Below are 57,671 nucleotides of genomic sequence, written 5' to 3' on the forward strand. Positions count from 1 at the left end.
TGATTGAAAATATTCCTCCAAAAGGAGTGAGCTTCTCGGATTTTATTTGCATTTTTGCCATGCCTGATGAGGTTTTGTTTGATTATTTTTTTGCAACACTAAGTTAAGTGAATCCTCTGACATGGCAAAATCCTGAGCAACTTTTTGTTGCTCAGGTACTTAAAAAAAATATTTTATAATAGTGTTGCGGAATTAAGGAAATAAAGAAATATATATTACAAGGGAATAAAATCAGCGAATGTATCCGTTTCTTCCTGGGGTATTCCGGATGGGACAGCGAACAGTTAAATAACGAAATCAGAGAAAACACATGGCTGGTGTCTGAAGAAGAAAAATCATATCTGATGAAAAACAATATCAAGGATATGTGGCGGACTGCTTTAGAGAAGCTAGGCAGCAAGTACGAAACGTGGTCACGCTTCCCACAAGTGCCTACTCTCAACTAATATTTTATTTCTTAGGATTCAAACATTGGAGAAGCAATGCATCTTTGTAGCAGCCCTCCACTTGCAGCCAGTTTTTCAATAATCCGCATTGAACGAAGCCACAAGACGTGAACAGCTTTACACAAACGTCATTATCTGTCGTGACATGTGCATAAAGCTGACTTAAAGACAGAAAATCAAAAGCATATTCACAAAGCAGCTTCAATGCGTCGGTGGCATACCCTTGCTGCCGATAATCCTTATGCACGGCAATTCCTACTTCTCCCCGCGAATGAAGGGGAACGAAATCCGTAATATCAATCGTACCAAGGATACACTGGTCGGATTTGCGTACCATCATCAAACGTAATTGCTTATCCGCAAACACATCACACTGCGAACCTTCAATATATTGGCGCAATACGTAACGGGAGTATGGAACTGTAAAGTTACTGATGTCCCACATCGAAGGATCATTTTCCATCTCATACATTATATCCATATCTTCCGGTTCTACCGCACGAAGATAGATACGTTCGTTCATCAAGAAAGACTGTCTCATAGCTTTTCTTCTTTTGCAATGTGAAGTTCGTTACGCAATCTCTTCTCACTGGGCAGGCAGAAAAGTGACGCCGTAAGGCCAATCAGCATACAGAGGTTACCCGTGCTGCTCAACGTCAGGTAGTAACACAAAAGGTTCACCACAATAGCTACTTCAAGCACTCCCAAGCGAACAATGTTCCATTGCACATATCGCTTCAAGGCAAGCGTGATAGTCATGTGATCTATCTTTTTCTTAAGCACCAAGCTATATAATTTAAGAGAAAGAGGCACACACAAAGCAGTAAGCAAAATGCCGACCGTCTCAAAATAGTAGATAGCCGGTGCGTTATCTACCAAACCTCCTACGGGAAAGAGTTCAAACTCTCCTGCCCCAAGCAAAAATGCCGGGAGCACCCAAAAGAAAACATAACTGATATTCAAATTTCTGACAGCTCGTTTTATCTGTTCTTCCATGTTCGTTCTTAAATGATTAATAATGATTATACAGTTCCGGTAAAAAGCGTCCGGTTCACAATGCTGCGTCCTAAAGTCACTTCATCGGCATATTCAAGTTCATCACCAACCGATATGCCACGGGCTATCACACTTAGTTTAACCCCTAGTTTATCCAGCTTGCGATAGATGTAGAAGTTGGTAGTATCGCCCTCCATCGTAGTGCTCAACGCCAAAATAACTTCTTTGATTCCACCTTCAGCCACCCGCTGCACCAGGCTTTCAATTTGAAGGTCACTCGGTCCGACTCCGTCCATTGGAGAAATGACTCCTCCCAAAACGTGATAAAGCCCGCGATACTGCTGGGTTGCCTCTACCGCCATTACATCACGGATATTTTCCACCACACAGACAGTGGAAGCATCCCGTTGCGGATTAGCACAAATCTGGCAAGTTTCAGTATCGGATATATTATGACACACTTTGCAGTATTTCACTTCACGTTTCAATGTTATGATAGAATTTCCGAAAGCTTCCACCGTAGCCGTATCCTGACGGAGCAGATGCAGAACAAGCCTCATAGCCGTCTTACGCCCGATACCCGGAAGTTTGGAAAATTCGCCGACTGCCTTTTCAAGCAGTATAGAAGGATATTGTTGGTTCATAGATAATATTTGCTGTTCTATCGATAAAACCTTGCAAAGATACAGATTATTGTTTTTAATACCTACAAAAATTGCTACCTTTGCATCTGTTATGATGATACTAGTCACTATTCTTTGCTACTTCGCGGTATTATTACTAATAGCCCGTATCACCGGACGTAAGGGAGGATCAAATGCAGCATTCTTCAAGGGAGAGAACCAATCACCTTGGTACATAGTCTCTTTTGGAATGATTGGCGCCTCCATCTCCGGAGTCACTTTCGTCTCTGTACCGGGAATGGTGCGCGGAATGGATATGACGTATATGCAAACGGTACTCGGATTTTTCTTCGGATACATGGCCGTAGCCCATATCTTACTTCCTTTATATTATAAATTGAATCTGACAAGTATCTACGGATACCTCGGCACCCGCATCGGAGTGCGTGCCTATCGCACCGGTTCCTTTTTCTTTCTGCTGTCACGCATGTTGGGAACCGCAGCCAAACTTTATCTGGTATGCCTCATTCTCCATACGTATGTATTTCAGGAAATGCACGTCCCCTTTTGGCTGATTGCTGTCGGTTCGGTTGCATTGGTATGGATATATACTCATAAAAGCGGAATAAAGACCATCGTGTGGACAGATACCTTACAAACATTTTGCCTGATTGCCGCTCTGATTTTTATCATCTATTTTACGATCCAAAGATTAGACCTTAATTTCAGCGGCATTGTGCAAACAATCCAAAACAGCGAACACAGCCGTATTTTTGTATTTGACGACTGGGTATCCCGACAGAACTTCTTCAAACAGTTTTTCAGTGGTATCTTCATCGTCATCGTAATGACCGGACTGGATCAGGATATGATGCAAAAGAATCTTTCTTGCCGGAACCTCCGGGAAGCACAAAAAAACATGTACTGCTACGGTTTCTCATTCATTCCGCTAAATTTCCTTTTTTTATGCCTGGGAATTCTATTGATAGCGCTAGCGGGACAGATGCAACTCGAACTGCCAGCCATGAATGATGATATACTGCCCATGTTTGCAGCCCAAGGTTATCTGGGACAATCCGTATTGGTACTTTTTACAATCGGCATTATCGCAGCAGCTTTCAGCAACTCGGATTCCGCCCTGACAGCCATGACAACCAGTGTATGCGTAGACCTGCTGAATACGGAAAAAGACACAGAAGAAACGGCACGTCGCAAAAGAGGCAAAGTGCATTTATCGTTATCAGTCTTATTGGCATTCTTCATCTGCCTGGTAGAAATACTCAATAATAAGAGTGTTATTGACGCCATATATATCATCGCCTCCTACACATACGGCCCCCTGCTCGGAATGTTTGCTTTCGGACTTTTTACACGCAGGCAAACGAACGACCGGTGGGTTCCTCTCATAGCCATCTTTTCACCCCTGCTCTGCTATCTTGCCGACTGGTGGATTGGAAAAGAAACCGGATATAAATTCGGTTATGAATTGCTAATGTTAAATGGAACGCTTACCTTTGCGGGGTTAATCTGCATGTCTAAAAAAGGGAAAAACGATGTTACAAAGAAATAAATGACAAGAAAATGGAAATAACAAGTGCTGAATTTGTGATTAGCAATACGGACGTGAAGAAATGCCCGGCCGGCATTTTCCCGGAATATGCCTTTATAGGCCGTTCGAATGTGGGAAAATCGAGTCTTATCAATATGTTGACCAGCCGTAAAGGTCTGGCCATGACCTCTTCTACTCCGGGAAAAACGATGTTAATCAACCACTTCCTTATCAATAAGAATTGGTATCTCGTCGACCTTCCGGGATATGGCTATGCCCGACGCGGACAAAAAGGGAAAGACCAGATACGCACCATAATCGAAGATTATATCTTGGAACGGGAACAAATGACCAACCTCTTTGTCCTGATAGACAGCCGGCTGGAACCTCAAAAAATAGACCTCGAGTTTATGGAATGGCTGGGCGAGAACGGTATCCCCTTCTCTATCATCTTTACCAAAGCCGACAAGCTAAAAGGTGGACGTTTAAAAATGAATATCAATGCCTATTTACGTGAGTTGGGCAAACAATGGGAAGAGCTCCCTCCTCACTTCGTATCTTCCTCGGAAGACCGCACAGGACGTGTTGATATACTCAATTACATAGAAAACATAAACAAGGATCTCAATGTTAAATGAAAGAAGAATGAAAATGAAAAAGAGTTTTTTATCTATTGCCTTTTTGGCAGTATTTATGCTAACGGCAACTAACAGCCAGGCGCAATCATGGTCCGACTTATTAAATAAGGACAACATTTCAAAAGTAGTAAATGCCATCACCGGAACCACCGAATCTATCGACATGACCGGAACATGGAGCTACAAAGGTTCGGCGGTAGAGTTCGAATCGGATAACTTACTAATGAAAGCAGGCGGAGCTGCCGCAGCTACTATGGCTGAAAATAAGCTGAACGAACAATTAAGCAAAATAGGTATTAAAGACGGCCAGATGAGTTTCACTTTCAATGCCGACAGTACTTTCACCAGCACGGTGGGCAAGAAAACATTGAAAGGCACTTACTCCTACAATGCTTCAACCAAACAAGTTGATTTGAAGTATTTGAAACTTCTGAATCTGCACGCTAAAGTAAATTGCAGTTCCAGCTCACTGGAGTTACTGTTCAACTCGGACAAACTGTTGAAACTAATGGCTTTCATCGGTAGCAAAAGTAGCAGTACCGCACTGAAAACAGTTAGTTCACTGGCCGAAAATTACGATGGAATGATGCTCGGATTCCAACTCTCAAAATAGCAAAAGAGAATCGTTTAATACTATTTCGCACTCCATAAAGTATATTTTAGGGGAAAAGCATTATCTTTGTCGTTTGTAATCAAAAAGAGAAGGAAAAATGAAAAAGATACTTTTTTTAATGACCCTGTTAGTAATGGGCGTAAGCTTTGCATTTGCACAAACAAATGCAGATATCAAGTTTGACAAAACAACTCACGATTTCGGTAAGTTTTCTGAAAACAGCCCGGTTGTCAGTTGCACATTTACCTTTACTAATATCGGCGATGCCCCGCTGGTGATCCATCAGGCTGTAGCCTCTTGCGGCTGTACAGTACCCGAATATACAAAGGAGCCCATCATGCCGGGCAAAAAGGGAACAATCAAGGTGACTTATAACGGAACAGGCAAATATCCGGGACATTTCAAAAAATCAATCACCTTGCGTACCAACGCCAAAACAGAGATGGTAAGATTGTATATCGAAGGCGATATGACGGCAAAAGATGCAAAGTAGGAAAAAATAGACTATTACATAAAGGAGAATCTTTCGGTTCTCCTTTTTTTTTGTTTACTTTGAGGACGGAAATGTAAATTAACACATTAGCAAATTATAAAAACTATGAAACAAGAAGAAGACAAATTCACCGGGTTACCCGAGAATGCGTTCAGAGAGTTGAAACCCGGGGAAGTGTACAACCCGTTGATGGGTCCCTCTAAAAATTATCCGGAAGTTAATATCTGGTCAGTAGCATGGGGTATTGCCATGGCAATCCTTTTTTCGGCCGCCGCTGCCTATCTGGGGTTGAAGGTCGGACAGGTATTTGAAGCAGCTATTCCAATTGCGATCATTGCCGTAGGAGTTTCCGGAGCTGCCAAAAGAAAAAATGCGTTGGGCGAAAATGTGATTATCCAGTCTATTGGAGCTTGTTCCGGAGTAATCGTTGCCGGAGCGATCTTCACCCTCCCCGCTCTTTATATTCTCCAAGCTAAATATCCCGAGATGACGGTTACCTTCATGCAGGTATTCATCAGCTCTTTATTGGGTGGCGTATTGGGTATTCTATTCCTGATTCCTTTCCGTAAATACTTCGTCAGCGACATGCATGGAAAATATCCTTTCCCGGAAGCAACAGCCACTACACAGGTGTTGATCTCCGGCGAAAAAGGCGGCAGCCAGGCCAAACCGTTATTGATGGCAGGTATGATCGGCGGATTATATGACTTCATCGTAGCGACATTCGGATGGTGGAACGAGAATTTTACTACCCGTGTTTGCAGTGCCGGAGAAATGCTGGCAGAAAAGGCAAAATTAGTATTCAAGGTAAACACCGGTGCCGCTGTGCTTGGTTTGGGATATATCGTCGGACTGAAATATGCTTCCATCATTTGTGCCGGTTCACTGGCTGTGTGGTGGATTATCATTCCGGGAATGTCTGCTATCTGGGGTGACAGTGTACTGAATGCATGGAATCCGGAAATTACCTCTACCGTAGGTATGATGAGTCCGGAAGAAATATTCAAATATTATGCCAAGAGCATCGGTATCGGCGGTATCGCTATGGCGGGTGTGATCGGTATTATCCGTTCCTGGAGCATCATCAAGAGCGCTGTCGGGCTGGCAGCCAAAGAGATGGGCGGTAAAGGGAACGTAGAGAAAAGCATTATCCGTACACAACGGGATCTTTCCATGAAGATTATCGCTATCGGTTCTATCATCACACTGATATTAATCGTATTATTCTTCTATCTCGATGTCATGCAAGGGAATCTGTTGCATACATTGGTAGCCATTGTTTTGGTTGCCGGCATCTCTTTCCTGTTCACCACAGTAGCAGCTAATGCCATTGCGATTGTTGGTACTAATCCGGTTTCGGGAATGACATTGATGACACTGATATTGGCTTCCGTAGTGATGGTAGCTGTCGGACTGAAAGGTCCTTCGGGCATGGTTGCCGCATTGGTTATGGGTGGTGTAGTATGCACCGCGCTGTCGATGGCAGGAGGTTTTATCACCGACTTGAAGATTGGTTACTGGCTCGGAAGTACGCCTGCCAAACAGGAAACATGGAAGTTCTTGGGAACAATCGTATCGGCTGCAACAGTAGGCGGTGTAATGATTATCCTGAATAAAACATACGGATTTACAAGTGGCGCACTGGCTGCTCCGCAAGCAAATGCGATGGCGGCCGTGATCGAACCACTAATGAGCGGTGTAGGTGCACCCTGGTTGTTATATGGTATTGGGGCTGTCTTAGCTATTATTCTGACTCTTTGTAAAATTCCTGCATTAGCTTTCGCATTGGGTATGTTTATTCCATTGGAACTGAATGTGCCGCTGGTAGTGGGTGGAGCAGTGAATTGGTTTGTTACAACACGTAGCAAAGATGCATCTCTGAATACGGAAAGAGGTGAAAAAGGAACTTTACTGGCATCCGGTTTCATTGCCGGAGGTGCATTGATGGGAGTAATCAGTGCCGCGATGCGCTTTGGTGGAATCAATCTGGTTAATGAGGCATGGTTGAACAATACTTGGTCAGAAGTGTTGGCATTAGGAGCGTATGCCTTACTGATTCTTTACTTTATAAAGGCTTCAATGAAAGTTAAATAAATCATTATGAGGAGACTATTATCCATTATAGTATCACTTGTAACTGCCATATCATTTGCGCAGCAGCCCGTCGAGCTACCTTTGTGGCCCGACGGTGCTCCCAACTCCAGTGGACTAACCGGAGAGGAGCAGGAAACGCGTCCTCATTTTGTCACGAATGTCACGCATCCCACCCTGACGGTCTACCACCCGGAAAAGCCGAATGGAATGGCTATTATCATGTGTCCCGGAGGCGGGTATCGTGGACTAGGTATGGATGGAGAGGGGTATGATATGGCTCCCTGGTTCTGCGGACAAGGTATTACCTATATAGTATTAAAATACCGGATGCCGAACGGACATTGGGAAGTCCCCGTATCAGACGCCGAACAAGCCATTCGCATGGTACGCCAACATGCCAAAGAATGGAATGTTAATCCTTACAAGGTAGGATTAATGGGAGCCTCTGCGGGAGGGCATTTAACTGCTACACTCGCCACTCACTACAATTCGGAAACACGTCCGGACTTTCAGATATTACTTTATCCGGTAGTTACGATGATGCAAGTCACCCGGGGAAATACAAGAACTGCATTGCTCGGCAAAAATCCAACAATGGAACAAATACAGAAGTTTTCCGCCGAATTGCAAGTAACGCCCGATACTCCACAAGCATTTATCGCTCTTACCTCCGACGACCCTTCCGTAGCACCTTACCACGGAGTAAACTATTACCTTGCTTTACAGAAAAACAAGGTTCCGGCAACTCTCCATGTTTATCCTACCGGAGGACATGGCTGGGGATTTCAGGATCATTTTAAATATAAGCAACAATGGACACAGGAATTGGAGAAATGGTTGCGCGACGGCGTTGTATTCCCGGAAAATCCCGAACCCATGTTACGAATCGGAAAATCTTACTTGGGAACTAAATACGTGGCTAACACATTAGATCAAGACGGAGAAGAATCATTAGTGATCCGGACAGATGCCGTAGATTGCCTCACTTTCGTAGAATACACGTTGGCACAGGCACTCGGTTCTTCCTTTGCCGACAATCTGCAAAAAATACGTTATCGGGACGGCATCATCAACGGTTATCCTTCCCGGTTGCATTATACTTCCGAATGGATAGAGAACGGAATCCGCCACGGATTCCTCACCGATATTACTGCCAAAAACAGTGCGCATACCCAGAAAATCTCTCTTTCGTATATGTCTACCCATCCCAAGCAATATAAAAAATTGGCTGATTCTCCGGAAAATGTACGACAAATGGCCGAATATGAAAAAGCAATCTCCGGAAAAGTCGTACATTGGTTGCCGAAAAGCGAACTGCCGGAAGCCGGATTGCCCTGGATCATGAATGGAGACATTATTGCTATTACAACGAAGATGCCCGGACTGGACATTGCTCATGTGGGAATAGCAGAATATAAAGAGGGAAAACTGCACCTGCTGCACGCTTCTTCTACATTGGGAAAAGTAGTTGTCAGCGACGAACCTCTCAATCACATGCTAAACAACAATAAATCGTGGACAGGCATACGTGTTGTCCGGATGTCTCACTCTAAAAATAACTGATTATGAAACGAGTAAAACATTTCCTTCTCGCCTCGTGCTTATTCCCCACTTTGCTGGGAGCACAAGAAATGGCAAGCGCCTATTTTCTGGAACTTACTCCGGACGCCCAATCGGCAGGTATGGCAGGTACAGGATTAGCTACCACCGACAACGGTAGTACAGCTATTTTTCATAATGCTTCTACCATCGCTTTCTCACAAGAAGTGATGGGTGCGAGTTATTCATACGCTAAGATCAACCAAGATTATGCGCTACATAGCGCCTCCCTTTTCTACCGGATCGGAAGGGAAGGCATACATGGATTTGCTGTAGGTTTCCGGCATTTCAAAGATCCCAAGGTGCTTGATTACCGTCCTCATATCTGGGATTTAGAAGCTGCTTATTTCAGAAATGTAGCCAAAAATCTGTCTCTTTCATTAACGTTCAGATACCTGCAAGCCAAAGCCGCGGAAAACGCAGACAGCAAGAATAGCGTTTGTCTGGACTTCGGCGCGACCTACTATCGCAATATGGCTCTATTGGACGAAATGGCTTCCTGGAGCATTGGTTTCCAAGCTGCCAACTTAGGCAAAAAGCTGGACGGACAAAAGTTACCCGCCAGATTAGGATTGGGAGGTACAATCGACCTGCCATTCAGTATAGAAAACCGTTTGCAGGTGGCGCTCGACTTCAACTATCTGCTCCCTTCTGAAATCCGTCATCTCCAGGCTGGCATAGGAGCCGAATATAATTTCCTGAAATATGGTGTTGTCCGTGCGGGATATCATTTCGGAGACAAAGACAAAGGAGTAGGCAACTACGGCACCCTAGGCTGCGGAATAAACTTCTGGCCGATACGTGCAGACTTCTCATACGCCTTGGCTGATAAAGATTGCTTTATGCGCCGCACCTGGCAACTGGGAGTTGGAATAGTTTTCTAAGCTCCTCTTCGAGGCGTTGCTTCACTTCGTCCATCGGCACATCGTGCTTTAATTCCTGACGAAGAGAAGTGACGCCTTTATCTATAAATCCACAAGGATGGATATAACTGAAATAACGTAAATCGGTATTCACGTTCAGAGCCAGTCCATGCATCGTGACATAATGACTGCTCCTCACTCCGATAGCACAAATCTTACGCGCACGAGGCGTATCACCTTCCAACCAGACTCCTGTCGCTTTCGCCAAACGTCCGGCCTCAATGCCATAAGAAGCACATACCCGAATCACCGCTTCTTCCAACAGATGAACGTACTCTTTCAATCCTAACTGAAATTCTTCCAGGTTTACTATCGGATAACATACCAATTGTCCCGGACCATGATAAGTAATGTCCCCTCCCCGATCAATATGATAAAGGGTGGCATCAATTGCTTTCAGTTGTTCATCACTCAACAGCATATTATTTTCTTTCCCGCTACGTCCTAATGTATAAACATGGGGATGTTCGCACATCACAATACGGTTTTCATAACTCTCGCCCTGAACTTTTGCCCGGACAATGTTATCAAACCATTCTGTCTGCCGTTGCCATGCTTCGGCGTATGGTATCAAATTCCAATCAATAAAAAATGTTTTCATAAAAACAAAATTATATAGAAAAATCGAGTTTTTCTACACCGGCACAATAAAAACCGAGGCCAACCCTCAAACTCTGCTTCATACTTCGTTTAATTGTTACGAATGTCCTATATTTAAGGAGTGTAACTAAAAAATCTCAAATATGGACAAAGACAGAATCGTGGCCGGCCTTGATGTCCACAAAGATACAATTTATCTCTGTGTGATGGATAATACAGAGGCCGTTATTTTTGCAAAAGTTTATGGTACATTGACTCCTGATTTAGAACTTATGTGTTCCGAGATGGTTTCTCATGGGGTGACAGAGGCAGCAATGGAAAGCACTTCGACCTATTGGGTCCCTGTGTGGAATGCCTTGTGCGAGAGCATGTCTCTCAAATTGGTAAATCCTTATTTTATAAAGCAGCTTCCCGGTCGCAAGAGTGATGTGAAGGATGCCCAATGGATAGCGGAATGCTTGTTGAAGAATCTGATTCGTGGAAGTTTTGTGCCAGATAAGAGAGTGCAGGACATGCGCAAGTATAACCGTCGCATCTTCGACCTGAATGAAGACCTGACGTATAACAGCAATAAACAGGACGCTGCTTTACAGCGATGTGGTTTTCGGTTAAGTAACTATGTATCCCGAGTCAATGGAAAAAGCTATCAGAAGTGCGTCCGTGCAATAATAACCGGGATAACAGACCCTGAGGAGCTGGTGAAACTCATTCATGGAAAAACTCTACGGAAATACGGACGCAACATCATAAAGGATGCCGTAACGGGTGACTTTCACCAGGCAGACATCTGTTTGTTAAAGCAATACGCAGAGCTTATAGAGGTAATCGAGCGACAAATCGAAGAATGCAGGAATGCTCTCATTGCCATGTGCCAGGAACACTTCCCGAAACAATTCAAACGTCTACAGAGTATCCCCGGTGTTAAAGAACGCGCCGCTTCGGCTATAATTGCGGAGACCGGGGCTGACATGAAACCGTTTGAAAAAGCAACAAACCTAGTGGGATGGTGTGGATTGAAACCACGCAATGATATAAGCAACAATAAAGTCAAAAGCAACAGGACGACGCATGGGAACCGATTCCTGCGTCAGATATTGATTGAAATATCCTGGGTCGCATCAAGAACCCGAAACTGCTTTTTCTCAAATTTCAGCTACGTGCAATGCACCCAACGCCATAAGAACAAGATGAAGATACAAGTAGCCATCGCCCGAAAACTATTGGTCGCAGTATGGCATATGCTGACAAAAGACGAGGATTTTATAGATGTTTACCTCAAGCGGCTTGAAAAGCAGGCGGAATGGCAAAATGATATTCAAGCATTAGAATCGTTATTGGTCGGATAGACCTTTCCGATATACCTCTATCGACAACATAATTACCTTTGTGCTGCCACATGAGCGCGTTTACAAAATTATTGTATCTATAGAGGGATTGGACACCAGCGTAGTCCTTTTAGGCTGAAGAGGAAAGTAACAAACTTTACTAGTTCAGACGACAAAATACTTGTCGTCTTAGGCGTTTTGTGGGAAAACTTACGGACTATAAGTATAATTAATTAGATACAAGTAAGTTACATGCGAATATAAGAGCAGGAGATTTTTCTTTTTAGAGGAAAGGTAAGAAATAAAAAGAAAATGCGTACATTTGTTGGCCCAATATAACAAACACAACTATGAAAATGGACTTTCCACAGGTAGACTTGCCTACCGAAGTATTAGCATGGACGAATGTAACAGAAGACATTCTCAATATTTACAAGCAATCTTGCCGGTTGCAAGCATGTATTGTTGCCATCTGTACCGAAGGTTCGATGAAAGCCTCCATCAATCTGCTTGATTATGAGATTCGTCCTAATGACCTGATAACTCTGTTACCGGGAACAATCATTCAGTTTCGGGAGAGAACAGAAAAGGTATGCCTTTGCTTTGCCGGCTTTTCCGCACATTGCGCCGGACGAATCAACCTGATGAAGAATATTGGTAACGCATATCCCAAACTGATAGAACAGCCGGTGGTTCCTCTTAATGAAGAGGTAGCCAGTTATCTGAAAGACTATTTTGCTCTATTATCACGGGCCAGTTGCAATGAGAACTTCGAAATGGATTCTGAATTGGTTGAATTGTCTCTTCAGACCATCCTGACAAGCATACGATTGATATATCATAAATTTCCGGGTGAAAACGGTAGTTCGAATCGAAAAAAAGAAATCTGCCGGGAACTGATTCATGTTATCACCGAGAATTATAAAAACGAACGTCGTGCACAGTTCTACGCAGATAAATTAGGTATATCTCTTCAACATTTAAGTACGACAGTAAGACAAGTGACAGGTAAAAGTGTATTGGACACTATTGCATATATTGTCATTATGGATGCTAAAGCCAAACTGAAAGGTACCAATATGACTATCCAAGAAATCGCATATTCTCTAAACTTCCCCAGTGCCTCTTTCTTTGGCAAGTATTTCAGACGATATGTAGGAATGACGCCATTGGAATTTAGAAACAGATAATTTATACGAAGGACGATAGAAAACATAAATGGTGAGTTGTAAAACAATGAACGGTGAATAAATTGCGCATTATCCGCAAAGTATTCACCGTCTATTATTTGTTGTTCACTGTTCATAAATTACAGCTTACCATTCAGTGTTTACTGCTTACAGGTTCCTGTCTTTTTATGGTTCGTTTCTTATTTTCTTCCCAAGCTCAACGAATTGAGCACTACACTCACGCTGGAGAACGCCATTGCGGCACTTGCCAGCATCGGATTTAATAACAAACCATTCAGCGGGAACAAGATACCGGCAGCAATTGGAATACCGATCAGGTTGTAAATAAACGCCCAGAAAAGATTCTGATGAATCAGTTTGACCGTCTGCTTTGACAACTGGAAGGCTTTAGGAAGCAGCAATAAGTCCGATGTCATCAAAGTCACCATAGCCACGTCCATAGCAATATCAGTTCCTTTTCCCATAGCAATGCTGACGTCAGCCAATGCCAGTGCCTGCGAATCATTGATACCATCGCCCACCATCGCAACCTTCTTTCCCTGCATTTGAAGCTCACGTACAAATTCGGCCTTATCGTCCGGTAGAGCGTCGGCAACAAAACGTTCGATTCCTAAACGGGAAGAAACGGCTAGTGCAGTCCGTTGCCCGTCACCCGTCAGCATACAGATGTCAATCCCTTGGCGTTTCAGTTCTTTCACCGCTTCGGCAGAAGTAGCCTTTATCGGGTCGGAAACAGCAATAATAGCCAACAACTCGTTTTCACGTCCAAAGTAAATGATGCCGTTACCGTCCGATTCATAGTGAACCAGCATTTCAGCCATCACATCGCTTACTGTCGCACTGAAATCTTTCAGGAGTTTATGACTGCCTACCCAGTAAGTATGTCCCTCATACGAGGCTTTGATTCCTTTTCCCGTAATGCTTTCAAAGCTATTTAACACGGCAGGTTTTATTTTTTCTTCGTCCTGAAGCGCAGCAACAATAGCGCCGGCAAGCGGATGCTCCGATTTCATTTCCGCAGCTAAAAGTACATCTTTGAAATGTGGTTCCTGCGACTGCGCCCATAACCATCCGGTAGCTGTAGGATGCCCTTCAGTCAGTGTTCCCGTTTTATCCAGAACAACGACATCTACTTTGCGCATTTGTTCCAAAGCCACTGCATCTTTAATCAGAATATGCTGGCTGGCAGCTTTACCTATACCCACCATCAACGCAGTAGGTGTAGCAAGCCCCAAAGCACATGGACAAGCAATGACAAGAACAGAAACAGCCGACAAAATACCATAAGAGATATATTCACTACCACCAATGGTAACCCACAATACAAATGTCAGAATGGCAATGCCCAATACGACAGGTACAAAAATCCCCGTAATACGATCGACAATGCGTTGCACGGGAGCTTTGCTACCCTGCGCTTCCTGCACCATAGCGATAATACGGGCAAGCACGGTTTCGCTGCCTACCTGTGCGGCACGAATGATAAATGAACCACGCTGGTTGATCGTCCCTGCCAATACCTTATCACCTTTCTTCTTTTCTACCGGAACCGGTTCACCGCTAATCATACTTTCATCGACATACGAGTCGCCTTCGGAAAGCTGACCGTCCACAGGTATTTGCTCTCCCGGGCGTACAACCACCAAATCACCTACCTGAAGTTTTTCAATCAAGATCTCCTCCTCCACTCCATTGCGCAGAACACGAGCCGCTTTAGGCTGCATTCCCATCAACTTACGAATGGCTGTCGAGGTATTTCCTTTGGCACGTTCCTCCATCAACTTTCCGGTAAGAACGAAAGCGATAATCACCGCAGAAGCCTCATAATAGACATGCGGTTCCAATCCGCGGTCATACCAGAATTCGGGGAAGAAAGTGTTGAACAGACTGAACAGAAAAGCAATGGAAGTACTAAGCGCAACCAAAGTATCCATATTGCTCCGTCCTAATTTAGCCTGTTTCCAGGCTCCGGTGAAGAAACCGCCTCCGAAAAAGACCATAACAGGGATAGCAAGTACCATTTGAATCTCATTAGAGTATGGCACATGCATCAGTATCATGGAATATACCAATAACGGTACTACCAAAATCCACGCACCAATCACCTTCCACTTCAAACGAGTGTAACGCTTATGCTGTTCCTCTTCCCGGCGTTCTTCTTTGTGGGCTTCTTCCACAATCAGATCATAACCTGCCGCAAGCACAGCCGCACGAATCTCTCCGGGAGTCAGCTGCTCTTTCTCATAAGAAACGGTCAATGTATTGGTAGCAAAATTAACGGAAGCCTCAATGACTCCCGGCAATTTTTTTACTGTTCTTTCTACATTATTGGCACATCCTGCACAATGCATATTAAGCACAGGAAATGCCTTTTTTGTTGTGTTACCCATATAATTATTGTTTACGGCCTTCCCCTCCTCTCGAAAAAGAAGTTGGGGAAGAACCCTTGTTTGTTTATAGAAACAAGCTAATACAGGTATTTGTTCAATTACTTCTTATCAGCCTTCTGATCGTCTTTCTTTGTTTCTTTTACAAATTCGGCTTCATAACTGAACTTATTAAACCCTGCCTGCAACTTCTTTACATTCGTTTTTTCAGCGTCATACGTAATGGTTACCATTTTCGTTTTTACTTCGGTCGAAATATCCTTCAGCCCTTTCTCAAAACGCATATTGTCCTTTACTTTCTTTTCGCATTTCTCACAGTGCATCTGCGACACTTTAAATACAACAACACGAATATCTTTTGCCAATACAGCTGTTACACTCAAAAGAGCCACCACGCAAGTGGCCATCCATCTTTTTGTTCTCATTTTTCTTATCAGTTTAAAATTAATATTCTTTATTATGCGATCGTTTCTTTCATTCGCTATTTCCTGCTTTTACTCACTATTTCTAGCTAAGTTAAAACGTATTCCGATATATCCTTTTGCTCCGTGCACCGGTCCCCAAATCATGATAGAATCAAAGTTGTTCCCCCAGGGATTTGCCGCATCGATAATCGGATTCTTTTGTTTGAAGTTTGTCAGGTTCTCGCCTCCTACGTAGATAGACCAGCGGCGGAAGTAACGGGTCACCTGCAAGCTCAACTGCTCAAAACTGCCATAACGACGTTCCCAGGATAACTGTCCGTCTCCCAGTTCATAAGGAGTAGGCATCCTGCCGCCGCCATTCAGTTGCAGTGTGGCGTCAAACTGCCATATTCCCAGCGGAGTTTGGTAAGAAGCCGTGAGTAGTCCTTTATATTTGCTGGTCAGCGGTTTCTCCATTCGTTCACCTTTGTAGGTCGTTTTCGCATCCGTGAGCCGGTAAGCACCTGTCAGAGTGAATCCTTTGAAGAAAGGATAACTTGCTTCCACTTGGAACACATGCGAATAAGAGCGTCCATCCAAATTGTAGAAAGCTACTTCATGGGGGTTGCTATCCATATCCACTATCACTTGTTTCAGGAAATCCGTATAATAGTATTCTGCATTCACATTCAGCGTTTTGCCGAATATAGGGATATAAGTAGAGACGCTGGCACCGTAGTTCCACGCTTCTTCCATATCCAGGTTCTTTGCTATTTCCACCTTACGACTGCTGGAAAGCAGGTAGTTGTTTTCTGCCAACACATGATTGGTACGGTACCCTTTTCCGGCAGAAAGACGGAAATTCACATAATCATTCGGATTGTACTTAAGATGCGCACGCGGAGTCACGAAGAAACCATGTTCGTTACTGTAATCACCACGCAGACCGGCCATTACCATCCATTTATCATTCAGATTCAACGTATATTGCACGTAAGCACCGGGAACAGCTTCCTTTTCAAAGGCTTTGAGAGGATTGCCCGTTGTATTTTCCAAACGGTAATGTTGGTCATAAGCGTCATAATTGAAGCTCAACCCTGCGGAGAAACTATTTTGCGGATTAAATTCCGTTTCAAACATCAGCGAAGCATAGACGTTGGTTTGATCCACATTATACAGTTTGCGTCCATACGTAGCATCCTGATTGTGTAAAGTGGTGGAAAGAATCAAAGCCAGGTTCGTATTCTTCTCCTTATTAAAGATATAGGCATTCTTGGTGAAGAATTCATAGCGCTCCGTATCGATCCCTACTTTATACAGGTCACCGGAGTGCATTGTCCCTCCGTGATTGGCCTGTCCGCTGGTACGTGTTTCAGAAAGGGCTTTGATACCTGCCTGGAAAACATAATGGTCGCCCATGTATGCCCACCGGTTCCACACATTATACTGTTCTACCTGCGGAATATCCACAAATCCGTCATCGTTGCCATCATGCGCCTTGGTCTCATTTTCGTAATGCGCCAGCAGAGAAGTGCTCCATCGTTTGGAAAGTTTCAATGTAGCGTCCGCATTGGCTTCATATCGGTTGGTAGTGCTTGCAAAAAGATTGGCAGACACCCAATCGGCTTCCGGCAACTGTGGTTTCTTAAATTCTACGTTTATCTGTCCTGTGATGGCTTCATAACCATTCTTCACCGAAGATGTTCCTTTGGAGACCTGTATGCTCTGCATCCACGGACCGGGGACATATCCCAATCCATAAGGAGCGGCGGCTCCCCGATAATTCGGAATGTTTTCCGTCAACATCTGCACATAAGTGCCGGACAGCCCCAACAATTTAATTTGTTTTGCTCCTGTTGCCGCATCGGAATAACTCACATCTACTGAAGGGTTCGTCACAAAACTTTCACCCAGATTACAACAAGCGGCTCTACTCAATTCGGCACTGCTTATCATGTCTTCGTTCATTACGCTACTGCGCAATTTCATTGTTCCCAGTTTACGAGTGACAATATTCACTTCATTCAGCTCCACTCCGTCACGAAGCACAATATCCAGTTGTTGATTTTTACTGCTCACATGAATCGTATCGTTCTGAAAACCGATAAAGCTGACAATCAGCATGTGGCTTTTGGAAGGTTTAGTGATAGAAAAACGACCATCCTCTTTGGTTGTCACTCCTTGTCCTGTATTCATCCAGAACACATTGGCACCCGGAATAGCCTCCCCGGTACTATCTTTCACTGTTCCCCCTACTTGCGCATATATATTGCCGGCAAATAACAGGAACAGTCCTATTATCATATATTTCATTCTTTCTAAAGTTACTTTCGAGATACAAAATTAATTCATTTCTCATGCAACTTAGTTGCATTCAGTGTTGCTTTACTTTCATGTTCTATTGAAAGCAAAGGATTAAATAAGAAAGAAATAGTGGCTAAATAATGTAAGTGGAATATAACGCCAGCATCTGCCTCGAGCAGAGAGGTGGCGGAGAGGTCAGACTATCAAATTCTACCGGTTTATCCGCATAGGTCGGAGTCAACAGATAGCAGAAATGCTCACATAAAAGATCGACTGCCAAAACTGATACGGTCAGTTCGGTAGAGTGTTTCATCAGGTCGAGCTTATAAATCGTAGCCGTACAACCTTTTTCTTTGCAGTTTTTCTTTGAATCGCAAGTATGAGACTTTTTACACTTCGGACAGCCTGTATCACAGCAGCTCTGCACTGTCTCACAACGGGCACAGCAATAACGCACAATAGAGACTCCGCCTCCTGAATAGATAATCAGAAGAGAAAGGATTAGTGCTGTTATGTAGGCTAGTCTTTTCATTTCAGAGGACAAAGATAAGAATAAAAACAGATTTTCCTATCTATTTTCGTAATTAAGATTCAATCATCATTCAAAACGGTAGATTTACGTGCATTTCTTACCGGTTATTCTCCCCATAACCTCGTATTCCATCACCAGTATATTGAATACCAATTCATTGCAGACATATTTCCCGTTCATTATTTGGCTATTTTAGGGTCATATCAGCACTATTAACTCTTTTTACTCAACAATAAAACCTATCTTTGCCACAAATAAATTCACTGTTTTTTTAAGTAAACGCTATGCTTACATATCTACTCCTCATTATTACTTTTTATCTGGCAGGGAATACCTATATATTTATCAGAGCGACGCAGGCTCTGAAAGTAAAACCGCTTGGAGTAAAAATACTCTTAACCGTTTTATTTTGGACATGTGCCCTATCTTTCTTCGGTACGATGCTAGCCCGTAACCTGGAAATGCCTGTTTTTATCTCCCATTCGATGTACATCATTGGAACAAGTTGGCTGATATTTACCCTATACATGGCATTGTTCCTGCTATTGTTTGATATATTGAAATTATTCAAGGTGGTCTGCAAATATCGGTTTTATCTATCTTTTGCGTTCACATTGGGATTGCTGGGATATGGGGTGTACAACTATTATCATCCAGAAACTAATGTTGTCAGTATTTTAACTAATAAACAAAATGAAGATACTTCTCACGCAGTTAAAATCGTCGCGATAAGCGATGTTCATCTGGGAAACGGCACAGGAAAAGCCTCACTGAAGAAGTATGTGGAAATGATAAATGCACAGCATCCCGACTTGATACTGATTAGTGGCGACTTGATTGATAACAGTGTTGTACCTCTTTATACAGAGAATATGGCGGAAGAACTGGCCGAGTTGAAAGCTTCTATGGGCATCTACATGGTTCTTGGTAATCACGAATACATTAGTGGAATCGATGAAAGTATCCGGTATATAAAGAATACTCAAATACAACTTTTGCGTGATTCAGTAGTGACACTCCCCAACGGCATACAACTGATAGGCCGCGATGACCATCACAACCTCAAACGCCGTTCCCTGCAAGAACTGATGGCGAATGTTGATAAAAGCAAACCTATCATCTTGCTGGATCATCAACCCTTCAACCTGAAAGAAACAGAAGCGGCCGGCATCGACTTGCAATTCAGCGGACATACACATCACGGACAAGTATGGCCTATTAATTGGGTGACTGATTATATATTCGAGCAAAGTCACGGCTACCGTCAATGGGGAAACAGCCACGTGTACGTGTCTTCCGGATTGTCTCTTTGGGGGCCGCCTTTCAGAATAGGAACGCATAGCGAAATGGTTGTTTTCAACTTTCAATGAATAATATGCAGTTTTGTCACATATGTTACAGTTTCTAAATGGACGTAGATACCCTCATCATCGAATTTCTGAAAATGAAAGGGAAATTTATGCCTGCTGAAGATGGATTCACCGTAGATATCACTAAAGTTTGCAAGCATTGACGAGTGGATGCTATCCGGTAATCCTGTTTTAGAGGATAAATAGCTGCAAATTTTTCTGTTTTTATTAGCCCGATTCACGAATTTCATCTATATTTGTCAATAGTGAATGATAAAACAAATGTTGAATTTATAGAAAAAACGGGTATGAAAAAACAATATGTCAGTCTGCTTGCAATTATTCTTTCGGTTAGCGGCTTTTTGTTTTCTTGTCATGACAAGATGAACAAAAACACAGGTGCGTTACAGTTTGATAGCATTCAAGTGAATGAGACAGCACACCTCTTCAGTGATACAGCCAAACCGGCCTGCAATATCATTATAAATTTTGCTTATCCGGTAAAATCATCGGATGATATGCTGAAAGACAGTTTGAATTCTTATTTCATTTCGGCCTGCTTCGGTGATAAATACATCGGCGAAAAGCCGGAAGAAGTTGTAAAGCAATATACCGAGAACTATATCAGCGAATACCGCCGCGACCTCGAACCGATGTATGCCGAGGACGAGAAAGACAAAGAAGACGAATCTTCCATCGGAGCTTGGTATTCTTATTATAAAGGTATAGAGAGCCACGTACAACTGTATGATAAAGACCTGCTTGTATATCGTATCGACTACAACGAATATACCGGAGGTGCACATGGCATTTACATGGCTACTTTCCTGAACATGGACCTCACCCTGATGCGTCCGCTCCGTCTTGATGATATTTTTGTCGGAGACTACAAAGACGCATTGACCGACCTGATCTGGAACCAGCTCATGGCGGACAACAAAGTGAACACTCACGAAGCATTGGAAGACATGGGATATGCTTCCACTGGGGACATCGCTCCGACAGAAAATTTCTATCTAAGCAAAGAAGGAATCACCTTCTATTATAATGTATACGATATCACTCCTTATTCTATGGGACCTGTAAAGGTAACAATCCCATTTTCTATGATGGAGCATTTACTAGGCAGTAACCCAATTCTGGGAGAACTGAAAAATTAAATTTCATAAAAAGCTGAACACCAATGAATATCCTATTGTTATCACTCCCGTGTGACAGAATAGGATATTCATCCACATCTATCATTCAAAACTTATAACTCAAAACTCAAACAGTGGAAATCATACTGAAATATTTTCCTGATCTGACGGAAGAGCAGCGCAAACAGTTTGCAGCTCTATACGACCTCTACATTGACTGGAATTCTAAAATCAACGTAATCTCCCGCAAGGACATCGAGAATTTATATGAGCATCACGTGCTCCATTCGTTAGGCATTGCCAAAACAATCCAATTTCGCCCCGGAACCAGCATTATGGACCTGGGTACAGGAGGAGGTTTCCCCGGTATTCCTTTAGCCATCTTATTTCCCGAAGTAACATTTCACCTCGTGGACAGTATCGGCAAAAAAGTACGGGTAGCAACCGAAGTGGCAAATGCTATCGGACTGAAAAATGTAACGTTCCGCCATGCCCGCGCAGAAGAGGAGAAACGAACGTTCGACTTTGTTGTCAGCCGTGCCGTAATGCCTTTGGCGGATTTGATTAAGATTATCAAAAAGAATATCTCCTCAAAACAACAAAATGCATTACCCAACGGACTGATCTGTCTCAAAGGTGGCGAACTGGAGCATGAAACGATGCCGTTCAAGCATAAAACGGTCATTTATAACTTGAGCGATAGTTTCGAGGAAGAGTTCTTTCAAACCAAAAAAGTGGTATATGTTCCGATTTAAATAAGACTATATGTTCTGATAGATGATAAATCATAAAGAAACCATGAAAATAAAGAGATTTGAATTTAATATGTTTCCCGTAAACTGCTACGTATTATGGGATGACACTAAAGAAGCAGTCGTAATCGATCCCGGCTGTTTTTATGAAGAGGAAAAGCAGGCTCTGAAAAAGTTCATTCTTACCAATGAGCTGAATGTAAAGCATCTGCTGAATACTCATTTGCACCTGGATCATATCTTCGGAAATCCGTTCATGCTGAAAGAATTCGGATTATCGGCAGAAGCAAACAAAGCGGATGAGTACTGGATTGACGAAGCACCGAAACAAAGCAGAATGTTTGGTTTTCAGTTGCAGGAAGAGCCTGTACCACTGGGCAAATACCTGCATGACGGAGATATTATCACTTTCGGACATACCAAACTGGAAGCGATACACGTGCCCGGACATTCACCCGGTAGCTTGGTGTACTATTGCAAGGAAGATAACTGCATGTTCTCCGGCGATGTCCTGTTTCAGGGTAGCATCGGTCGTGCCGATCTCACAGGAGGCAACTTCGATGAACTGATAGAGCACATTTGCAGCCGTCTGTTTGTTCTCCCCAACGAAACTGTCGTTTACCCCGGACACGGTGCTCCTACGACGATCGGAATGGAGAAAGCTGAAAACCCATTTTTTAGATAAGAGAAGATTTAATGAGTTATGAATTCTGATTTATGATTTATGATTTGCCGTGCGGATGAAGTAGGTGTTGCGGCTGATTGAGGTTTATAAATCGGGAAAACATAAGAAAGCATAAATCAGAACTCATAATTCATAAATCATAAATCATAAATCATTAAGACATGAAAACCGATTTGTTAGCTAGCCGTCACATCGGCATCAATGAACAAGACACAGCCCTGATGCTCCGCAAAATTGGGGTGAACTCACTGGACGAACTGATTGATAAAACAATTCCCGCCAATATACGGCTGAAAGAGCCGCTGGCATTGACTAGTCCACTGACGGAATACGAATTTGGAAAACATATCGCCGAACTGGCAAATAAAAATAAACTATATACTACGTATATCGGTTTGGGATGGTACAACACGATTACCCCGGCTGTTATCCAGCGGAATGTATTCGAAAACCCGGTATGGTACACTTCTTACACTCCTTATCAGACAGAAGTGTCGCAAGGACGCCTGGAAGCGTTGATGAATTTTCAGACAGCCGTGTGCGACCTTACTGCCATGCCACTTGCCAACTGTTCACTTCTGGACGAAGCAACTGCCGCTGCCGAAGCCGTAAGCATGATGTATGCCATCCGCTCCCGTGCGCAACAGAAAGCCAATGCGAACGTAGTCTTTGTAGACGAGAATATTTTCCCACAAACATTGGCTGTTATGACTACACGCGCCGTGCCGCAAGGCATCGAACTGCGTGTAGGTAAATATAAGGATTTTGAACCTTCACCGGAAGTGTTTGCCTGCGTTCTACAATATCCAAACTCGAATGGAAACGCAGAGGATTATTCCGAATTTACAGAAAAAGCTCATGCCGCAGATTGCAAGGTAGCTGTCGCCGCCGATATTTTGAGTCTTGCCCTGCTGACTCCTCCGGGAGAATGGGGAGCAGATATTGTATTCGGAACTACACAACGTTTGGGTACTCCAATGTTCTATGGTGGTCCGTCGGCTGCTTTCTTTGCTACCAGAGACGAATACAAACGGAATATGCCGGGACGAATCATCGGATGGTCTAAAGATAAATATGGCAAACTTTGCTACCGGATGGCTTTGCAGACACGTGAACAGCATATCAAACGGGAAAAAGCAACTTCAAATATCTGTACCGCACAGGCATTATTAGCTACTATGGCAGGCTTTTACGCTGTTTATCACGGTCAGGAGGGTATCACTACAATTGCGTCGCGCATCCACAGTATCACTGTATTTCTTGAAAAGCAACTGAAGAAATGTGGATACACACAAGTCAACGTTCAATATTTTGACACCTTACGTTTTGAGTTGCCCGAACACGTTTCGGCACAACAAATCCGTACCATAGCGCTTAGTAAAGAAGTAAATCTGCGTTATTATGAAAATGGTGATGTCGGTTTCAGTATTGATGAAACAACAGATGTGGCAGCTGCCAATGTATTGCTCTCTATCTTTGCCATCGCTGCCGGAAAAGACTATCAGAAGGTAGACGATATCCCAGAAAAAAGCAATATCGACAAGGCTTTGAAACGGACAACTCCTTTCCTGACGCACGAAGTATTCAGCAAATATCACACGGAAACAGAGATGATGCGTTATATCAAACGTTTGGATCGCAAAGATATTTCGCTTGCACAATCGATGATTTCTCTCGGTTCATGCACCATGAAGCTGAATGCAGCTGCGGAAATGTTGCCTTTAAGTCGTCCCGAATTTATGGGTATGCACCCGCTGGTTCCGGAAGATCAGGCAGAAGGATATCGGGAATTAATTAAGAATTTAAGTGAAGATCTGAAAGTTATCACCGGATTTTCAGGGGTGAGTCTGCAACCCAATTCGGGTGCTGCGGGAGAATATGCAGGGCTTCGTGTAATCCGTGCTTATCTCGAAAGTATCGGTCAGGGACATCGGAACAAAGTCCTGATTCCAGCTTCGGCTCACGGAACAAATCCTGCGTCAGCTATACAGGCTGGATTTGTGACCGTCACCTGTGCCTGTGACGAACAAGGAAATGTAGAAATGGATGACCTACGTGCCAAGGCTGAAGAAAATAGAGATGAATTGGCAGCGCTGATGATTACTTATCCTTCTACACATGGTATCTTCGAAACAGAAATAAAGGAAATTTGCGACATCATTCATGCCTGTGGCGCACAAGTATATATGGATGGAGCCAATATGAATGCCCAAGTGGGATTGACCAATCCGGGATTCATCGGTGCGGATGTCTGCCACTTGAATCTTCATAAAACATTCGCTTCCCCTCATGGTGGCGGAGGTCCGGGAGTAGGTCCTATCTGTGTGGCCGAACATCTGGTTCCTTTCCTTCCCGGACATGGAATCTTCGGCAATTCGCAGAATCAAGTATCAGCTGCCCCATTCGGTAGTGCAGGTATTTTGCCTATCACGTATGGATATATCCGCATGATGGGTGCAGAGGGATTGACGCAGGCAACTAAGATCGCCATCCTGAATGCTAATTATCTGGCTGCTTGTCTGAAAGATACGTATGGAGTTGTCTATCGGGGAGCCAATGGTTTCGTAGGACACGAAATGATTCTGGAGTGTCGGAAAGTACATGAAGAAGCAGGCATCTCGGAAAATGATATTGCCAAACGTCTGATGGATTATGGTTATCATGCTCCTACCCTCTCCTTCCCTGTTCACGGTACATTGATGATTGAACCGACAGAAAGCGAGAGTTTGGCAGAACTGGACAATTTCGTAGATGTCATGCTGAATATCTGGAAGGAGATTCAGGAAGTGAAGAATGGCGAAGCTGATAAGGATGATAATGTGTTGATTAATGCTCCGCATCCGGAATACGAGATTGTTAGTGATCGTTGGGAACATTCGTACACACGCGAGAAAGCGGCTTATCCGATAGAAAGTGTACGTGATAACAAATTCTGGATCAATGTAGCTCGTGTAGATAATACATTGGGCGACCGTAAGTTACTACCAACTCGTTATGGCACTTTTGAATAAAGGTGATTTATTGTAGAAATCAATTCATTAGAAAAGATTTTTAGAAGCATCTCAATAAGAAATAATCCCGGGGCTCAATGAATGTAAGCCCCGGGATTATTTTTATCAGCCCAGGACTGAATAAACAAAAGCCCTAGAGATGCATCAATTATCCCCAAGGCTCATATTTTGTGATATGGAATGTAAATCCAACTACAATTCTGAATATTTTTTCTACTTGACAATCGTTACCGTATCAGCCTTCACCTTTTTCTCTTTCATTGGAATCTTCGAATCAGCATACCCCAAAGCCACGCAACCATAGACTTTATGATTGGCAGGAACACCTAAAGAGGTAATATATTCACGAACTTCAGGATCATCACACGTTGTGCCCAACTGGTTGATCCAGCAAGAGCCGATTCCTAAAGAATGGGCAGCCAGAAACATATTTTCTATTGCACAAGCACAATCCATACCAGCCCACCATTGTGTAGGTTCATTGGATACAATCACCAAAGTCGGAGCATGATAATAACAACAATAGGTCTTGCTATGTCCACGCTCTTGCAAACGGGAATCATCGCTTTTTGCAAAAGCTCCTTTAATGCGTTCATTCAGTTCTGTCAATTTATCTACATTTTGAATAGCAGTAAAGTGCCATGTTTCCAAATGCATTCCACTGGGTGCATAAGTTGCAGCTTCCAGAATAGCCTGCAAATCTTCTTCTGAAACTTGCTGACTAGTATAAGCCCGTACACTACGACGTGCTTTAATGTTCTCTAAAACTTCATTCGTTTTCATGAATAACAAGTTTTTTATATATATCGAATCAAAATTTCACCACAGAATTCTAATTTATCATTTACCTTTTAACTAGCCCAATCTTTGCATTCAGTTTGAAATAATAGACTCCATTCTCTCTTTCCAAAAATCCGTATTTATCCTTCTCCAAAGATCCTTTTTCCAAACGGGTATTTTGAAACAAAAAGTCTTCCATTACTTGCTTTTCTGATTTATGATAACAGAGCACCTCTCCACTTCCGCCCACTAACAGAATACCTTCCACAGCCGAATCCAATCCATTATAAATCTTTGCGGGACGCATACCTAAAGCTAATGCCATCAAGAACTGCTTCATCTTAAACTCATAAAACTTATGCTTGTTTATCAGTTCATCTTTAATCTTTAACGGATTCATTTGTTTGATAACTTCCGTCAGCTCACTAATGCGAGAGATACCATCCAAATGCATAATACGAACCATTTCTGTCAAGACACGTGGAAAATGCAGGTCAATCATCAGAAGATTGCTACGGAATACCCGGTCGGCTACATCAGAATATTTAAGTACACCGCCCAATCGTTCGATCATCATCATTCGCTCGGCAACCTCATTGGGAGATTCAGGCAAAGCATTGATTTTATTCACTGTGGGAGTGGCAAATTTGACTCCACTCTGTTCCAGTTTTAGATTTGCAGCACGTCCTCCGTCCAGTAACGGATTCATTACACCCAAACGTGAACGAACATTAAAACCTCTCAACGGAGCTTCCGGATGCCAAAATGCAATGGAGAAATCAGTACGATCTTCTGTTTTTGCTTCCAAATCGAAAATGGCTGCTTCGTCTAAAAACTCTTCTACTCCTTCCGGAGAGGTTACGTCATCTTCCGAAGAAGATTTCACAGCCCGTAATATCAAATCAGCTACAATACCAAAGTCTTCGCGAGGCATGGATTTAGTTCCGCTCTCTGCTTCTATACGAATCGTATCTTCCTCAATATAATATTGACGTGTTCCATCATGTTCTTCCCGTTGAATCATTGCAATAGGCCAAGATGTTTCTCCCGCCTTTGCGTCTGCTGTGCCTAGCACTACTTTTCCGTCTGTCAGGAGACGAAAGAAAGAATAGAGTTCGCACCATTCTTTTTTGGTTGCTTCGAATGCCATATATCTTTGTTCTTCTTTATTTTACTAATGTTCTTTTTATCCTAATTTTACTAAGAATATTTCTATCTTCACAATGAATTGCTTACTGATTAATAACCTGCGGTAAGGTTGCAGGCAACGCAACAGGAGGTACTATATGAGTTACCTCCTCCAAAGGAGGAAGCTTGCCTACTTGTGCAAACAGGGAGTTTCGAATCCATTCTTTAGGAGTGACTATGATAAATCGTCCCGTCCAGCAACCATCAAAATAGGAAGGATTGCCCGGCTGTTTCTTTATTGGATAGCAGATATTTTCTCCTTTACTCCGCATCTCCGGCGAACGTCCGGGGTCATTTACCCACACATGTTTATCGTCAATGCCACGAAGCACCATCCAGTGCCCTCTCGGACCGGGACGCAAACCACGAACTGCTCCTGTATATCTCACATTCACAAGCACAGGTATACCACGATCAATATAATCTTTCAATACCCGGTAATCCTTCTGCTGGAAATGTTCGGCACTTATCATATTTTCATAATAACGTGTCAAAGAATCAATTTCAAAAGAATAATATCCTCCCTGTCCTATCGATGTACGACGACGGAAAGGGGCACGTTTTTTCAGAAAGTAGTTGCGTTGATATTCTATCAGTTTTTTTTCTGCATCCTGGGCTGTACGTTGTGTATCGGTCGTCATGCCTTTAAAGTAGTCAAAGACCATTAACGAAGAAGCCAGAGAACAATGCGAGTAAGGACATCCCGTGATTTTCTGCGAATACCACGGAACAGGGATATTATTAGGAGCGAGCTTTTGAGTCTCCTGTGCTTGTACTTGCGTCTGAACGCTTATCAAAGCAAAGAAGCTTAAAAACAAATTGAAAATTATATGATATTTATTTCTCATGCAATATTTTAAATATCTTACTTACAATACATTCTCATCATCAAGAATACGAGCTGTCTCCACCTTTTCCAAACGAGCACGCAATTTAGGCATCATCGAACGACGAATACGTAACGTCATACTACAATCCATGTCATACGACTGATTGAGAATTTCTGGTTCCTCCTCTTTCACAATGCGCATCACGTCATTCATGAAAGGATATTCAAACATTACCGTCACGTCTTCATCTACTGTCTTTTCTATAATTGTAGCGGCAGCAATAGCTTCAGCAGCGGCAGCCTTGTAAGCCACGATCAATCCGCTTGTCCCTAACTTGATTCCTCCAAAATAACGAACTACTACAATCAGGATATCCGTCAGTTCATTTGAATTTATCTGTCCGAGAATGGGTTTTCCCGCTGTTCCGGAAGGTTCTCCATTGTCATTGGCACGGAAATCCTTTCGTGCAGCTCCCAACATATAGGCATAACATACGTGTCGTGCGTCATAATACTTTTTCTGATACGTTTCAAGATGTATTTTTATCTCATCGAGAGTACGCACAGGAAGGGCTATAGCAATGAACTTGCTTCGTTTTTCCGTATAAATACCTTCGGAAGGTTCAATGATGGTTTTATAAGTATCTTCAGCAGTCATGCTGCAAAGATACGGCTTTAATAAGAAAAGTCAATCTATCGTTTGGAAATATTAATGTTCCACTTACCAATGAGATGTAGCTGGGAATATAAAAATCTTTGTTGGCAGATTTTCATCTACAAGATAGTGACGCTATCCAATAAAAATAGTGACGGTATACCACAAGGATACCGTCACCATCCCGGGCATATACCGTCACTATTTTTTTTATCTTAATCGGGTGTTACATTTATTGATATAGCTTACATCAGCAACGTCTTTTTTGCATCATCCGATAGAATTTCCTAATCCAATTTATGAATTACCAACCCCGAACGAAGTTTAGGTTCAAACCAAGTTGTCTTCGGTGGCATGATATTACCTGTATCTGCAATATCCATCAATTGTTTCATAGATACAGGATAAAGAGCCAGAGCCACTTTCATTTCACCGCTATCCACACGCTTCTTGAGTTCTCCCAATCCACGGATGCCGCCCACAAAATCAATACGCTTGTCCGAACGCAAATCCTTTATACCCAAAATTTCATCCAAAATCAGGTTGGAAGAAATGGTAACATCAAGCACACCAATAGGGTCGTTATCATTGTATGTACCTGTCTTGGCTGTCAGACTGTACCATTTACCACCCAGATAGAGTGAGAAGTTATGTAAGCCGGATGGTTTATAGATATCCGCACCCTTCTCTTCTACTATAAAGTTTTTATCAAGTGCAGCCAGGAATTGCTCGGGAGTCAAACCATTGAGATCTTTCACTACACGATTATAGTCGATGATGGTTAGCTGGTTTGCAGGGAAGCAAACAGCCATGAAGTAATTATATTCTTCATCACCCCGATGATTCGGATTTTGCTTTGCTTTCTCTGCTCCCACTAGTGCAGCAGCGGCAGAACGGTGATGTCCGTCGGCAATATAAAGAGCCGGCATCTTAGCAAATTCGGCAGTAATAGCAGCAATATCCTCATCTTGATCGACAATCCAGAAAGTATGTCCAAAACCATCCCCCGGAGCGATGAAGTCATAAACAGGCTTGTTTGCCGTATACTTCTTGATAATAACATCCAACTTCTCATTATCCGGATAAGCAAAGAAAACAGGCTCAATGTTAGCGTTGTTCACACGGACATGCTTCATACGGTCTTCTTCCTTGTCACGACGGGTAAGCTCATGTTTTTTGATAATCCCATTCATATAATCGGGAACGTATGCACCAACTACCAATCCGTATTGCGTTTTCCCGTTCATCGTTTGGGCATAGATATAATAATTTTCCTTATTATCCTGCACCAACCAACCTTTGTCCTGAAACAGTTGGAAATTCTCGGCAGCTTTAGCATACACTTGTTCGTCGTGTTCGTCCGTACCGACAGGGAAATCTATTTCCGGTTTAATAATATGATAAAGAGACTTTTCGTTACCTTCCGCTTCTGCGCGGGCTTCTTCTGAATTCAATACATCATAAGGACGTGAAGCGACCTGTTCTACGAGGTCTTGCGGAGGACGAATGCCCTTGAAAGGTTTAATTATTGCCATGATATTAGTATTTTATATGTAAAAAATTAAAGCCACAGACTTATTGAAAATCTGTGGCTCAAATATACTACTTATTTCTAAAAGAATCTTATTTGTTTACTCTAAATTTCTCGCAACCATCTTTCAGGAAGCCTACAATTTGTTGAGCGGCAGCAATACCGGCATTGATATTTGCTTCAGCAGTTTGAGCACCCATCTTCTTTGGAGTTGAGAAATAACGTCCGGCAAATTTCTCTGCAAATTCTGCGTTAGCAACAGGCATAATATCTGTGATATATTTGAAGTCTGCACGCTCTTCCATCAATTTAATCAGTTCTGCTTCGTTGATAACTTCCTTACGGGCAGTGTTTACCAACATAGCACCTTTCGGCATATCTTTCAGCAGAGCATAATTGATAGAATTTTTCGTTTCGGCAGTTGCCGGTATATGAAGAGATACCACCTGACAAGTCTTATACAGTTCTTCTGCCGAATCAAGTGCTTTCACACCATCTTTTTCGATTACTTCTTTCGGGCAGAATGCGTCGTAAGCATACACTTCCATTCCGAAACCTTTGGCAACACGGGCTACATTACGACCTACGTTTCCATAAGCATGAATACCCAGTTTTTTGCCCATCAATTCTGTACCGGAAGTTCCGTTATAGAAATTACGGACAGCATATACCATCATACCCAAAGCAAGTTCGGCAACAGCATTAGAGTTTTGTCCCGGAGTGTTCATCACACATACGTTGTGAGCAGTGGCAGCAGCCAGGTCAACGTTGTCATATCCTGCACCGGCACGTACTACGATTTTCAATTCTTTGGCAGCATCAAGCACCTCTGCATCAATAATATCACTACGGATAATGATAGCATTAGCATCTTTCACTGCATCCAGCAATTGAGCCTTATCTGTATATTTCTCAAGTAAAGCAAGCTCGAATCCAGCTGCTTCTATTTCTTTACGGATACCGTCTACTGCAACTTTAGCAAACGGTTTTTCTGTAGCTACAAGTACTTTCATAATTTAATTCTATTTATAAAGACTCACCACAGATTACGCAGATTTTCACAGATTATAGAATTTAGGAATCTGTGCTAATTCGTGTAATCTGTGGTGAAAATAATATATTAATGAAGTTTTTCAAATTCCTGCATGCAGTCAATCAAAGCTTGTACGCTTTCTTTCGGTAAAGCATTGTAGCAAGATGCACGAAAACCACCCACAGAACGATGTCCTTTGATACCTACCATACCTCTTTCAGTGGCAAACTTCAAGAAGTCAGCTTCAAGGTCTTTGTATTCGGGAGCCATCACGAAACAGATGTTCATGCGTGAACGGTCTTCTTTGGCAGCAGTACCCACGAACATTTTGTTGCGGTCGATTTCAGCATACAACATATCCGCTTTTTCAATGGCACGACGTTCCATTTCTTTCACACCACCTTGTGCTTTGATCCAACGAAGGTTCAGCAATGCAGCATAGATGGGCACTACCGGAGGAGTATTGAACATAGAACCATTATCAATGTGTGTCTGATAATTCAGCATTGACGGAATGTAACGAGAAACCTTACCTACAGCATCATTCTTAACAATAACGAATGTAACACCTGCAGGAGCCAGATTCTTTTGTGCACCACCATAAATACAGATATATTTAGAAACGTCAATCGGACGTGAGAAAATATCAGAAGACATATCGGCAACCATCGGAACCGGAGAATCGAGGTCTTTCTTCAATTCTGTACCGTAAATCGTGTTGTTAGTAGTGATGTGGAAATAATCTGCGTCTGTCGGGATTGTGTAATCTTTTGGGATATAAGTATATGTAGCTTCAGCAGAGGAAGCAACTTCTACAACTTCACCAAACCCTTTAGCTTCTTTCATTGCTTTCTTAGCCCACACACCAGTGTTCAGGTAAGCAGCTTTTTTTTCCAGGAAGTTATAAGGAACCATGCAGAACTCCATACTAGCACCTCCACCCAGGAACAGTACCGAATAGCCTTCGGGGATATTGAGTAATTCCTTGAATAATGCCTCTGCTTCGTCAACCACAGGTTGGAAGTCTTTGGCACGGTGGCTGATTTCCATCAAAGAGAGACCAGAGCCGTTGAAATCTAAAATAGCCTTCGCTGTATCCTCTATCACCTCACGCGGAAGAATGGAAGGTCCTGCATTGAAATTATGCTTTTTCATTTGAAGTTTGTTTTTGGTTTAACAATTTCGTTACTTTTGTCTTTTGACCTTGCGAATTTACGAATTTATTCCCATCGCACAAATCTTTCCTTATAAAAATACTGTTTTAAAGCAGATTTTCCTTTCTTTTTATTGGTTTATACAGGATATATACACCATATTGTTATCTATAGATGTCAAGTATGGGATAAAAGTCGAGATTGAAATAGAACCGGAGATATTGATGATAAAACAAAAGATTAATGCAATAAAAATGAATATTTATAAACTACAACAGTGAATTCAGCTTAGATTAACAGGGAAATGAAGTGAAAAGTAAAACATCTTTGGAAATAATGTAATCATCCCTATGCTCAATGACTAGTGAACATAGGGACGATTGTAAATAATAAAAGAGGACTTTAAGAGTTCTATATTACAAAAAAAGAGTTTTACTTCGCTTCCTCAATAATAGTCTTCATTCCTTTTATTTTCTCTCCTTGAATCAGATTCAGGAGTTGCTTCACCTTAGCCCGGCGAACGGCAACGAAAGCATAATGTTCTTTGACATCAATCGCTCCGACATCTTCGCGAGTCAGATTTCCTTTTTTATATAAGAATCCGGCAATATCGATCCGACTAAGTTTCTCCTTCTTTCCTTTACCTATATATATAGTAGCCCAGAGCGATTTCGGAGGCCGGGGAGGGTTTTCAGGCAACGCCACTGTTTCCATTTCTTCCGGGATATAAGAAGGAAGTTTCTCTTCGGCATGAAGAATCAGATAAGACGTTCCGGTCGCATCCCAACGCGCTGTACGTCCGTTGCGGTGCGTAAAGGCTTCTTCATTGACCGGCAAATGATAATGGATGATATGTCCGACTTCCGGAATATCCAGTCCACGGGCTGCCAGATCGGTAGAAATCAATACATGACAACTGCCATTACGGAACTTGTAAAGCGCACGTTCACGGTCCGGCTGTTCCATACCACCATGAAAACGTTCTGCGAGTAGTTTTTTATCCGCCAATAACTGATGTACACGGTCCACCGCATCCCGATGATTACAAAACACGATGCTCGAACTGCTCCCCAATGTACAAAGCAGGTTATATAAAGTATCAATCTTATCTTTGGAAGGTGAAAGCACCTTCATCAATTTCAAGCGCGACTCTTGTTCTTCAGAATCGTCCGAAAGGAAGTTCAACTTAACTGTGCGGTTCAATCCTGTAAATTCGGGAATCTCTGCCGCATCAGTAGCTGAAAGCAACATACGTTTTTTTAATCCCGGAAGCTGGGTGATAATCTCTGCCATTTCATCGTGGAAACCAAACTCCAACGATTTGTCGAACTCGTCGATAATTAAAGTTTCAATGGTTTCGGGATTGAAATTTCCTTTAGACAGATGGTCGGTGATACGTCCCGGAGTACCAATGATGATAGCAGGATGATTGCCCAATATACTTTTCTTTTCTTCGGCGATAGGATGCCCACCGTAACAACAGCAGGTTTTCCAGGAAGTCCCCATTGCTTTGAATACAGAATCTATCTGTAAGGCCAGCTCACGCGAAGGAACGAGAATCAAAACCTGCACGCTGTCATCGTTCGGTTTTAGAGTAAGGAGTAAAGGTAACAGATAGGCCAGCGTCTTGCCCGATCCTGTCGGTGACAACAGTATAACGTCTTTTCTTCCGGTAGCTTGTTCAAGTGATGCTTCCTGCATCGGATTCAGCTCCTCAATCTTCAAATTGCGGAGAGCCGACTGTATAATTTCATTTTTCTCTAACATGGGGGCAAAGATACAAAAAGGAAAGAGTACGGAGATAAAAATGCAATCAAACTTTAGCCATGCCGGTCAATATATAATAACCTTTCAGATTATTCTCTTTCATGTAAATGGTTACTTCTGCCCTACAAGCTGTAACTAAGGCATATCCCGTTAAACTTGAACTCATAGCTTTGACAAATGAATACTCTGTATCATTGTGAATAAAAGATATACGATGATATTCCATAACCTATTGTACTTTAATAATTCTATTGTGTAGCCAAATATACGAATATAATAGATAAGTACGGATAAAAAAGGAGAACTATCTTTAAAACAGACATAAAATAGATACAAACCATAACGGAAAGACATTATGAGATAATAGTAAAAAAAAGCGGGAAATCGAAGAAGCATTACTGCTTTTCAGATTTCCCACTCTGTGTTTATGTAACCTTTCCGGTCATTGTTCCGACCGGTTTGTTCTCTTCTGCGAATTATCCTCCGAAGTTGTCGAACATCAGGTTCTGTGCCGGAACGCCAAGATCGTCGAGCATCTTCTCAACAGCTTTCGACATCGGACCAGGACCACACATGTAGTATTCAATATCTTCAGGAGCTTCGTGATTCTTCAGGTAAGTTTCGTAAATTACGTTGTGAACGAATCCCGGAGTGTACTTCACGCCTGCAGCATCAGCAGCAGGGTCCGGACGGTCGAGAGCCAAATGGAAAGTGAAATTCGGGAAGTCCTTTTCGATTTGCAGGAAATCTTCCAGATAGAACACTTCGTTCAGCGCACGGGCACCATAGAAGTAAGACATCTTACGGTCAGTAGTATGCAATGTCTTGGTCAAGTGCATGATTTGCGCACGCAACGGAGCCATACCGGCACCACCACCAATCCACATCATTTCCTTCTTAGAATCGAAGATTGGGTGGAAGTCTCCGTAAGGACCGCTCATTATTACCTTGTCACCCGGTTTAAGAGTAAAGATATAAGAAGAAGCGATACCCGGCATTACGTCCATAAATCCAGGACCTTGTTCTTTCGGTTTGAACGGCGGAGTAGCGATACGTACTGTCAACATGATACGGTCACCTTCGGCAGGATAGTTGGCCATAGAGTAAGCACGGATTGTTTCCTCGTCGTTCTTACACTTCAGACCCAGCAAACCAAATTTCTCCCATGCAGGAAGATATTCATCACCAATCAAGCTCTTATCAATGTCCTTGTCATAGTCCATTGAGAATTTAGGAATCTTAATCTGTGCGTAAGAACCCGGGATAAAGTCCATGTGTTCGCCTTTAGGCAGAGCAACGATGAACTCTTTGATAAATGTAGCCACGTTCTTGTTGGAGATTACTTCGCACTCCCACTCTTTCACGCCAAGTACAGATTCGTCAATCTTGATTGACATATCGCCTTTCACTTTCACCTGACAGCCCAGACGCCAGTGGTCTTGCTGCTGTTTGCGACTGAAGTGAGGAACCTCAGAAGGTAGGATTTCGCCGCCTCCTTCGAGTACTTGGCATTTGCACTGTCCGCAAGATCCCTTACCACCACAAGCAGATGACAGGAATATCCCATTTACAGACAGCGTATTCAACAAAGTAGAACCGGAAGCCACTTCCAATTCCTTTTCGCCGTTGATTGTCAGTTTTACGTTTCCTGATGGTACCAGGAAATTCTTAGCAACCAACAAGATTACAACAAGCAACAGAATAACCACAAGGAATACCCCAATGCTCGCTAATATTAAATTCATATCCATTGTCTTATTCCTTTCTTTTTAGATGTTCAAACCAGAGAAACACATAAATGCGATTGCCATCAGACCTACTGTGATAAATGTGATACCCAAGCCCTTCAATGGAGCAGGTACGTCAGAGTAAGCCATTTTCTCGCGGATAGCAGCCAGACCTACGATAGCCAGCAACCAACCGATACCAGAGCCTAATGCATAAGAAAGGGCATCCCAAATATCACCAATGTATTTCGGATCACTCGGACCCAGATTGATACGTTGTTGCATAAACAGAGAGGCACCCATGATCGCACAGTTAACAGCAATCAACGGCAGGAAGATACCCAGCGAAGCGTACAGTGACGGAGTGAAGCGTTCTACCACCATCTCCACCAATTGCACGATACCGGCAATTACGGCAATGAAAAGAATAAAACTCAAGAAGCTAAGGTCGACACCTTCAATGATAGCATTGGCAGCCAGCACCTTAGTTTGCAACAGGTAGTTGACCGGAAGCGTCACCAGCAACACGAAAGTCACGGCGATACCCAGTCCTACGGCAGTCTTCACATTCTTCGAAACAGCCAGGTATGAACACATACCCAAGAAGAATGCGAATATCATGTTGTCCACAAAGATAGAGCGGACGAATAAACTTAATAAATGTTCCATAATTCTTTTTGATTTATGATTTATGATTTATAATTTATGATTCAGCAGACTTATCATGCGACTATGACTATAAAGCTAGACATAAATCATAATTCAGAAATCAGAAATAATTAATTACTTTGTTCTTGCAATTCTTTATGACGTGCACGTTGATACCAGATAATGCATGCTACGATAATCAATGCCATCGGCGGCATCAACATCAAGCCGTTGTTTACGTATCCGATATTTTGAATCGGTTCATAATTCAGGATATTGAAACCAAGCAATGTTCCCGAGCCAAACAGTTCGCGGAAGAAAGCAACGATAATCAGAATCTTGGCATAGCCTAAACCATTACCTACACCATCCAAGAAAGACTCCCAAGGACCGTTCTGCATGGCAAATGCTTCCAGACGTCCCATCAAGATACAGTTGGTGATAATCAAACCTACATAAACAGAGAGCTGTACGCTTACGTCGTAAGCAAACGCTTTCAGGATTTCACTTACGATAGTTACCAAAGCAGCTACCACAACCAACTGGACGATGATGCGGATGCGGTTAGGAATCGTCTTACGCAACAGTGAAATAACAACGTTGGCAAATGCAGTAATCACCGTTACTGAAAGTCCCATCACGATGGCAGGCTCCAGCTTTGCAGTAACAGCAAGTGCAGAACAGATACCGAGCACCTGTACGGTTACCGGATTATCAATTCCCAGCGGAGCAGAGAATACTTCTTTATTTTTCTTTGAAAACAGTTGTCCCATATTCTATCTTTCTCCTCCTTATTATTTAGTTAAAAAACTCAAGTAACTATTCAGGCAAGACTTCAACATGGCATCTACACCTACTGAAGTGATTGTACCACCGGAGATACCATCCACTTGGTAATCAGGTTTCTCTACCTTGCCATTTTTTACGACTCCCAAAGTGATAGCTCCATTTTCCAAAGTCTTCTTACCTACAAATTCATTTTGGAAATGGTCGGTTGCAATTTCAGCACCCAGCCCCGGAGTTTCACTAGCGTGTGAGAAGTAAGTACCGTAAACGGTATCTTTATCTTCGTTCAGTGCAACATATCCCCAGATAGCGCCCCAAAGACCGGCACCGTAAACAGGAACTACATATTTAGTCTGACCGTCCACTTCGCATACAAACACGTGCAGACGTTGTTGTTCTTTTGCTTCTTTCTCGTAGTTGGTAGCAAATTCGCCCGTATTTTCGGTCAGCGTACCGTCTACGTTCATCAGCATATCCCCTTTCACATATTTCTGATATTCAGCATCCGCATCTTCCACATTCTTAATGTTCAATGCAGCGAGGATTTGTTTCTTAGTGTCCAACTGCACATTCTTGTCTTGTGTAGATTTCAGTGAAGAACTAACGAATGCCAGCAGGAATGCTACGATAATAACCATTACCGAAGCATAAATGATAGTATAACTATTACTATTCGTATTCATTTTCTTTCGGTATTTATTGGTTAGACTTGATAGTGCGTTTCTCGCGACGGCTGATATTGCTTTGTACTACACAGTAGTCAATCAGCGGAGCGAAGATGTTCATCAGCAGGATGGCAAGCATCATACCTTCCGGATAACCCGGATTCAGTACGCGGATAACGATAGCCATCACACCGATCAGGAATCCGAAGATATATTTACCTCTTTCTGTACGTGCGGAAGTCACAGGGTCAGTAGCCATAAATACAGCACCGAAGCAGAAACCGCCGAGAACGAGGTGTTCGTACCAAGGCATTTGAGCCATTGTGTTGTTTTCCATGCCGATTGAGTTGAATACCCATGCCATGAATGCGCCACCTACGAATACGGAAATCATTGTCTTCCAGCTTGCAACACCTGTCCAAAGCAGGATAACGGCACCAATCAGGATAGCGATTACGCTGGTTTCACCAATAGAACCCGGAATCAGACCTGTAATCATATCCATGTTGAACGCAGGAACACTACCTGTTGTAGCAGCCTGTCCCAGTGGAGTGGCAACGGTGAGTCCGTCTACGCTTTGTCCTAAACCGAAGATGCTGTCTCCTGACACCCAAACAGCATCACCGGACATCTTGGTCGGGTATGCGAAGAACAGGAATGCACGAGTAATCAACGCAACGTTGAATACGTTCATACCTGTACCACCGAATACTTCTTTTGCGAAGATAACAGAGAATGCAGTAGCTACGGCAAGAATCCACAGCGGACAGTCTACCGGAACGATCATCGGGATCAGGATACCGGAAACAAGGAATCCTTCCTGGATTTCTTCTTTCTTCCATTGAGCTACGACGAACTCAATGCCAAGACCTACTACGTATGATACGATTATTTTAGGCAGTACTGCCAGGAATCCGTAGATAAACATTTCGATGAAGCTGCCAGTAGCACCTGTATGAGTGAAATGCTGGTAACCTACGTTGTACATACCGAACAGCAAAGCCGGTATTAACGAAATAACCACAATCGACATGATGCGCTTGCTATCGATTGCGTCATGTATGTGCGTTCCCGTTTTCGCAGTCTTGCTAGGCACGAACAGGAATGTTTCGAAGCCGTCAAACACCGACTGGAATGCGTGGAATTTGCCGCCCTCCTCAAAGTTCGGCTTTATCTTATCGAGATAATTTCTTAACGCTTTCATTTATTTAATTGAAAATTGAAAGTTGAGAGTTGAAAATTGGCTGTACTGGGTTTATGCTGTATCCACAGAGAGCCGTTTCGCAAGATTTCAACTATCGCTTATTTTAATTTTTATTATTTAATCTCTTATTCGATTACGCCATTTCTGAACGGAGCATATCGAGTCCGGCACGAACGATGCGTTGCAGTTCCATCTTTGAAGAGCAGACGAATTCGCAAAGGGCGAAGTCTTCGGGAGCTACTTCGTAGATGCCGAGTGCTTCCATACGGTCGATGTCACCGGCGATAATTGCTTTAATCAGATATTCGGGCAGAATGTCCATTGGGAATACCTTATCGTATTCACCCGACATAATCATGTGACGTTCGCCACCTTTGATACGGGCATCCAACGTATATTCCTTCTTACCCATCAACCAGCTGAAATAAGAACGATTGGCACTGAACTGGTTGAAACGCGGCATGATCCATCCAAGCATTTCGTGAATGTCGTCACCTTCGGGGATAACAGTCAATTGGCTATGGAATGCGCCCAAGAATCCGTTCGGAGATACTTGCTTTCCTGTCAGCACGTTACCGCTGATGTAGCGTAAATCTTTGTCTTTTGTTACATTGTCGGCAAACACGTTGGTGAGCAATGCACCTACCTGTAGTTTGCAGTATGCAGGTTTCAACACTTCGGAACCTGTCACAGCTACTGTACGGGTGAAATCTACATGGCCTGTATTGAAGAGGCGACCGATGAAGATTACGGCTTGCGGATCAATAGTCCATACCGTTTCGCCCTTGGATACGGGGTCGAGGTGGTTGATCTGAACGCCTACATTACCTGCAGGGTTCGGTCCGTCGAATGCGGTGATTGTAACGTTCTTAGCCTGTGTCAGTGCAGCAGCGTTCTGTTTCACACTGATGTTCAGGTAGGTTTTTGCCAGTTTGGCAAGAGCATCAAGCCCTGTCTGGAAGTTTGCTTCTTCGCCTTTGAGGGCGAACTCGAAATCCGGAGCCAATGGATTGGTATCGAATGCGGAGATGAAGATTCCTTTCGGGGTTACCGTCGGATCTGCAATGATGTCATAAGGACGCTGTTTGATAAACGCGAAAAGTCCGGCTTCTAACAGAGCGGATTTCACAGCTTCAGCATCCATCGAAGCAACATTCTTTTTCCCAAAATCTTCATAGTCCTGCTCTGCAGCAGCTTCTACTACGATGTTCAATACCTTACGACGAGCACCACGTTCTACACTCGTCACCACGCCGCTCACCGGCGAAACAAATTTCACTTCAGGATGATACTTGTCGATAAACAAGGGTCCACCAGCCATTACATATTCCTGCTCTTTCACAACTACCTTAGGCGTCACTCCAGGAAAGTCATCGGGTACAAGTGCGTAGAATCCCGGTTCTTTTACTGTTGCGTACGTTTCAGCAGCTTTTCCTTTCAGGTTTATGTCAAGGCCTTTACGTAACTTTATTACATTTGCCATGCTATATAAAATAATGGTTTCATAAATTTGCCGCAAAAGTAATAAATAAGATTGGGATTCGGGAGGAAAAAAGAAAGGAATTACGGATATATTTCCGTAATTCCTTTCGTGTTCGTACACGTAAATCATCTTTCTCGTAATCATCTTTCTTTTGTCTTGAAACAAAAGAAAGAAGCAAAGAAAAATTCAAGGCTGACTTTTTTCTCCTACTCGCTTCCTTCACTTCGCTAAAGGGCAGAAACTCGCTACGCTCAAACAGTCTGCCCTTCTTAACGCTACGTTACGGGCGCTCGCCTGACGGAGAAAAAAGTAGGCCGGAGAAAGCCGCCGGCTGGTTCGCTGTATGATGTTCGTGAGGGGTATTAGGAAGGAACTCTCTGTATCTTTCTATTTTTCTATCTCTACTATCTCTATTATCTCGTATTCTATATCTCTATTATATATTATTCAGCTTTGCTATATTTAGTCGTATAACGTCTACGGCTTTTATATAACAAAGCATTTTTATTAGTAGCATTTGTAATATGTAAAGTTCTTTAGATAATGTGCTTTTTATGCTGAAAGTTCTTCATGCTGCAAAACCTCTTATTTAGCGAAGTTTTGTATGCTATGAATCCTTCCACACTGCAGAACTAAAACCTTTTATTTAGCAAAGTTTTCCATGCTATCCGTCCTTTAAAACAATGCAATCCTCCGTATACCAAAGGCCGCCACGCCGCACGGGTTCCCCGGCCTCGTTTTTCCGGCGTCAAGCGCAGGTGTTTCCTTCGGCGTTAAGAAGGGCAGACTGTTTGAGCGTAGCGAGTTTCTGCCCTTTAGCCGGAGGAAGCACCGGAGTAGCCGGAAAAACGCAGCCTTGATTCTTTCTTTTTGGTTCTTTTTCTTTCGTATCAAGACGAAAGAAAAAGAACTATTCAGCAAACATAGGATCCCAAGCAGGAAGTCGGATAGGCTTCTGTTTCAACACCTCGAGAGCTTTTTTCGATGCATATTTCGTTTCTACTACTAGGCGGAACATATATTCGTTAAACCAATCATCTGTCATAATGAGATAACCCTGATAACCGGCGGCGGGTCCCCAACTATTTTCAACCATCCATTTCGTCGGTTTTCCATTTTTGTCAAGATCGACAGCCATAAGAGTCATGGCGTGACTGGAGCCACTAGCAAAACTTTGGATACGTTGCTTCTTGTTCATGCCAAAAGAAGTACCCATAAGAGATTCGTAGTCGTAGTTTTTGACATCCAGCAGACCACGGTCAGAGTTTAGAAACTTACCTACATCGCAAGAAAAATACATCATCGTGCTATCCTTGAGAGAAGAAATAGCCATTTCTTTGATATCCTCGATGGGAAGATTGACATAAGTCCAGTTTTTGCCGTCGTAACGGTGGCGGTCGTAATCTATCTCATAACACTTATAATATTCACGACTCGGATCGTTCATTAACATGACATAATTATCAATCAGTTTTTCGTCACCATACTTTTTCAGGAAAGAAAGCGGAGTGTAAGTTTCGGTAGACACAGGCTCACCCTTAGCGTTATATTCAGTCCAGGTAAATTCAGTAGGAGGAACACCGAGATTCAACACTAACATGCGGTAGATGGTGCTCAACATCTCTGTTTTTGTTTTCTCAAGGGCAGCAGGCTTGACACCTTGCGCGGCAAGATCACGGAGTTGAAGCCCCTGTTCACGAAGTTTCAGGGCGATCAGACCTGCCATACGGGAGGTATTTTCACTACTGTTGGTTTCCGGCATCACATCTTTGGGAACAAGCCCGTATTTACTGACAATATCGGCTACACCGGTGAATGTTCCACCGTCACTCAAAGGATTACGGAAGAGCCATTCCACCATTTTATCATCCATCGGCTTACTGCTGGTGTCGATAATACCTTGTAGAAAGAGGTTGGCTTTCTCCAGTTGGTCGAAGAAGAAAGGATAAGTTTGCGAGAATTCGAAGGAACCGAGGTTATGCTTGGCGATCGCTTTGGCACGCATCACATTCAAACCTGTAAAAAGCCAGCAACGACCAGAAGATTTTTGGTCGGTGATACCTTTAGAAGACACTTTGATAGAAAAATGCGTATCCATGCCTTTCAGATTATCCTGGTTGAGAGCCAGTTTACGGATGTCGTTGTTGCCGATGGCGTTGCGGATAGCCTTGTCGGTGGGAGTGTTTGCATAACTCTGCTTGATTTGTTGCATCATGGAGTCGCTGATGCCACCTTTCAGTTCTTGCGCTTGTGTAGAATAAGAAAAAGCACATAAAACAAAAATTGATAAAATCTGTTTATTCATTTGATATAAATAATTAATTAATAGGCTGACGGATCATAATATGCTAACAAATATTGTTTTGGTGTATGGGGGTAAATCATGCAGTTTTATTTATCAGCATATCGAGAAACATCTTATTCCGCAAAAATACGATTCTTTTTTAGATTTATTATCTAAGAACATCAAAACTAATCGGAATAAAATAGTTTTCTTTGCAGTCGAATTCCTCAGAGAGAAATATGAAGAAATATATAATAGGAATATTGATGATGCTTCCATCCATCAATATGATGTCAGCTACGGCTGATAGTACGGCAGTAAAAAGCGATGAACTGCAAATGTCTACAACTTCTATCAGTGATACTACTCCTACAGAAATTGAAGGCACCCCATCAGACACCATTCCTGCCCTTTCCAAGCGCGAGTTGCGTCGCCAGCGCGTGGCAAATCGGAATTTGCACTATAACATATTAGGTGGTCCCAGTTATACGCCGGACTTCGGTTTGTTAGTAGGCGGTAGCGCACTGATGACGTTTCGGATGAATCCGAGTGATACCACTCAACGGCGTTCAGTAGTGCCAATGGCCATCGCCTTGATGTTCAAGGGCGGCTTGAATCTGATGACGAAACCACAGCTCTTCTTTAAAGGCGACCGTTTCCGTATCTTCGGAACCTTCTCTTATAAAAATACAATCGAGAATTTTTATGGCATCGGATATTCCACCAATAAAGATTACGAACGTGGAGAAGATACCAGTGAATACCGTTATAGCGGCATTCAAGTAAACCCCTGGTTCTTGTTCCGTTTGGGAGAAAGTAATTTCTTTGCAGGCCCTCAAGTCGATTTGAACTATGACAAGATAACTAAACCGGCTGCCGGGATGGTTAATGAGCCCTCGTACATTGCGGCAGGAGGTACGGAGCACGGATACAAAAATTTCAGTTCGGGACTCGGCTTCCTATTGACGTATGACACACGTGATATTCCCGCCAATGCTTATAACGGAACTTACCTTGACTTCCGGGGAATGATGTACAATAAAACGTTCGGCAGTGATAATAACTTTTACCGTTTGGAAATCGATTACCGCCAATACAAAACAGTAGGACGCCGCAAAGTGATAGCCTGGACAGTGCAAAGCAAAAACGCATTCGGAGATGTACCCCTAACAAAATATGTACTTAGTGGAACCCCCTTCGATCTTCGCGGTTACTACATGGGACAGTTTCGCGACAAGTCCTCGCATGTCATGATGGCCGAATACCGCCAGATGATAAATACGGACAAAAGCACTTGGATAAAAAAGATGTTAAGTCATATAGGATATGTAGCCTGGGGAGGATGCGGTTTCATGGGACCCACTCCGGGCAAGATAGAAGGTGTGCTTCCCAACCTCGGATTGGGATTACGTATCGAAGTTCAACCCCGTATGAATGTACGCCTTGATTTCGGCAGAGACATGGTGAACAAGCAGAATTTGTTCTACTTCAACATGACAGAAGCCTTTTGACGCCATTTACGCGACAAATTGTGCACAATTTACAAGAAAGATTGTAAAATAGATAATAAAAGACTGCACATAAATGAAATTAATCCTTATATTTGCGCAAGCTATAACACAGCAAGAGCAAATAATAGGATTTTTTTATGAAGCAATTTATATATTTTTTTTCGGGGTTATTACTTCTGTTCATCTCTACCACCCGTGTAGTTGCACAAGAAGTGTCTGACTATTCTCAACTAAGTGAAGAAGATTATAGTAAAATAGTTCTCCCCCCACTATCAGTTTTATTCGAAAATGCCAAGAACAGCCCCATTTATGAGATGGCGGACGTAAAGGCGAGAATTGAGCGCAAATTACTCCAAAAAGAGAAATGGTCATTTCTAGGTTTCTTCAGTTTACGGGGGAGCTATCAATACGGAATGTTCGGTAATGAGTCCACCTATACGGACGTGGCAGTCGCCCCATATCTTACCTACTCCACTCAAGCGCAAAATGGTTACACAGTAGGTGCAGGTCTAAGTATTCCATTGAACGATTTATTCGACCTCAAAGGACGTGTCAGTCGGCAAAGACTCACACTGCGGAGTGCGGAACTAGAACGAGAAATGAAGTATGACGAAATCAAAAAAAGTATTATTGAAATGTACACAATGGCAATTTCGCAGATGAAAGTTCTTCAAATGAGGAGTGAAAGTTTGGTGCTAGCTAATGTGCAATACGAAATTTCTGAAAAGAACTTTGCCAATGGTACTATTGAGTCTACCGATTTATCTACAGATAAGGAAAGGCAATCTCAAGCCCGTGAGGCATATGAGAATAGCAAGTTCGAATTAACAAAGAGTTTAATGATACTCGAAGTTATTTCACGCACTCCCATCATACGAAAATAAAAGATTAAGATATGAACTATATCATTTCTATCATACGAGCCCTATTTCGTCATCGCTGGCTGATATTGCTAGGAACCACTTTCTTCACATTGCTGGTTATTTACTACACACGACATATGCAAGGAGGATATGATGTAAAAGCCACATTATACACAGGGGTAGCTTCAGGTTATAATCTAGAAAGTGACAAACGCACAGACTGGGCAACAGTACAAAACTCAATGGACAATTTGATCAGCATCATGCAGGCCGAAAGTACGTTGAAGAGAGTATGTCTACGATTATTTGCGCGAATTCTTATTCAGGGTAACCCGGATAAAGAAAATAACGGTATTACCGCTTCCAGCTATAACTATACCTACAATCACTTGAAAAATAGTCCGAATGGAGCTGAAATTCTAAAACTAATCGACAAGTCGAGTGAAGATAAGACAGTAGCTAATCTGGAAAAATATATGCGTCCACATAGAGATAACTATATCTATGGATTATTTTACTACAATCACCCTTTTTATAGCTATAATGCCCTGAAAAACATCAAAGTACAGCGTCGATTGACCAGTGATTTGTTGGATATCAGCTATTCATCCGGTGATCCAGGCATCGTCTACAATACAGTGAGTATCTTAATGGACGAATTTGTAGAAGAATATCGTCGCATTCGTTATGGAGAGACGGACAAAGTAATCAAATACTTTGAAGAAGAGTTGAAGCGCATCGGAAAGAAACTAAACTTAGAAGAAGAAGACCTAACAAAGTATAATGTAGAAAAACGCATTATCAACTACATTGACGAGACCAAAGAAATAGCCGCCATCAGTAAAGAATACGAGCTGAGAGAGCAAGACGCACTTTTTGCTTTTAATAGTAGCAAATCCATGCTTGAAGAACTAGAAAAGCATATGGACAGTAATGCAAAACAGGTGCTCAAGAACATGGAATTTGTAGACAAACTGAGAGAAGCTTCCAGCATTACCGGCAGAATATCGGAGGCTGAAGCGATGACTGTTTCCTCAAAAACAGACGATCAGACCTTGATAAATGAAAAGAAACGGCTCTCTGAAATCAAACAAGAATTAAATGACTTAACATCCTCCTATATCGGCCATAAATATACCAAAGAGGGCGCTTCGAGAACCAATATCATCGACCAATGGCTGGAACAAACGCTACTATACGAGAAAGCCAAAGCTGAATTACAGATTGTACAGAATGCACGCAGTGAATTGAATGACCGATATGTTTTTTTCGCACCGGTAGGTACTACCATCAAGCAAAAAGAGCGCATGATAAATTTCACCGAACGCAACTACCTCACTGTACTTCAAAGTTATAATGAAGCCTTACTGAGAAAGAAAAATCTAGAAATGACTTCTGCCACTTTGAAAGTACTCAACGAGCCGACTTATCCGATTTCGTCCAACTCAACCAATCGGAAACAGATTGTTATAGCTGCCTGTGCAGTCAGTTTTCTCATCATAGTCGCTTTGTTGTTACTAGTCGAAATGCTTGACAGAACTTTACGAGATGCCAGCCGTACCAGGCGAGTCACCGGGTTTAAGGTAATAGGCGCTATTCCCAATACAAGCCCCTCTCGCTATGGAGGTCTGACCAAGACTTATGTTCAGCTTTCCGTAAAAGAATTGAGCAATTCGCTACTTCGCTTCCTGACTAAGCGCAAGTCTCCCGGCGTATTCATCATCAACCTTTTCAGCACCAGTGACAATTCCGGAGAAGAAGAATTGGGAAATTTAATCTGTGGATATATGCAAAGCCGGATGTTAAATGCCAGGTTTATCACCTATGGAGTAGATTTTAATACAGACTCGACCCAATTTCTGCTAGCCAAGAGTATTACAGACTTTTACACTTTGCAAGGAGAAGATGTGCTGATAGTTGCTTATCCGCCATTATCGACCAGCAATATTCCGAGTGCTCTGTTACATGATGCCAACGCCAATATTCTAGTAGCTTCGGCAGACCGTGGCTGGAAAACTATTGATAAACAGCTTTGCGAACAACTTACGCAGCAACTGAGTAAGACGGATGTCCCATTCCGTATATGCCTCACAAATGCGAACCGTGACGCAGTAGAAGACTTTACCGGACAACTTCCACCCCATACATTACTGCGTAGAATCGGCTATCGTCTCAGTCAGTTATCATTAACAGAAAAAATCATATTCAATCTCAGAAGAAAAGCCAAAGAAGCAGCAGACGAGGACGATGACGAATAAAGTAACCGCTTTCCACCTCCTGCTTGCCGCACAGTTCGCGCTAATCGCAGCAAGTATGTTCGTAAACATCAAGATAGGATTATTCTCAATGGTGCTTATCTTATTGTTTACTACGATCTGTCTGATACAACTCGGCAATGACGAGCGCACTAACTGGAAACCCGGACAAAATATAATGACCTATTTCTTCATTGTCTGGTTATTGTTTTATATACTGGAAATACTGAATCCAAACAATGTTATGGCAGCCTGGAATATTAACCTCACTCCATACGCTCTCACCCCCTTGATCTGTGCATTCGTCGTTCCGATCGTAATACGTACCAAAAAAGATATTGAACTATTATTAATTATATGGTCAATATTTGTTTTGATATTCACCCTAAAAGGTTATTGGCAGAAGAATCATGGATTCAGTTCTAAAGATCTTTATTTCTTACACGTAGTGGGAGGTGCACGTACTCACATTATCTGGTCAGGCATTCGCTATTTCTCTTGTTTCTCTGATGCAGCCAATTATGGTGTTCATGCTGCCATGTCTACTGTGACCTTTGCCATTGCCTCATTCTTTGTTGACTCCAGATGGAAACGCATCTACTTCCTTTTTATTGCTTTTTGCGGCATTTATGGAATGGGAATCTCCGGAACACGCTCTGCCATGGGCGTTCTTATGGGTGGCATGCTGATGATAACCGTCATAGCAAAGAATTGGAAAGCATTACTGGGAGGTATATTCATATCTATCAGCATTTTCGCATTTTTCTATTATACCAACATCGGGAGCGGAAACCAATACATTCACAAAATGCGTTCCTCTTTCCATCCTACCGAAGATGCTTCATACCTCGTACGTGTCGAAAACAGGATGCGAATGAAAGAATTGATGGCAAAGAAGCCTATCGGATATGGTGTTGGGCTTTCAACCGGAAATTTCGAACCGAAAGAGCAAATGCCCTATCCTCCGGATTCATGGTTAGTCGGCGTATGGGTAGAAACAGGAATTGTCGGACTCATTCTTTATCTGGGTATACATGGCATTCTATTCGCTTGGTGCTCATGGCTACTGATGTTTAAAGTACGCAATAAGAGCTTGCGCGGATTAGTGGCAGCCTGGCTTTGTATGGATGCCGGTTATTTCATAGCGGCCTATGTCAACGACGTAATGCAGTATCCCAATCCATTGACTGTATATATAGGATTCGCACTCTGTTTTGCCGCTCCTCATATAGACAAGCGCATCAGTGAAGAAGAGAAAGAAAAAGAACTAGTAGCCACTCAAAAAAACTGACGAACAAATATGACAAACAATATTCCAGACATATCATTTATCACAATCTGCTACAACGGATTCAAAGACACATGCGAACTAATAGAATCACTACAGAATAAAATACATTCTGTAAGTTATGAAATCATCGTCGTAGACAATGCTTCACATGAAAACGAAGCAGCTAAAATACATCAACTGTATCCCACCGTTGTCGCTATCCGCAGCAATGAGAACAGTGGTTTTTCCGGTGGAAATAATATCGGCATCCAGGTAGCAAAAGGTAAATACATATTCCTTATTAATAATGATACATATATTGAATCAGACCATATCGCCTATCTCGTAGAACGCCTTGAAAGTCGACCGGAGATTGGAGGTGTATCCCCCAAGATACGCTTTGCATTTCCACCCCAGCATATACAATTTGCCGGATTCACTCCCTTGTCGCAAATCACCCTACGTAACCATATGCTGGGCTTCGATTGTCCAGACGATGGAACATTCGACACTCCCCACACCACCCCCTATCTGCATGGGGCAGCAATGATGTTTAAACGGGAAGTCATTGAAAAAGTAGGAATGATGCCCGAGATATTTTTTCTCTACTATGAAGAACTAGACTGGAGCACAAGCATGACCCGTGCCGGATATGAACTGTGGTACGATCCCTGCTGTACCATTTTTCATAAAGAAAGCCAGAGCACTGGGCAACTTAGTAAATTGCGTACTTATTATCTGACACGCAACCGCCTGTTCTATGCCCGGCGCAATCTGAAAGGGTTCAACCGCATCGCCTCCATTATTTATCAGAGCACCGTAGCTGCTACAAAGAATAGTTTGGCTTTCATACTCAAAGGGCGTTTCGACTTGGCGGCAGCCATATTCTATGGAGTAAACTCCGGACTTCTTCGCCCGTCATCCGACAAAAAGAGCGTTGTCTCACCCGATAAATAAAACGTTGTGTCATAAATTCCAAATACTATGAATATCGTCGACTGGATTCTTTTTGTACTTTTCGCGCTTTGCGTATGTTATCTGTTGCTATACGCCATTGCTTCCAAGTTCTACCGGGTCCCTGAATTTCCGGAAGCCCGCACCCTACGACGTTTCGTCATACTCTTCCCGGCTTATAAAGAAGACCGGGTAATCGTCTCTTCCGTACGCAGTTTCCTGAGACAGGAATATCCGAAAGAAATGTTTGATATCATCGTTATCTCCGACCAGATGCAGTCTGCCACCAACGAGCTCTTGCGTTCCTTGCCTATCCGATTGTTGATAGCCGACTATAAAGACAGCTCCAAAGCCAAAGCACTGACAATGGCAATGGATGCCATTGACGGAATACCCTACGATGTAGTAGTTATCATGGACGCCGATAATCTGACTTCCCCGCACTTCCTGACAGCGGTAAACCGTGCATTCGACAGCGGTGTGCGGTGCATACAAGCCCACCGAACCGGCCAAAATCTGAATACTGACATTTCTGTTCTGGATGGCATCAGCGAAGAAATTAATAATGGCATCTTCCGCAGCGGACACAATGCACTAGGACTTTCAGCCGCATTATCCGGTTCAGGAATGGCTTTTGAAGCCGACTGGTTCCGGAAAAACGTCCGACTTCTTGAAACGGCAGGCGAAGACAAGGAATTAGAAGTACTTCTTCTGCAACAGCGCATTCACACCACCTACCTACCGGAAATACCAATTTATGACGAAAAAACGCAGAAAGAAGAAGCCATCAGCAATCAGCGAAAACGCTGGATAGCTGCACAATTCGGCATTCTCCGCAGTTCATTGTCCGGATTACAGAAAGCAATCCGCCAAGGTAACATTGACTACTGCGACAAGATAATTCAATGGATGCTACCCCCAAGACTGATCCAAATAGCAGGTGTTTTCGGACTGACATTTATTTTCACAGCCATCGGTATCTGGCTAAGTCTGAAAGGCGATTCCGGAAACGAATGGATGATAGCCATAAAATGGTGGATATTATCCATAGCCCAGATAGTAGCAATGATATTGCCCATACCTGGAAATCTGCTAAACAAACGATTGGGTAAAGCAATTATAAAAATCCCAATACTGGCACTCACTACCATCGGCAATTTGTTCAAGTTGAAAGGAGCTTATAAAAAATTTATCCATACAGAACATGGAGAAGACCATTTTTAAAGAAAATTTTCTTGAAAAGCAAGAGAATATTTATAAAAAAATGAGACTCCCTAGAAACAAAAAACTTATATAAAAGAGAAAACATCACCACCACTAAAAAAGAAAGAATATGAAAATAGCCATTGAAGCACAGCGCATTTTCCGCCCCAACAAGCATGGAATGGATTTTGTTGCTCTTGAAACAATTCGGGAACTACAAAAAATGGATCATGAAAATGAATATTTCATTTTTGTCAGTCCCGGTGAAGACAAGTGTCTGGAAAGTTCCGATAACGTACATATCATCGAGCTGAAATGCCCTACTTATCCATTGTGGGAACAGGTAGCACTCCCGCGTGCAGTAAAAAGCATCAAGCCCGATTTGCTGCATTGCACCAGCAACACGGCTCCTCTACACTGCCCTGTGCCTCTGGTTCTAACATTGCACGATATAATCTATCTGGAAAAGCGCCAGTCGTCCAGCCTGTCGTGGTATCAAGAGATGGGATGGCATTATCGCCGGTTAGTCGTTCCGCGCATACTCCCCAAGTGCGAGAAAATTATTACCGTTTCGCAGTTCGAACGGAAACGGATTCTTGAAGCGTTACATCTGCCGGAAAAGCAATTAGTAGCTGTATATAACGGGTTCAACAGTCATTTCCATTTGCAGCCCAAAGCTCCGGAAATTACCCGGAAATATATCGATGCAGACGAATATCTGTTTTTTCTAGGAAACACGGATCCGAAAAAGAATACTCCGAGAGTACTGAAAGCGTACAGCGGATATTTGAAAAAATCGGCAAAGAAGTTACCATTACTGATTGCCGACCTTAAAGAAGATGCCATTGACCGGATATTGGAAGAAGAAAAGATAATGGATATCAAAAGTTATCTCAGCTTCCCCGGCTACATTGAGAATACCGACCTTGCAGCGCTCTACAGTGGTGCATTCGCATTTCTATATCCCTCACTTCGCGAAAGTTTCGGTATCCCGATGCTGGAAGCGATGGCTTGCGGAACACCAATCATTGCAGGAAATACTTCAGCAATGCCCGAAATTGCAGGTGATGGGGCTTTATTGGTTGATCCATTCAGTCCCGAAGATATCACAGCAAAAATCTTGAAACTAGAAAATGACGGGACATTCTACCAGCAACAAGTGGAATACGGGCTTAAGCGCAGCCAGATGTTTTCGTGGAGAAACACAGCAGAATCGTTATTGAGTATATATAAGGAACTTTCTTTATCAAACATCTGCCCCGTGTCTAAGTAAAACTCACCGGAAAATAACCTAAGAAATGATAAAACGAGAAAAGACTTGTGACAAGTATTTATGTACTCGGTCACAAGTCTTTCTATAGAGTACATTACATTTTTGAGCAGAATTCTTTCACTTCGAAGCACGGACACGCTTTAATCCACTCTTCGGGTTCGATCTCTCCGTTTCCGTTCAGGTCCGGACTTAGATCCCGATGTCCGCACACCCGGCAACCGGGATAGTCGCGCAGGAGTGCAAGGATCAGCACCCGCATCGAATGAATCTGCCATTCGGTACGTGTATCGGCGGGATGACCGTGGCAGTCAAGTCCGCCCTCATAACAAATGCCAATACTGTTCTGGTTGTGTCCTTTTGCGTGCGCACCGATTCGTTCAATCTCACGGGTGGTCTTTATATCTCCATTTTTACGGATATAAAAATGATAACCCGTCCCGTTGAAACCACGCCGACGGTGGCACACTTCCAAATCATCTTCCGTAAAATCCCTGTCCGCCCTTGTGGCGGAACAGTGGATCACAATCAAATTGATGGTTCGCATAAATTCATCCCTCCGTTTCAGTGACCATCTGTACTCGTTGCACACATTCCTTGCTACTACACTGCAGAGCCGCAGCTTGCGTCAGCTGTCCTCTCAACGAGAAAATCTCCGCGTGCATCTCTTTCACTTTCGAACTAAGGTCGAAATAATCCTTCAACACTTTCTCCAACTGCTGCATCAGAAAAGTATACTGGTCTTTCACTAGTTCACTGAACTCTTTCACTTCTTGCGCCATCATCTGGCGCTTCTTGCGGCTACTGCCCAGAAAAGGCAGAATCGTCATGATGATTTCGATAATTTTATCTAACATTTTAATAGATTGAGATGATAAATTAATAAATTGAGAACAGAGTCAATCAAAGCGGTTTATGCTGCCGGATCCGGAGCTTCTCCTCCACCGCTACCACCACCGGGTTCTCCCCCATCGCCTTTACCATCATCATCGGAGCCGTCACCGCCGTTTCCTCCGGCAGCAGACTTCTTCTCCGTATACAATTCGAACATCATGTTATTATCCCCGCCACGAGTAGTTGCCGTGCTGTCATTGGCAAGACGCAATGAGTTGTCGACTTTGAAACGGAGATTGATGCGAGTGATATTTTTCACCGTACAATCCTTTTCCTGTTCCACACCCGGACAGGTCAGCGTGGTATAAAAAATACCCAGTCCATCCACTTTCACCTTATTCCCTGCCACAAGCACTTTTTTCATCGCACGGACAAAGGATTTCATCACATGCGACACGTCTTCCACCGAAAGCGACCCGATAGACTCGATTTCCTGTGCCAGTGAATCAATTGAATAGATTTTCGACTCTCCAGCCTTAGGCTTGAGAAGATACATCATCGGTGATTTATCATCACCGAGCCGTTTTCTGCGCTTGTAGCGCACAACTGTAACTGTTGCCATATTTAAAAATTGTTTCTACGAAAAGAAGTACATTCTCCCTTTCTGTTGATGAAACAAAGATACGACAACACATTGACGACTTACCGGATTGCACCGGACTACACCGGATTATGCCGGATTAAAACGGATTACACCGAATTATACCGAAATATGTGGAAATATGTAGGAATATGTAAGATTATTCCCTAGTTTTCAATGATCCATTCTCCAATAGTTCGCGTACTACTGTCGAAATTAACTCCCACTTTGATAACTTTCCGATGATCTGCCTGATAAGGAATCGCATACTGCTTACTATTGATCTGTGCCAACGCTTCTTCAGGAGTACCGTCTACTTTGAATTCAAATACATAGATAGCCTCCTGCATCTTTATCACAACATCAGCCCTGCCAACAGCGCTCTTTACTTCTGCATCCACATATTGCCCCATCAACCGGAACAGGAGGTAGAAGATGGTCTGATAGTGTTTCTCCTCCTTATTATTCATATCATTGGGGATAGAGGCGAAAAATGATTTGATCCGCTCCATACATTGATCCAGATTGCCGACCCGTAAGTCTTTGATAAACGATACTACATAAAATGTATTCTCGCGAGCAGGCAAATGCACATAAGCCGGCATTAATGATTCGATAAAGCCTTTCCGAACTTCTTTGTTAGGATAAGCCAACGTATAGATCTGAAAATCCCGATCATATTCTTTAATAGTGAGATAACCGCTTTGGTAAAGTACCGGAAGCGGGTCTGTAATGACATTGGTAGGTGCATCAAACTGCTCGGCAGTAGCCGAAACGCCATCCAGTTGACGAATATCGAAATCGCTTTGCTGCAAGATGTCTATCAGGAAAGTGGGAGTGCCGGTAGAGAACCAGAAATTGGCATATTTCTTTTGAGCAAATGCATTAAACAAACTAAACGGATTGTAAATGTCTTCACTATTTTCACTGAAATGATACCCATCATACTGTTGTTTCAAATGTATACACGCTTCATCATACGTTTCACCGTTCGCCTCGGCCATCCTTCTTATATCTTCTTCCAACTGTGTACGCAATTCATTTTCCGTTATACCGCAAATGGCACTATAAGCATCTTGCATACTTATGTTCTGAAGATTGTTCAATTCACTAAAGATGCTCATCTGACTAAATTTACTGATACCGGTCAGGAAAAGAAAACGAAGATATTCTCCCTGCGCTTTCAACGGACTGAAAAAGTCGCGCATGATGCCACGTATTTCAGCTTGCAACTCCTCATTGTTGTTGCTATCCAACATAGGAGAATCATATTCGTCTACAAGTAACACAACCTGACGCCCGCTCTGCTCGTAAGCACGTTTGATAATACCTTTCAGACGGAGACTGAAAGTGTCTTCGCTCGTGTCACATCCGTAAATTCGTTCCCATTCCACCAAGCGATTGTTGATAGCGGAGCGCAGCATCCCCGCATTCATATACTTACTGATACTGAAATCAATATGCAACACGGGATAAACCGTCCAGTCTTTCTCCAACTGTTCCATCATCAGCCCCTTGAACAGGTCTTTTTTACCAGAGAAATAGGCTTCAAGAGTGGAAACTAACAGACTCTTTCCAAAGCGTCGGGGACGGCTAAGAAAATAAGTCGTATGTGTATTTACCAAACGATAAATCAACTCTGTCTTATCAATATACACACAATTATCATTGCGTAGTCTCTCGAAACTCTGTATCCCTATCGGATAACGCCTGAATATTCCTTCCATCCTTTTTCTATGCTTTTAACGTGAAACGTAAACAAAGATACGATAAATTTCAAGAATCGGTATTCTATTAGTATCAATTCTTTTATGAATACGCCCGAACATCCGCTCTCAAAATTTGCCTATTCCACTAAAAATGAGTAACTTTACTTCAAATATAACAATCTAAAGGCACAACTATAAATGAAAACAAAAAACAAGATTCTCCCCGAACAAGAAGAAGAAAAAACATTCCAATACCGCACCTATGGGAAAGGCGAGCTCGCCTTGTTGTACCTCCCCAATATCCTGCAACAAAGCGCAGTAGACCGATTCAACGAATGGATTGAAGCTGCACCCGGACTAAAAGAACGGCTCCTGGCCACCGGCATGAATCCACGCAGCAGATACTACACTCCCGCACAAGTAAGGCTCATCGTCGAAGTACTCCAAGAACCCTAATTGAAGTATTAAGTATTAGGTATCAAGTATGGTAAACGCATCGCAACAATGGATAACATCATAATACTTAATACTTGATACTTAATACCTAATACTTTAAAACAGCTCTTTTTCAGGTAGCCAGCAGGAGTTGTCGAACATTGTATTTCGGACACGCTGGTCAGCGGAGAGAGAAGGGTCGTGAGATTCTTCACAGGGCAGGTATCGTCCGCTTACGGGATCGTAGACAAAGGATGCCATTCCACCGACACCAAGATGCTTGAATTTCACCTTGTCCACGTATACGCGTGTGGCACCAACCTCCTTGTCACGTTCCACAATGATACCGTAATCCGCTTTGTTATAGAAATCGGCAGAGCCGTTGATGTCGTACATTTCCACACGAGGGGTAATGCCCGTGACAGGATTACGGTTCATTTTACGAGGATGGACTACGACCACGAGCAGGCAATTATGTTGCACGGCAAATTCTGTAAATTTATTCAACAGGTTCGAAATATATTGCGTTTCCGTCTGTCCAGGCTGCGGGTTATGGTCGAAACGGTTGAGCGGGTCGAAGACAATGATGCGGCAGCCACGGCGGACAACGAGTTCATGAGCCTTGGCCAGTACACGATCCGGAGAAACATTACCTTTCAGAGAGATATGAGAGACGTTTTCAGTCAGAAAATCTTCCGAGTTCGCAAGGAGTCCCTCCGTCATGCCACAGCCGTTTTGAAAACGGTGTCCGGTGAGTTTCTCAATCAGTTTGCGGAGATGATAGACGATAGGGGTATTTTCCGGGCTAAAAAAACCTATTTTCCATTGATGCCGCAGGCAGAGACGCAACACCAATTCGTCCACCCACTCGGATTTTCCTGCACCGGGAACTCCGGTGACGTAGACACTTCGCCCACGTTCATACGTGCAGATCTTATCCATCTCCTCCCATCCCGTTTCCGCTCCGGGACCGAAGCCGTTGTCGAAAAGAGCCCGCAGATCGTCATGCAAGTCGGCAGCGGTGAAGATACCTTCGAGCGGAACTTCTGCTGCCTGTTCGATGGCGATACGGAGACTGGCGATACCATATTTGCAGAGATGCTCGTTGGCATCTTTACACTCCGGACCGTAAGTCACCACCCGGCAGCGTTCAGCTCCCAGCCGGTTGATGAGTTCATTGCGCAACCGGATTCCGGCAGAATCAGCATCAACGGCAATGATGATTTCTTCCAGGTCCTCGAAGTGCGTCTCCATAAAACGGTCGAGCCAGGAGAGGTTCGAATTGGCTCCGGCCGGCACGGAGATGGCACTTTTGAATCCGGCGGCGATGGAAGAAGCAGC

General features: G+C 43.0%; 51 protein-coding genes and 2 pseudogenes (1 of these 53 running past the window's edge). 24 read left to right on the plus strand and 29 right to left on the minus strand.

All coding sequences use genetic code 11. The features are described 5' to 3' along the window. Positions 1 to 200 precede the first annotated feature (200 nt). Positions 201 to 446: pseudogene (locus tag HMPREF9009_RS24850) on the plus strand (YqgE/AlgH family protein); the annotation flags it as partial. 4 nt (positions 447 to 450) lie between these two features. Here the strand turns inward: HMPREF9009_RS24850 and HMPREF9009_RS18175 are convergent. From HMPREF9009_RS18175 to recR, 3 genes are read right to left on the minus strand one after another with little or no spacing between them, the layout of a single operon-like run. Next, positions 451 to 987: a GNAT family N-acetyltransferase gene (locus HMPREF9009_RS18175; RefSeq protein ID WP_004326972.1), complete on the minus strand. Its 537-nt coding sequence runs from the start codon at positions 985 to 987 to the stop codon at positions 451 to 453. Continuing rightward, positions 984 to 1,442 carry a hypothetical protein gene (locus HMPREF9009_RS18180; RefSeq protein ID WP_044131866.1) on the minus strand — a complete coding sequence of 153 codons (459 nt, stop codon included), beginning with the start codon at positions 1,440 to 1,442 and terminating at the stop codon, positions 984 to 986. The genes HMPREF9009_RS18175 and HMPREF9009_RS18180 overlap by 4 nt, the downstream gene beginning before the upstream one ends. 26 nt (positions 1,443 to 1,468) lie before the next feature. Next, entirely contained in the window at positions 1,469 to 2,086 is a 618-nt protein-coding gene (recR, locus tag HMPREF9009_RS18185) for a recombination mediator RecR (protein ID WP_004306273.1), read from the minus strand. A gap of 91 nt (positions 2,087 to 2,177) precedes the next feature. On the opposite strand from recR, the gene HMPREF9009_RS18190 reads away from it, so the two are divergent. The 7 genes from HMPREF9009_RS18190 to HMPREF9009_RS18220 all read left to right on the plus strand — a co-directional run bounded on the left by HMPREF9009_RS18190 (position 2,178) and on the right by HMPREF9009_RS18220 (position 9,935). Continuing rightward, positions 2,178 to 3,635 carry a sodium:solute symporter gene (locus HMPREF9009_RS18190; RefSeq protein ID WP_049702936.1) on the plus strand — a complete coding sequence of 486 codons (1,458 nt, stop codon included), beginning with the start codon at positions 2,178 to 2,180 and terminating at the stop codon, positions 3,633 to 3,635. 11 nt (positions 3,636 to 3,646) lie between these two features. Then, entirely contained in the window at positions 3,647 to 4,252 is a 606-nt protein-coding gene (gene yihA / locus HMPREF9009_RS18195; protein WP_004315890.1) for a ribosome biogenesis GTP-binding protein YihA/YsxC, read from the plus strand. Next, entirely contained in the window at positions 4,242 to 4,865 is a 624-nt protein-coding gene (locus tag HMPREF9009_RS18200; RefSeq protein WP_004315891.1) for a DUF4923 family protein, read from the plus strand. The genes yihA and HMPREF9009_RS18200 overlap by 11 nt, the downstream gene beginning before the upstream one ends. A gap of 97 nt (positions 4,866 to 4,962) precedes the next feature. Further along, positions 4,963 to 5,358, plus strand: a complete 396-nt coding sequence (locus tag HMPREF9009_RS18205) for a DUF1573 domain-containing protein (protein WP_004300420.1) — start codon at positions 4,963 to 4,965, stop codon at positions 5,356 to 5,358. A gap of 105 nt (positions 5,359 to 5,463) precedes the next feature. After that, positions 5,464 to 7,452, plus strand: a complete 1,989-nt coding sequence (locus tag HMPREF9009_RS18210) for an OPT family oligopeptide transporter (protein WP_004300419.1) — start codon at positions 5,464 to 5,466, stop codon at positions 7,450 to 7,452. A 6-nt stretch (positions 7,453 to 7,458) separates the two neighbouring features. Continuing rightward, positions 7,459 to 9,015 carry an N-acetylmuramoyl-L-alanine amidase-like domain-containing protein gene (locus HMPREF9009_RS18215; protein WP_049702937.1) on the plus strand — a complete coding sequence of 519 codons (1,557 nt, stop codon included), beginning with the start codon at positions 7,459 to 7,461 and terminating at the stop codon, positions 9,013 to 9,015. 2 nt (positions 9,016 to 9,017) lie between these two features. Then, positions 9,018 to 9,935 (plus strand): PorV/PorQ family protein, encoded by a 918-nt coding sequence (locus HMPREF9009_RS18220; protein ID WP_004315893.1) that lies wholly within the window; start codon positions 9,018 to 9,020, stop codon positions 9,933 to 9,935. On the opposite strand, the gene lipB is transcribed toward HMPREF9009_RS18220, so the two are convergent. After that, positions 9,892 to 10,575 carry a lipoyl(octanoyl) transferase LipB gene (lipB, locus tag HMPREF9009_RS18225; RefSeq protein WP_004315894.1) on the minus strand — a complete coding sequence of 228 codons (684 nt, stop codon included), beginning with the start codon at positions 10,573 to 10,575 and terminating at the stop codon, positions 9,892 to 9,894. The genes HMPREF9009_RS18220 and lipB overlap by 44 nt on opposite strands. Positions 10,576 to 10,717: 142 nt before the next feature. Here lipB and HMPREF9009_RS18230 point away from each other — a divergent pair, with 142 nt between their 5' ends. Beyond that, entirely contained in the window at positions 10,718 to 11,920 is a 1,203-nt protein-coding gene (locus HMPREF9009_RS18230) for an IS110 family RNA-guided transposase (RefSeq protein ID WP_008021897.1), read from the plus strand. A gap of 329 nt (positions 11,921 to 12,249) precedes the next feature. Beyond that, positions 12,250 to 13,089, plus strand: a complete 840-nt coding sequence (locus tag HMPREF9009_RS18235) for a helix-turn-helix domain-containing protein (RefSeq protein WP_004311631.1) — start codon at positions 12,250 to 12,252, stop codon at positions 13,087 to 13,089. 179 nt (positions 13,090 to 13,268) lie between these two features. Here HMPREF9009_RS18235 and HMPREF9009_RS18240 read toward each other — a convergent pair whose 3' ends face one another. From HMPREF9009_RS18240 to HMPREF9009_RS18255, 4 genes are all read right to left on the minus strand, one after another. Continuing rightward, positions 13,269 to 15,479: a heavy metal translocating P-type ATPase gene (locus HMPREF9009_RS18240; protein ID WP_049702938.1), complete on the minus strand. Its 2,211-nt coding sequence runs from the start codon at positions 15,477 to 15,479 to the stop codon at positions 13,269 to 13,271. A 98-nt stretch (positions 15,480 to 15,577) separates the two neighbouring features. Then, entirely contained in the window at positions 15,578 to 15,901 is a 324-nt protein-coding gene (locus tag HMPREF9009_RS18245; protein WP_004300412.1) for a heavy-metal-associated domain-containing protein, read from the minus strand. 69 nt (positions 15,902 to 15,970) lie between these two features. Then, entirely contained in the window at positions 15,971 to 18,193 is a 2,223-nt protein-coding gene (locus tag HMPREF9009_RS18250) for a TonB-dependent receptor (protein WP_049702939.1), read from the minus strand. Positions 18,194 to 18,317: 124 nt separating this feature from the next. Further along, on the minus strand, positions 18,318 to 18,716 hold the full coding sequence (locus HMPREF9009_RS18255; protein ID WP_008640595.1) for a hypothetical protein: 399 nt from the start codon (positions 18,714 to 18,716) through the stop codon (positions 18,318 to 18,320). 284 nt (positions 18,717 to 19,000) lie between these two features. Here HMPREF9009_RS18255 and HMPREF9009_RS18260 point away from each other — a divergent pair, with 284 nt between their 5' ends. The 6 genes and pseudogenes from HMPREF9009_RS18260 to gcvP all read left to right on the plus strand — a co-directional run bounded on the left by HMPREF9009_RS18260 (position 19,001) and on the right by gcvP (position 25,652). Then, on the plus strand, positions 19,001 to 20,086 hold the full coding sequence (locus tag HMPREF9009_RS18260) for a metallophosphoesterase (protein WP_049702940.1): 1,086 nt from the start codon (positions 19,001 to 19,003) through the stop codon (positions 20,084 to 20,086). Positions 20,087 to 20,124: 38 nt separating this feature from the next. After that, positions 20,125 to 20,229, plus strand: a pseudogene (locus HMPREF9009_RS18265) (DUF2492 family protein); the annotation flags it as partial. A 144-nt stretch (positions 20,230 to 20,373) separates the two neighbouring features. Further along, a complete protein-coding gene (locus HMPREF9009_RS18270) occupies positions 20,374 to 21,225 on the plus strand; it encodes a DUF3298 and DUF4163 domain-containing protein (RefSeq protein WP_008640601.1) in 852 nt (283 codons plus the stop codon). Between the two features lie 113 nt (positions 21,226 to 21,338). Then, positions 21,339 to 21,959, plus strand: coding sequence for a 16S rRNA (guanine(527)-N(7))-methyltransferase RsmG (gene rsmG / locus HMPREF9009_RS18275; protein ID WP_049702941.1), 621 nt, complete (start codon positions 21,339 to 21,341; stop codon positions 21,957 to 21,959). Between the two features lie 43 nt (positions 21,960 to 22,002). Continuing rightward, positions 22,003 to 22,641: an MBL fold metallo-hydrolase gene (locus HMPREF9009_RS18280; RefSeq protein ID WP_004311627.1), complete on the plus strand. Its 639-nt coding sequence runs from the start codon at positions 22,003 to 22,005 to the stop codon at positions 22,639 to 22,641. A 161-nt stretch (positions 22,642 to 22,802) separates the two neighbouring features. Beyond that, positions 22,803 to 25,652 (plus strand): aminomethyl-transferring glycine dehydrogenase, encoded by a 2,850-nt coding sequence (gene gcvP, locus HMPREF9009_RS18285; RefSeq protein ID WP_049702942.1) that lies wholly within the window; start codon positions 22,803 to 22,805, stop codon positions 25,650 to 25,652. Positions 25,653 to 25,865: 213 nt separating this feature from the next. Here the strand turns inward: gcvP and HMPREF9009_RS18290 are convergent, their stop codons facing one another. The 16 genes from HMPREF9009_RS18290 to HMPREF9009_RS18370 form a co-directional block, all read right to left on the minus strand. Further along, positions 25,866 to 26,435 carry a nitroreductase family protein gene (locus HMPREF9009_RS18290; RefSeq protein WP_008643824.1) on the minus strand — a complete coding sequence of 190 codons (570 nt, stop codon included), beginning with the start codon at positions 26,433 to 26,435 and terminating at the stop codon, positions 25,866 to 25,868. Between the two features lie 61 nt (positions 26,436 to 26,496). Beyond that, complete coding sequence (locus tag HMPREF9009_RS18295) at positions 26,497 to 27,582, minus strand: HpaII family restriction endonuclease (RefSeq protein ID WP_008643830.1); 1,086 nt, start codon at positions 27,580 to 27,582, stop codon at positions 26,497 to 26,499. Positions 27,583 to 27,664: 82 nt separating this feature from the next. Then, positions 27,665 to 28,468 carry a C39 family peptidase gene (locus tag HMPREF9009_RS18300; protein ID WP_182425293.1) on the minus strand — a complete coding sequence of 268 codons (804 nt, stop codon included), beginning with the start codon at positions 28,466 to 28,468 and terminating at the stop codon, positions 27,665 to 27,667. Positions 28,469 to 28,489: 21 nt separating this feature from the next. Continuing rightward, positions 28,490 to 29,107 (minus strand): IMPACT family protein, encoded by a 618-nt coding sequence (locus HMPREF9009_RS18305; protein WP_008022139.1) that lies wholly within the window; start codon positions 29,105 to 29,107, stop codon positions 28,490 to 28,492. Positions 29,108 to 29,391: 284 nt separating this feature from the next. Further along, on the minus strand, positions 29,392 to 30,639 hold the full coding sequence (locus HMPREF9009_RS18310; protein ID WP_008643834.1) for a DUF1015 domain-containing protein: 1,248 nt from the start codon (positions 30,637 to 30,639) through the stop codon (positions 29,392 to 29,394). An 88-nt stretch (positions 30,640 to 30,727) separates the two neighbouring features. After that, the gene (locus tag HMPREF9009_RS18315) at positions 30,728 to 31,648 is read right to left on the minus strand and encodes an NAD(P)-dependent oxidoreductase (protein WP_008022136.1); all 921 of its coding nucleotides are present in this window, start codon (positions 31,646 to 31,648) and stop codon (positions 30,728 to 30,730) included. A 107-nt stretch (positions 31,649 to 31,755) separates the two neighbouring features. Next, entirely contained in the window at positions 31,756 to 32,823 is a 1,068-nt protein-coding gene (serC, locus tag HMPREF9009_RS18320) for a 3-phosphoserine/phosphohydroxythreonine transaminase (RefSeq protein ID WP_008022134.1), read from the minus strand. Between the two features lie 431 nt (positions 32,824 to 33,254). After that, positions 33,255 to 34,589 carry a DEAD/DEAH box helicase gene (locus HMPREF9009_RS18330; RefSeq protein ID WP_049702943.1) on the minus strand — a complete coding sequence of 445 codons (1,335 nt, stop codon included), beginning with the start codon at positions 34,587 to 34,589 and terminating at the stop codon, positions 33,255 to 33,257. 46 nt (positions 34,590 to 34,635) lie between these two features. After that, entirely contained in the window at positions 34,636 to 34,815 is a 180-nt protein-coding gene (locus tag HMPREF9009_RS18335; RefSeq protein WP_004306317.1) for a hypothetical protein, read from the minus strand. A 250-nt stretch (positions 34,816 to 35,065) separates the two neighbouring features. After that, a complete protein-coding gene (gene nqrF, locus HMPREF9009_RS18340; RefSeq protein WP_008022130.1) occupies positions 35,066 to 36,340 on the minus strand; it encodes an NADH:ubiquinone reductase (Na(+)-transporting) subunit F in 1,275 nt (424 codons plus the stop codon). 18 nt (positions 36,341 to 36,358) lie between these two features. Next, positions 36,359 to 36,985: an NADH:ubiquinone reductase (Na(+)-transporting) subunit E gene (gene nqrE / locus HMPREF9009_RS18345; RefSeq protein WP_004315904.1), complete on the minus strand. Its 627-nt coding sequence runs from the start codon at positions 36,983 to 36,985 to the stop codon at positions 36,359 to 36,361. Positions 36,986 to 37,095: 110 nt separating this feature from the next. Next, on the minus strand, positions 37,096 to 37,737 hold the full coding sequence (locus tag HMPREF9009_RS18350) for an NADH:ubiquinone reductase (Na(+)-transporting) subunit D (protein ID WP_004300389.1): 642 nt from the start codon (positions 37,735 to 37,737) through the stop codon (positions 37,096 to 37,098). A 21-nt stretch (positions 37,738 to 37,758) separates the two neighbouring features. Continuing rightward, positions 37,759 to 38,433 (minus strand): Na(+)-translocating NADH-quinone reductase subunit C, encoded by a 675-nt coding sequence (locus tag HMPREF9009_RS18355; RefSeq protein WP_004315905.1) that lies wholly within the window; start codon positions 38,431 to 38,433, stop codon positions 37,759 to 37,761. 13 nt (positions 38,434 to 38,446) lie between these two features. Continuing rightward, complete coding sequence (locus HMPREF9009_RS18360) at positions 38,447 to 39,619, minus strand: NADH:ubiquinone reductase (Na(+)-transporting) subunit B (protein WP_004311620.1); 1,173 nt, start codon at positions 39,617 to 39,619, stop codon at positions 38,447 to 38,449. A 133-nt stretch (positions 39,620 to 39,752) separates the two neighbouring features. Further along, positions 39,753 to 41,102: a Na(+)-translocating NADH-quinone reductase subunit A gene (locus HMPREF9009_RS18365; RefSeq protein ID WP_049703377.1), complete on the minus strand. Its 1,350-nt coding sequence runs from the start codon at positions 41,100 to 41,102 to the stop codon at positions 39,753 to 39,755. Positions 41,103 to 42,012: 910 nt separating this feature from the next. Next, positions 42,013 to 43,407 carry a C1 family peptidase gene (locus HMPREF9009_RS18370; RefSeq protein WP_049702944.1) on the minus strand — a complete coding sequence of 465 codons (1,395 nt, stop codon included), beginning with the start codon at positions 43,405 to 43,407 and terminating at the stop codon, positions 42,013 to 42,015. Positions 43,408 to 43,625: 218 nt separating this feature from the next. Between HMPREF9009_RS18370 and HMPREF9009_RS18375 the strand changes: the two genes are divergently transcribed. The 7 genes from HMPREF9009_RS18375 to HMPREF9009_RS18405 all read left to right on the plus strand — a co-directional run bounded on the left by HMPREF9009_RS18375 (position 43,626) and on the right by HMPREF9009_RS18405 (position 52,715). Continuing rightward, entirely contained in the window at positions 43,626 to 44,897 is a 1,272-nt protein-coding gene (locus tag HMPREF9009_RS18375) for a BamA/TamA family outer membrane protein (protein WP_049702945.1), read from the plus strand. Between the two features lie 137 nt (positions 44,898 to 45,034). Further along, the gene (locus tag HMPREF9009_RS18380; protein ID WP_008017377.1) at positions 45,035 to 45,781 is read left to right on the plus strand and encodes a TolC family protein; all 747 of its coding nucleotides are present in this window, start codon (positions 45,035 to 45,037) and stop codon (positions 45,779 to 45,781) included. An 11-nt stretch (positions 45,782 to 45,792) separates the two neighbouring features. Next, positions 45,793 to 48,018, plus strand: a complete 2,226-nt coding sequence (locus tag HMPREF9009_RS18385) for a GumC family protein (protein WP_004315910.1) — start codon at positions 45,793 to 45,795, stop codon at positions 48,016 to 48,018. After that, positions 48,008 to 49,306, plus strand: a complete 1,299-nt coding sequence (locus tag HMPREF9009_RS18390; protein ID WP_004315911.1) for an O-antigen ligase family protein — start codon at positions 48,008 to 48,010, stop codon at positions 49,304 to 49,306. The genes HMPREF9009_RS18385 and HMPREF9009_RS18390 overlap by 11 nt, the downstream gene beginning before the upstream one ends. A 9-nt stretch (positions 49,307 to 49,315) precedes the next feature. Continuing rightward, entirely contained in the window at positions 49,316 to 50,242 is a 927-nt protein-coding gene (locus HMPREF9009_RS18395) for a glycosyltransferase family 2 protein (protein ID WP_008643848.1), read from the plus strand. 27 nt (positions 50,243 to 50,269) lie between these two features. Further along, positions 50,270 to 51,463, plus strand: coding sequence for a glycosyltransferase family 2 protein (locus HMPREF9009_RS18400; RefSeq protein ID WP_049702946.1), 1,194 nt, complete (start codon positions 50,270 to 50,272; stop codon positions 51,461 to 51,463). Positions 51,464 to 51,572: 109 nt separating this feature from the next. Beyond that, on the plus strand, positions 51,573 to 52,715 hold the full coding sequence (locus HMPREF9009_RS18405; RefSeq protein ID WP_049702947.1) for a glycosyltransferase family 4 protein: 1,143 nt from the start codon (positions 51,573 to 51,575) through the stop codon (positions 52,713 to 52,715). Positions 52,716 to 52,809: 94 nt separating this feature from the next. On the opposite strand, the gene HMPREF9009_RS18410 is transcribed toward HMPREF9009_RS18405, so the two are convergent. From HMPREF9009_RS18410 to HMPREF9009_RS18425, 4 genes are all read right to left on the minus strand, one after another. Beyond that, on the minus strand, positions 52,810 to 53,259 hold the full coding sequence (locus tag HMPREF9009_RS18410; protein ID WP_008643849.1) for an N-acetylmuramoyl-L-alanine amidase: 450 nt from the start codon (positions 53,257 to 53,259) through the stop codon (positions 52,810 to 52,812). A gap of 4 nt (positions 53,260 to 53,263) precedes the next feature. Continuing rightward, on the minus strand, positions 53,264 to 53,569 hold the full coding sequence (locus HMPREF9009_RS18415) for a hypothetical protein (RefSeq protein ID WP_004300375.1): 306 nt from the start codon (positions 53,567 to 53,569) through the stop codon (positions 53,264 to 53,266). Between the two features lie 56 nt (positions 53,570 to 53,625). Beyond that, positions 53,626 to 54,168, minus strand: coding sequence for an HU family DNA-binding protein (locus tag HMPREF9009_RS18420; protein ID WP_004300374.1), 543 nt, complete (start codon positions 54,166 to 54,168; stop codon positions 53,626 to 53,628). A gap of 185 nt (positions 54,169 to 54,353) precedes the next feature. Beyond that, a complete protein-coding gene (locus tag HMPREF9009_RS18425; protein ID WP_004315916.1) occupies positions 54,354 to 55,913 on the minus strand; it encodes an ATP-binding protein in 1,560 nt (519 codons plus the stop codon). A gap of 180 nt (positions 55,914 to 56,093) precedes the next feature. On the opposite strand from HMPREF9009_RS18425, the gene HMPREF9009_RS18430 reads away from it, so the two are divergent. Beyond that, positions 56,094 to 56,351 (plus strand): DUF4248 domain-containing protein, encoded by a 258-nt coding sequence (locus HMPREF9009_RS18430; protein ID WP_004311607.1) that lies wholly within the window; start codon positions 56,094 to 56,096, stop codon positions 56,349 to 56,351. A gap of 96 nt (positions 56,352 to 56,447) precedes the next feature. On the opposite strand, the gene HMPREF9009_RS18435 is transcribed toward HMPREF9009_RS18430, so the two are convergent. Beyond that, positions 56,448 to 57,671, minus strand: the 3' portion of a protein-coding gene (locus tag HMPREF9009_RS18435; RefSeq protein ID WP_008997724.1) for a bifunctional DNA primase/helicase. It continues 570 nt past the right edge of the window; only the last 1,224 of its 1,794 coding nucleotides appear in the window; its start codon lies beyond the right edge, outside the window; its stop codon occupies positions 56,448 to 56,450.

Source organism: Bacteroides sp. 3_1_13, from assembly GCF_001185845.1.
Classification (GTDB): domain Bacteria; phylum Bacteroidota; class Bacteroidia; order Bacteroidales; family Bacteroidaceae; genus Bacteroides; species Bacteroides xylanisolvens.

Coding starts and splice junctions, on each gene's coding strand:
- HMPREF9009_RS18175 (WP_004326972.1), bottom strand. CDS start 987: ATGAGACAGTCTTTCTTGATGAACGAACGTATCTATCTTCGTGCGGTA.
- HMPREF9009_RS18180 (WP_044131866.1), bottom strand. CDS start 1,442: ATGGAAGAACAGATAAAACGAGCTGTCAGAAATTTGAATATCAGTTAT.
- recR (WP_004306273.1), bottom strand. CDS start 2,086: ATGAACCAACAATATCCTTCTATACTGCTTGAAAAGGCAGTCGGCGAA.
- HMPREF9009_RS18190 (WP_049702936.1), top strand. CDS start 2,178: ATGATGATACTAGTCACTATTCTTTGCTACTTCGCGGTATTATTACTA.
- yihA (WP_004315890.1), top strand. CDS start 3,647: ATGGAAATAACAAGTGCTGAATTTGTGATTAGCAATACGGACGTGAAG.
- HMPREF9009_RS18200 (WP_004315891.1), top strand. CDS start 4,242: ATGTTAAATGAAAGAAGAATGAAAATGAAAAAGAGTTTTTTATCTATT.
- HMPREF9009_RS18205 (WP_004300420.1), top strand. CDS start 4,963: ATGAAAAAGATACTTTTTTTAATGACCCTGTTAGTAATGGGCGTAAGC.
- HMPREF9009_RS18210 (WP_004300419.1), top strand. CDS start 5,464: ATGAAACAAGAAGAAGACAAATTCACCGGGTTACCCGAGAATGCGTTC.
- HMPREF9009_RS18215 (WP_049702937.1), top strand. CDS start 7,459: ATGAGGAGACTATTATCCATTATAGTATCACTTGTAACTGCCATATCA.
- HMPREF9009_RS18220 (WP_004315893.1), top strand. CDS start 9,018: ATGAAACGAGTAAAACATTTCCTTCTCGCCTCGTGCTTATTCCCCACT.
- lipB (WP_004315894.1), bottom strand. CDS start 10,575: ATGAAAACATTTTTTATTGATTGGAATTTGATACCATACGCCGAAGCA.
- HMPREF9009_RS18230 (WP_008021897.1), top strand. CDS start 10,718: ATGGACAAAGACAGAATCGTGGCCGGCCTTGATGTCCACAAAGATACA.
- HMPREF9009_RS18235 (WP_004311631.1), top strand. CDS start 12,250: ATGAAAATGGACTTTCCACAGGTAGACTTGCCTACCGAAGTATTAGCA.
- HMPREF9009_RS18240 (WP_049702938.1), bottom strand. CDS start 15,479: ATGGGTAACACAACAAAAAAGGCATTTCCTGTGCTTAATATGCATTGT.
- HMPREF9009_RS18245 (WP_004300412.1), bottom strand. CDS start 15,901: ATGAGAACAAAAAGATGGATGGCCACTTGCGTGGTGGCTCTTTTGAGT.
- HMPREF9009_RS18250 (WP_049702939.1), bottom strand. CDS start 18,193: ATGAAATATATGATAATAGGACTGTTCCTGTTATTTGCCGGCAATATA.
- HMPREF9009_RS18255 (WP_008640595.1), bottom strand. CDS start 18,716: ATGAAAAGACTAGCCTACATAACAGCACTAATCCTTTCTCTTCTGATT.
- HMPREF9009_RS18260 (WP_049702940.1), top strand. CDS start 19,001: ATGCTTACATATCTACTCCTCATTATTACTTTTTATCTGGCAGGGAAT.
- HMPREF9009_RS18270 (WP_008640601.1), top strand. CDS start 20,374: ATGAAAAAACAATATGTCAGTCTGCTTGCAATTATTCTTTCGGTTAGC.
- HMPREF9009_RS18280 (WP_004311627.1), top strand. CDS start 22,003: ATGAAAATAAAGAGATTTGAATTTAATATGTTTCCCGTAAACTGCTAC.
- gcvP (WP_049702942.1), top strand. CDS start 22,803: ATGAAAACCGATTTGTTAGCTAGCCGTCACATCGGCATCAATGAACAA.
- HMPREF9009_RS18290 (WP_008643824.1), bottom strand. CDS start 26,435: ATGAAAACGAATGAAGTTTTAGAGAACATTAAAGCACGTCGTAGTGTA.
- HMPREF9009_RS18295 (WP_008643830.1), bottom strand. CDS start 27,582: ATGGCATTCGAAGCAACCAAAAAAGAATGGTGCGAACTCTATTCTTTC.
- HMPREF9009_RS18300 (WP_182425293.1), bottom strand. CDS start 28,468: ATGAGAAATAAATATCATATAATTTTCAATTTGTTTTTAAGCTTCTTT.
- HMPREF9009_RS18305 (WP_008022139.1), bottom strand. CDS start 29,107: ATGACTGCTGAAGATACTTATAAAACCATCATTGAACCTTCCGAAGGT.
- HMPREF9009_RS18310 (WP_008643834.1), bottom strand. CDS start 30,639: ATGGCAATAATTAAACCTTTCAAGGGCATTCGTCCTCCGCAAGACCTC.
- HMPREF9009_RS18315 (WP_008022136.1), bottom strand. CDS start 31,648: ATGAAAGTACTTGTAGCTACAGAAAAACCGTTTGCTAAAGTTGCAGTA.
- serC (WP_008022134.1), bottom strand. CDS start 32,823: ATGAAAAAGCATAATTTCAATGCAGGACCTTCCATTCTTCCGCGTGAG.
- HMPREF9009_RS18330 (WP_049702943.1), bottom strand. CDS start 34,589: ATGTTAGAGAAAAATGAAATTATACAGTCGGCTCTCCGCAATTTGAAG.
- HMPREF9009_RS18335 (WP_004306317.1), bottom strand. CDS start 34,815: ATGGAATATCATCGTATATCTTTTATTCACAATGATACAGAGTATTCA.
- nqrF (WP_008022130.1), bottom strand. CDS start 36,340: ATGGATATGAATTTAATATTAGCGAGCATTGGGGTATTCCTTGTGGTT.
- nqrE (WP_004315904.1), bottom strand. CDS start 36,985: ATGGAACATTTATTAAGTTTATTCGTCCGCTCTATCTTTGTGGACAAC.
- HMPREF9009_RS18350 (WP_004300389.1), bottom strand. CDS start 37,737: ATGGGACAACTGTTTTCAAAGAAAAATAAAGAAGTATTCTCTGCTCCG.
- HMPREF9009_RS18355 (WP_004315905.1), bottom strand. CDS start 38,433: ATGAATACGAATAGTAATAGTTATACTATCATTTATGCTTCGGTAATG.
- HMPREF9009_RS18360 (WP_004311620.1), bottom strand. CDS start 39,619: ATGAAAGCGTTAAGAAATTATCTCGATAAGATAAAGCCGAACTTTGAG.
- HMPREF9009_RS18365 (WP_049703377.1), bottom strand. CDS start 41,102: ATGGCAAATGTAATAAAGTTACGTAAAGGCCTTGACATAAACCTGAAA.
- HMPREF9009_RS18370 (WP_049702944.1), bottom strand. CDS start 43,407: ATGAATAAACAGATTTTATCAATTTTTGTTTTATGTGCTTTTTCTTAT.
- HMPREF9009_RS18375 (WP_049702945.1), top strand. CDS start 43,626: ATGAAGAAATATATAATAGGAATATTGATGATGCTTCCATCCATCAAT.
- HMPREF9009_RS18380 (WP_008017377.1), top strand. CDS start 45,035: ATGAAGCAATTTATATATTTTTTTTCGGGGTTATTACTTCTGTTCATC.
- HMPREF9009_RS18385 (WP_004315910.1), top strand. CDS start 45,793: ATGAACTATATCATTTCTATCATACGAGCCCTATTTCGTCATCGCTGG.
- HMPREF9009_RS18390 (WP_004315911.1), top strand. CDS start 48,008: ATGACGAATAAAGTAACCGCTTTCCACCTCCTGCTTGCCGCACAGTTC.
- HMPREF9009_RS18395 (WP_008643848.1), top strand. CDS start 49,316: ATGACAAACAATATTCCAGACATATCATTTATCACAATCTGCTACAAC.
- HMPREF9009_RS18400 (WP_049702946.1), top strand. CDS start 50,270: ATGAATATCGTCGACTGGATTCTTTTTGTACTTTTCGCGCTTTGCGTA.
- HMPREF9009_RS18405 (WP_049702947.1), top strand. CDS start 51,573: ATGAAAATAGCCATTGAAGCACAGCGCATTTTCCGCCCCAACAAGCAT.
- HMPREF9009_RS18410 (WP_008643849.1), bottom strand. CDS start 53,259: ATGCGAACCATCAATTTGATTGTGATCCACTGTTCCGCCACAAGGGCG.
- HMPREF9009_RS18415 (WP_004300375.1), bottom strand. CDS start 53,569: ATGTTAGATAAAATTATCGAAATCATCATGACGATTCTGCCTTTTCTG.
- HMPREF9009_RS18420 (WP_004300374.1), bottom strand. CDS start 54,168: ATGGCAACAGTTACAGTTGTGCGCTACAAGCGCAGAAAACGGCTCGGT.
- HMPREF9009_RS18425 (WP_004315916.1), bottom strand. CDS start 55,913: ATGGAAGGAATATTCAGGCGTTATCCGATAGGGATACAGAGTTTCGAG.
- HMPREF9009_RS18430 (WP_004311607.1), top strand. CDS start 56,094: ATGAAAACAAAAAACAAGATTCTCCCCGAACAAGAAGAAGAAAAAACA.